General features: G+C 67.8%; 49 protein-coding genes. 30 read left to right on the top strand and 19 right to left on the bottom strand.

The genetic code is table 11. The annotated features are described in order from the left end of the window. Positions 1 to 126 precede the first annotated feature (126 nt). Both ASF54_RS07755 and ASF54_RS07750 read left to right on the top strand, forming a co-directional pair. The gene (locus tag ASF54_RS07755) at positions 127 to 756 is read left to right on the top strand and encodes a TetR/AcrR family transcriptional regulator (protein ID WP_055960625.1); all 630 of its coding nucleotides are present in this window, start codon (positions 127 to 129) and stop codon (positions 754 to 756) included. After that, positions 753 to 2,411, top strand: coding sequence for an MDR family MFS transporter (locus ASF54_RS07750; protein WP_055960623.1), 1,659 nt, complete (start codon positions 753 to 755; stop codon positions 2,409 to 2,411). Before ASF54_RS07755 ends, ASF54_RS07750 begins: the two co-directional genes overlap by 4 nt. Positions 2,412 to 2,501: 90 nt before the next feature. Here the strand turns inward: ASF54_RS07750 and ASF54_RS07745 are convergent, their stop codons facing one another. From ASF54_RS07745 to ASF54_RS07735, 3 genes are all read right to left on the bottom strand, one after another. Beyond that, positions 2,502 to 2,795, bottom strand: a complete 294-nt coding sequence (locus ASF54_RS07745; protein WP_055960621.1) for a hypothetical protein — start codon at positions 2,793 to 2,795, stop codon at positions 2,502 to 2,504. A gap of 96 nt (positions 2,796 to 2,891) precedes the next feature. Next, complete coding sequence (locus tag ASF54_RS07740; RefSeq protein ID WP_084816033.1) at positions 2,892 to 4,442, bottom strand: glycoside hydrolase family 36 protein; 1,551 nt, start codon at positions 4,440 to 4,442, stop codon at positions 2,892 to 2,894. Beyond that, positions 4,439 to 5,254 (bottom strand): DeoR/GlpR family DNA-binding transcription regulator, encoded by an 816-nt coding sequence (locus ASF54_RS07735; protein ID WP_194602219.1) that lies wholly within the window; start codon positions 5,252 to 5,254, stop codon positions 4,439 to 4,441. The genes ASF54_RS07740 and ASF54_RS07735 overlap by 4 nt, the downstream gene beginning before the upstream one ends. A gap of 83 nt (positions 5,255 to 5,337) precedes the next feature. On the opposite strand from ASF54_RS07735, the gene melA reads away from it, so the two are divergent. The 8 genes from melA to ASF54_RS07695 are packed head-to-tail and all read left to right on the top strand — an operon-like array spanning position 5,338 to position 13,716. Then, positions 5,338 to 6,654 (top strand): alpha-galactosidase, encoded by a 1,317-nt coding sequence (gene melA / locus ASF54_RS07730; protein WP_055962286.1) that lies wholly within the window; start codon positions 5,338 to 5,340, stop codon positions 6,652 to 6,654. After that, the gene (locus tag ASF54_RS07725; RefSeq protein WP_055960619.1) at positions 6,651 to 7,526 is read left to right on the top strand and encodes a class II fructose-bisphosphate aldolase; all 876 of its coding nucleotides are present in this window, start codon (positions 6,651 to 6,653) and stop codon (positions 7,524 to 7,526) included. The genes melA and ASF54_RS07725 overlap by 4 nt, the downstream gene beginning before the upstream one ends. After that, positions 7,523 to 8,497, top strand: coding sequence for an SIS domain-containing protein (locus ASF54_RS07720; RefSeq protein ID WP_235480971.1), 975 nt, complete (start codon positions 7,523 to 7,525; stop codon positions 8,495 to 8,497). Before ASF54_RS07725 ends, ASF54_RS07720 begins: the two co-directional genes overlap by 4 nt. Before the next feature lie 51 nt (positions 8,498 to 8,548). Further along, on the top strand, positions 8,549 to 9,883 hold the full coding sequence (locus tag ASF54_RS07715) for an extracellular solute-binding protein (RefSeq protein WP_055962280.1): 1,335 nt from the start codon (positions 8,549 to 8,551) through the stop codon (positions 9,881 to 9,883). 8 nt (positions 9,884 to 9,891) lie between these two features. Beyond that, positions 9,892 to 10,842 carry a carbohydrate ABC transporter permease gene (locus ASF54_RS07710; RefSeq protein WP_055960617.1) on the top strand — a complete coding sequence of 317 codons (951 nt, stop codon included), beginning with the start codon at positions 9,892 to 9,894 and terminating at the stop codon, positions 10,840 to 10,842. Further along, positions 10,842 to 11,750 (top strand): carbohydrate ABC transporter permease, encoded by a 909-nt coding sequence (locus ASF54_RS07705; protein ID WP_084816031.1) that lies wholly within the window; start codon positions 10,842 to 10,844, stop codon positions 11,748 to 11,750. The genes ASF54_RS07710 and ASF54_RS07705 overlap by 1 nt, the downstream gene beginning before the upstream one ends. Positions 11,751 to 11,755: 5 nt before the next feature. Beyond that, entirely contained in the window at positions 11,756 to 12,754 is a 999-nt protein-coding gene (locus tag ASF54_RS07700) for a carbohydrate kinase family protein (RefSeq protein WP_200919576.1), read from the top strand. Then, on the top strand, positions 12,751 to 13,716 hold the full coding sequence (locus ASF54_RS07695) for a 1-phosphofructokinase family hexose kinase (RefSeq protein ID WP_055960615.1): 966 nt from the start codon (positions 12,751 to 12,753) through the stop codon (positions 13,714 to 13,716). The genes ASF54_RS07700 and ASF54_RS07695 overlap by 4 nt, the downstream gene beginning before the upstream one ends. Positions 13,717 to 13,830: 114 nt before the next feature. Here the strand turns inward: ASF54_RS07695 and ASF54_RS07690 are convergent, their stop codons facing one another. The 5 genes from ASF54_RS07690 to ASF54_RS07670 all read right to left on the bottom strand — a co-directional run bounded on the left by ASF54_RS07690 (position 13,831) and on the right by ASF54_RS07670 (position 18,865). Continuing rightward, positions 13,831 to 14,775, bottom strand: coding sequence for an NADP-dependent oxidoreductase (locus tag ASF54_RS07690; protein ID WP_055960613.1), 945 nt, complete (start codon positions 14,773 to 14,775; stop codon positions 13,831 to 13,833). A 224-nt stretch (positions 14,776 to 14,999) separates the two neighbouring features. Next, entirely contained in the window at positions 15,000 to 15,830 is an 831-nt protein-coding gene (locus tag ASF54_RS07685) for a hypothetical protein (RefSeq protein WP_055960612.1), read from the bottom strand. Further along, complete coding sequence (locus ASF54_RS07680; protein ID WP_055960610.1) at positions 15,820 to 16,365, bottom strand: RNA polymerase sigma factor; 546 nt, start codon at positions 16,363 to 16,365, stop codon at positions 15,820 to 15,822. The genes ASF54_RS07685 and ASF54_RS07680 overlap by 11 nt, the downstream gene beginning before the upstream one ends. A 238-nt stretch (positions 16,366 to 16,603) precedes the next feature. After that, positions 16,604 to 18,088 carry a hypothetical protein gene (locus ASF54_RS07675; protein ID WP_055960608.1) on the bottom strand — a complete coding sequence of 495 codons (1,485 nt, stop codon included), beginning with the start codon at positions 18,086 to 18,088 and terminating at the stop codon, positions 16,604 to 16,606. 207 nt (positions 18,089 to 18,295) lie between these two features. After that, entirely contained in the window at positions 18,296 to 18,865 is a 570-nt protein-coding gene (locus ASF54_RS07670) for a TetR/AcrR family transcriptional regulator (protein WP_055960606.1), read from the bottom strand. A 116-nt stretch (positions 18,866 to 18,981) separates the two neighbouring features. On the opposite strand from ASF54_RS07670, the gene ASF54_RS07665 reads away from it, so the two are divergent. After that, on the top strand, positions 18,982 to 19,647 hold the full coding sequence (locus tag ASF54_RS07665) for an SDR family NAD(P)-dependent oxidoreductase (protein ID WP_055960604.1): 666 nt from the start codon (positions 18,982 to 18,984) through the stop codon (positions 19,645 to 19,647). 21 nt (positions 19,648 to 19,668) lie between these two features. Here the strand turns inward: ASF54_RS07665 and ASF54_RS07660 are convergent, their stop codons facing one another. Then, on the bottom strand, positions 19,669 to 20,277 hold the full coding sequence (locus ASF54_RS07660; RefSeq protein ID WP_162237109.1) for a TetR/AcrR family transcriptional regulator: 609 nt from the start codon (positions 20,275 to 20,277) through the stop codon (positions 19,669 to 19,671). Positions 20,278 to 20,364: 87 nt separating this feature from the next. On the opposite strand from ASF54_RS07660, the gene ASF54_RS07655 reads away from it, so the two are divergent. Next, positions 20,365 to 21,564, top strand: coding sequence for a hypothetical protein (locus ASF54_RS07655; RefSeq protein ID WP_157510065.1), 1,200 nt, complete (start codon positions 20,365 to 20,367; stop codon positions 21,562 to 21,564). A 40-nt stretch (positions 21,565 to 21,604) separates the two neighbouring features. Further along, complete coding sequence (locus ASF54_RS07650) at positions 21,605 to 22,672, top strand: amidohydrolase family protein (RefSeq protein ID WP_326934331.1); 1,068 nt, start codon at positions 21,605 to 21,607, stop codon at positions 22,670 to 22,672. A 65-nt stretch (positions 22,673 to 22,737) separates the two neighbouring features. On the opposite strand, the gene ASF54_RS07645 is transcribed toward ASF54_RS07650, so the two are convergent. Both ASF54_RS07645 and ASF54_RS07640 read right to left on the bottom strand, forming a co-directional pair. After that, entirely contained in the window at positions 22,738 to 23,505 is a 768-nt protein-coding gene (locus tag ASF54_RS07645) for a hypothetical protein (protein ID WP_055960596.1), read from the bottom strand. After that, entirely contained in the window at positions 23,495 to 24,034 is a 540-nt protein-coding gene (locus ASF54_RS07640; protein WP_055960593.1) for an RNA polymerase sigma factor, read from the bottom strand. The genes ASF54_RS07645 and ASF54_RS07640 overlap by 11 nt, the downstream gene beginning before the upstream one ends. Positions 24,035 to 24,567: 533 nt before the next feature. Between ASF54_RS07640 and kdpF the strand changes: the two genes are divergently transcribed. Genes kdpF through ASF54_RS07620 form a run of 5 tightly spaced genes read left to right on the top strand, consistent with a single transcriptional unit; the run spans position 24,568 to position 31,594 of the window. Next, a complete protein-coding gene (gene kdpF, locus ASF54_RS16380; RefSeq protein WP_123941179.1) occupies positions 24,568 to 24,657 on the top strand; it encodes a K(+)-transporting ATPase subunit F in 90 nt (29 codons plus the stop codon). After that, positions 24,657 to 26,333, top strand: a complete 1,677-nt coding sequence (gene kdpA, locus ASF54_RS07635) for a potassium-transporting ATPase subunit KdpA (protein WP_055960590.1) — start codon at positions 24,657 to 24,659, stop codon at positions 26,331 to 26,333. Before kdpF ends, kdpA begins: the two co-directional genes overlap by 1 nt. 3 nt (positions 26,334 to 26,336) lie before the next feature. Continuing rightward, positions 26,337 to 28,487, top strand: a complete 2,151-nt coding sequence (gene kdpB, locus ASF54_RS07630; protein ID WP_055960588.1) for a potassium-transporting ATPase subunit KdpB — start codon at positions 26,337 to 26,339, stop codon at positions 28,485 to 28,487. A 24-nt stretch (positions 28,488 to 28,511) separates the two neighbouring features. Then, positions 28,512 to 29,117: a potassium-transporting ATPase subunit KdpC gene (kdpC, locus tag ASF54_RS07625; RefSeq protein ID WP_055960587.1), complete on the top strand. Its 606-nt coding sequence runs from the start codon at positions 28,512 to 28,514 to the stop codon at positions 29,115 to 29,117. Between the two features lie 5 nt (positions 29,118 to 29,122). Next, entirely contained in the window at positions 29,123 to 31,594 is a 2,472-nt protein-coding gene (locus ASF54_RS07620) for a sensor histidine kinase (RefSeq protein ID WP_055960585.1), read from the top strand. Position 31,595: 1 nt separating this feature from the next. Here the strand turns inward: ASF54_RS07620 and ASF54_RS07615 are convergent, their stop codons facing one another. The 4 genes from ASF54_RS07615 to ASF54_RS07600 all read right to left on the bottom strand — a co-directional run bounded on the left by ASF54_RS07615 (position 31,596) and on the right by ASF54_RS07600 (position 34,690). Beyond that, positions 31,596 to 32,078 (bottom strand): MarR family winged helix-turn-helix transcriptional regulator, encoded by a 483-nt coding sequence (locus ASF54_RS07615; protein ID WP_055960582.1) that lies wholly within the window; start codon positions 32,076 to 32,078, stop codon positions 31,596 to 31,598. A gap of 34 nt (positions 32,079 to 32,112) precedes the next feature. Next, positions 32,113 to 32,988: a LamG domain-containing protein gene (locus ASF54_RS07610; protein ID WP_235480969.1), complete on the bottom strand. Its 876-nt coding sequence runs from the start codon at positions 32,986 to 32,988 to the stop codon at positions 32,113 to 32,115. After that, positions 32,985 to 33,935 (bottom strand): signal peptidase I, encoded by a 951-nt coding sequence (locus ASF54_RS07605; RefSeq protein WP_055960580.1) that lies wholly within the window; start codon positions 33,933 to 33,935, stop codon positions 32,985 to 32,987. Before ASF54_RS07605 ends, ASF54_RS07610 begins: the two co-directional genes overlap by 4 nt. A gap of 107 nt (positions 33,936 to 34,042) precedes the next feature. Next, positions 34,043 to 34,690 (bottom strand): hypothetical protein, encoded by a 648-nt coding sequence (locus ASF54_RS07600; RefSeq protein ID WP_055960578.1) that lies wholly within the window; start codon positions 34,688 to 34,690, stop codon positions 34,043 to 34,045. Positions 34,691 to 34,933: 243 nt separating this feature from the next. Here ASF54_RS07600 and ASF54_RS07595 point away from each other — a divergent pair, with 243 nt between their 5' ends. From ASF54_RS07595 to ASF54_RS07585, 3 genes are all read left to right on the top strand, one after another. Next, positions 34,934 to 35,437: a MarR family winged helix-turn-helix transcriptional regulator gene (locus tag ASF54_RS07595; protein WP_055960576.1), complete on the top strand. Its 504-nt coding sequence runs from the start codon at positions 34,934 to 34,936 to the stop codon at positions 35,435 to 35,437. A gap of 53 nt (positions 35,438 to 35,490) precedes the next feature. Continuing rightward, the gene (locus ASF54_RS07590) at positions 35,491 to 37,965 is read left to right on the top strand and encodes an excinuclease ABC subunit UvrA (RefSeq protein WP_084816028.1); all 2,475 of its coding nucleotides are present in this window, start codon (positions 35,491 to 35,493) and stop codon (positions 37,963 to 37,965) included. Positions 37,966 to 38,082: 117 nt separating this feature from the next. Further along, complete coding sequence (locus ASF54_RS07585; RefSeq protein ID WP_084816027.1) at positions 38,083 to 38,511, top strand: BLUF domain-containing protein; 429 nt, start codon at positions 38,083 to 38,085, stop codon at positions 38,509 to 38,511. Between the two features lie 79 nt (positions 38,512 to 38,590). On the opposite strand, the gene ASF54_RS07580 is transcribed toward ASF54_RS07585, so the two are convergent. From ASF54_RS07580 to ASF54_RS07570, 3 genes are read right to left on the bottom strand one after another with little or no spacing between them, the layout of a single operon-like run. Beyond that, a complete protein-coding gene (locus ASF54_RS07580; protein ID WP_084816026.1) occupies positions 38,591 to 39,799 on the bottom strand; it encodes an N-acetylglucosamine-6-phosphate deacetylase in 1,209 nt (402 codons plus the stop codon). After that, on the bottom strand, positions 39,796 to 40,695 hold the full coding sequence (locus ASF54_RS07575; protein WP_055960571.1) for an ROK family protein: 900 nt from the start codon (positions 40,693 to 40,695) through the stop codon (positions 39,796 to 39,798). Before ASF54_RS07575 ends, ASF54_RS07580 begins: the two co-directional genes overlap by 4 nt. Then, complete coding sequence (locus ASF54_RS07570) at positions 40,692 to 41,573, bottom strand: SIS domain-containing protein (protein ID WP_055960569.1); 882 nt, start codon at positions 41,571 to 41,573, stop codon at positions 40,692 to 40,694. The genes ASF54_RS07575 and ASF54_RS07570 overlap by 4 nt, the downstream gene beginning before the upstream one ends. A 133-nt stretch (positions 41,574 to 41,706) precedes the next feature. Here ASF54_RS07570 and ASF54_RS07565 point away from each other — a divergent pair, with 133 nt between their 5' ends. From ASF54_RS07565 to ASF54_RS07540, 6 genes are all read left to right on the top strand, one after another. Then, entirely contained in the window at positions 41,707 to 42,495 is a 789-nt protein-coding gene (locus tag ASF54_RS07565) for a DeoR/GlpR family DNA-binding transcription regulator (RefSeq protein WP_055960567.1), read from the top strand. Between the two features lie 473 nt (positions 42,496 to 42,968). Further along, positions 42,969 to 44,231: a Gfo/Idh/MocA family protein gene (locus tag ASF54_RS07560; RefSeq protein ID WP_235480968.1), complete on the top strand. Its 1,263-nt coding sequence runs from the start codon at positions 42,969 to 42,971 to the stop codon at positions 44,229 to 44,231. Positions 44,232 to 44,257: 26 nt separating this feature from the next. Next, the gene (locus tag ASF54_RS16375) at positions 44,258 to 45,580 is read left to right on the top strand and encodes an ABC transporter substrate-binding protein (RefSeq protein ID WP_055960565.1); all 1,323 of its coding nucleotides are present in this window, start codon (positions 44,258 to 44,260) and stop codon (positions 45,578 to 45,580) included. A 3-nt stretch (positions 45,581 to 45,583) separates the two neighbouring features. Then, positions 45,584 to 46,519 carry a carbohydrate ABC transporter permease gene (locus ASF54_RS16370; RefSeq protein WP_055960564.1) on the top strand — a complete coding sequence of 312 codons (936 nt, stop codon included), beginning with the start codon at positions 45,584 to 45,586 and terminating at the stop codon, positions 46,517 to 46,519. Next, complete coding sequence (locus ASF54_RS07545) at positions 46,512 to 47,483, top strand: carbohydrate ABC transporter permease (protein WP_233572980.1); 972 nt, start codon at positions 46,512 to 46,514, stop codon at positions 47,481 to 47,483. Before ASF54_RS16370 ends, ASF54_RS07545 begins: the two co-directional genes overlap by 8 nt. Before the next feature lie 48 nt (positions 47,484 to 47,531). Further along, entirely contained in the window at positions 47,532 to 48,971 is a 1,440-nt protein-coding gene (locus tag ASF54_RS07540; protein ID WP_055960562.1) for a DUF4832 domain-containing protein, read from the top strand. Between the two features lie 60 nt (positions 48,972 to 49,031). Here ASF54_RS07540 and ASF54_RS07535 read toward each other — a convergent pair whose 3' ends face one another. After that, positions 49,032 to 50,015: a LacI family DNA-binding transcriptional regulator gene (locus ASF54_RS07535; RefSeq protein ID WP_233573040.1), complete on the bottom strand. Its 984-nt coding sequence runs from the start codon at positions 50,013 to 50,015 to the stop codon at positions 49,032 to 49,034. A gap of 233 nt (positions 50,016 to 50,248) precedes the next feature. On the opposite strand from ASF54_RS07535, the gene ASF54_RS07530 reads away from it, so the two are divergent. The 3 genes from ASF54_RS07530 (at position 50,249) to ASF54_RS07520 (ending at position 53,219) form a co-directional block, all read left to right on the top strand. Beyond that, positions 50,249 to 51,019 carry an ATP-binding cassette domain-containing protein gene (locus tag ASF54_RS07530; protein ID WP_055960556.1) on the top strand — a complete coding sequence of 257 codons (771 nt, stop codon included), beginning with the start codon at positions 50,249 to 50,251 and terminating at the stop codon, positions 51,017 to 51,019. Next, positions 51,016 to 52,140: an ABC transporter permease gene (locus tag ASF54_RS07525; protein WP_084816024.1), complete on the top strand. Its 1,125-nt coding sequence runs from the start codon at positions 51,016 to 51,018 to the stop codon at positions 52,138 to 52,140. The genes ASF54_RS07530 and ASF54_RS07525 overlap by 4 nt, the downstream gene beginning before the upstream one ends. A gap of 89 nt (positions 52,141 to 52,229) precedes the next feature. Further along, positions 52,230 to 53,219 (top strand): ABC transporter substrate-binding protein, encoded by a 990-nt coding sequence (locus ASF54_RS07520; RefSeq protein ID WP_055960554.1) that lies wholly within the window; start codon positions 52,230 to 52,232, stop codon positions 53,217 to 53,219. Positions 53,220 to 53,301: the final 82 nt, after the last annotated feature.

The following is a 53,301-nucleotide window of genomic DNA, read 5'->3' as shown; positions in this document are numbered from 1 at the left end:
CCCCCCCCGCCGATCGGCATGAAGCCGTCGGCGGGGGTGCTTTTTTCCTTCAAATTCGGCGGCGGCGGGGCAAGACCGGTACCCCAGTACCATGCACTCTCAGCGTAAGAGTGCAATCCTCTATGGGTGGCACTCGACGTAACCGGCAAGCGGCAGCTGCGCACTCGCGCGGCCCTCGTCGCGCGCGCCCGGCACCTGACGGCCCGCGAGGGGCTCACCGGCTTCACGATCCAAGAGCTCTGCGACCAGGTGGGCGTCTCGCGTCGCACCTTCTTCAACTACTTCCCGACGAAGGAGTCGGCGGTGCTCGGCGTCGAGAACGGGCTCGACAGCGCTCTCGTCGACGACTTCCTCGCGGCTCGCGCGGTGCACCCCGAGGAGCGCCGCCCGCTCGTCGACGACCTCGTCGAGGTGGCCATCGGGCACTTCGAGGCCATGGGCCCGACGGCATCCGACCTCGCCGACTTCGTCGGATCGATGCAGCGCGAGCCGAAGCTGATCGCGGCCATGATCGATTCCGGCCGCAGCGAGCAGGAGCGGTTCATCGCGCGTCTCGCCCAGAGCCAAGGCGACGCCGATCTTCTGCCGATCCGGGTCGCCATCGTCACGTTCGAGGCGCTCGTCCGCCTGAGCATCGACACCTATCTTCACGGGGCCGACGTCGTTCCCTTCGCCGACATCCTTCGCGAGCGGGTCCAAGCGGCCCGCGAGCTCTTCGCCCCCCTCCCCACGAAAAGACTGGTGCCCAGCCCATGACCACCGAGAAGACCGCCCCTCCGAAGAGCGGCGACGGCCCGCTGCTGTTGACGCAGCGCCGTATCTGGATCATCTTCGCCGCGCTGATCGCCGGCATGCTCCTGTCGAGCCTCGATCAGACGATCGTGTCGACGGCTATGCCGACGATCGTGGGGCAGCTCGGCGGCGTTGAGCACCAGGCCTGGATCACGACGGCCTACTTGCTCGCGACGACCATCGTCATGCCGATCTACGGCAAGTTCGGCGACGTGCTCGGGCGACGCAACCTCTTCCTGACGGCGATCGCGCTGTTCACTCTCGCCTCGATCGGCTGCGCGTTCGCGTCGGACTTCTGGATGTTCGTCGTCTTCCGCGCCCTCCAGGGCCTCGGCGGCGGCGGTCTGATGATCCTCTCGCAGGCGATCATCGCCGACATCGTCCCCGCCTCGGAGCGCGGCAAGTACCTCGGCCCGCTGGGCGGCATCTTCGGTCTCGCGGCTGTCGGCGGCCCTCTCCTCGGCGGCTTCTTCGTCGATCACCTGACCTGGAACTGGGCTTTCTACATCAACATCCCGGTCGGCATCGCGGCGTTCGCGATCGCCTGGTTCACCCTGACCCTGCCCAGCAAGAAGGCCACGAAGAAGATCGACGTGCCGGGCATCATCCTGCTGTCGGCCGCGACCGCGTCGCTCATCTTCTTCACCGAGTTCGGCGGCAATTCGCTGCACGGCTGGGGCGCCCCCGAGACCTGGCTGTTCGGCGCCGCCCTGCTGGTCGCGGTGACCCTGTTCATCCTGGTCGAGAACCGCGCCGACGATCCGATCATCCCGCTGGCCTTCTTCAAGAACCGCGTCTTCGTGATCGCGACGGCGATCGGCTTCGTCTTGGGTATCGCGATGTTCGCGGCGCTCGCCTTCATCCCCACGTTCCTGCAGATGGCGTCGGGTGCGTCGGCGGCCGCCTCCGGACTGCTGCTCCTTCCGATGATGGTCGGCCTGATCGGCATGTCGATCCTTTCCGGTCAGGTCATCTCGAAGACCAACCGCTACAAGGCCTTCCCGATCGTCGGCACCGTGCTCGTCGGCATCGCGATGTTCTTGATGACGACGCTCACCGCCGACACCCCGATCTGGCTGATCTGCGTGTTCCTGTTCATCTTCGGTGCCGGGCTCGGCTCGATCATGCAGGTCGTGGTCTTGGTCGTGCAGAACGCTGTCCCCGCGAAAGACGTCGGAACGGCGACGAGCACGAACAACTACTTCCGCGAGGTCGGTTCGGCTCTGGGTGTGGCGGTGTTCGGCGCGATCTTCACCAGCCGTCTCACCGAGAAGCTCACCGACGTGTTCACGGGTGCGGGAGCCTCTTCGTCTGATGCGTCGTCGGCGACGTCCACTCTGGATCCTGCGGCCCTCAACAAGCTGCCGACGGCCCTGCACGACCTCGTCGTGGCGGCTTACGCCGACTCGCTGGCTCCCGTGTTCTGGTACCTGATCCCGCTGATCGCGGTCGCGTTCGTGCTGTCTCTCTTCTTGAAAGAGATCCCGCTCTCGGAGGTTTCGGGAATGGTCGCGCGCGGCGAGGCGATCAGTGGAGAAGAGGCGGAGCGGCTGGAGGCCGAGCGCCTCGAGGCAGGTCGCACGGCGAAGGATCCGAAAACCCCCTCCGGTCGGCGCTAAGCATCGGCTCGACCTCCCCTTACGGATGGTTATCTCGGTAACCATCCGTAAGGGCCGGGTGGGCGGGGCCGCCTCTGACGCACCAGACGGTCAGCTGCCGTAGCGCTGCCGCTCCAGCTGCGTGGGCGAGTAGTCGTAGTCGCTGTCGAGAGCGTCGACGCGGGTCAGCGAGCTGACTCCGGGCTGAACCTCTTCGACGGTGTCGACCGTGATCGACGAGCTGAGCGAGACGAGCACGGAGACTCGCTGAAAACCGAGGGGAGTGAACGTCAAGAAGTCACCTCGTCGGACCGCACGCAGAACCGATTTCTGCAGAAGGTCGAGGTCAGTCTCGTTCGACAGCCGGTAGCGCTTGCCATCGATGGTGAGGGTGATGCGATTCATGGGACCTCCGAGATCGTGCTCCGATGTGCAGCCGGCCTCCGACAAGCGGAGAGGCTCTGGTCTGCGGGGTCCGGGCAGATCAGCGTGAGGGCGATGCTACTCGCTCGCCCCGGGCGCGACGAGGTTCGTTTCGCGCAGGTGCTCCCGCCCGGTGCGGACCTCTCGGACGAACGGCGTGAAGTCGACAACTTCGTCGCCCACCTCGTACCGGTAGCGCCCGATGCGTCGGACCTCTTCGGAGCGCTCGAGAAACACCCGGAGCGAATCGGCCTCGTCTGCCGATAGCCAGTCAATGGGATCCGACGTCGACCGGAACCCGGAGACCCGGGCGATCAACTGCAGGGCCTCGCGCTGCTCGGGTGTCAACGTCGTGTGCGCCGACCGGAAGAACGCCACGTCGGGGTCGACCTGAAAGAGGTCGCTCATCCAGAGCCGCTCGACCGACGCCGTGAGGCCGTTCAACCCGCCCTCGTGACTGGGATCTTCGACGGTGCCGGGTCGCACCCAGTCGGAGGCGGTGTCGGGGCCCACGCGGACCCCGTCGAGCACGCCGACCGATGGCAGGAGTGGAGCCCCGCAGCCGAGAAGGTAGACGTCGTCGCCGACGACCCGTCGGATCCTGAGGAGCGCATCGCGGTAGACCTGCTCGCGCGGGAGGTCGAGATGGCGGACCCCCGGTAGTCCGCCCGCATAGAGGAAGTCGAGCTTGAGGTAGCGGAAACCGAACCCGACGAGTTCGGCGAAGACGCGATCGAGGTGCTCGGCAGCGGCCGGGTGAGTGGTGTCGAGGGCGTAGTAGTGCGAATCCCAGTTGTAGCCGGCGACGAGCGGCTCGCCCGACGCGGCGTGCACGAGCCAGTCGGGGTGGTCGCGCACGATCGCCGAATCGGGAAGGCAGATGAAGGGCGCCAGCCAGAGACCCGGCCGAGAGCCGCGCGCGGTGATCCGCTCGGCGAGGGCCGCCATGCCGGAGGGGAAGCGCTCGTTGGCCGTCCAGTCGCCGACGATTCGCTCCCAGCCGTCGTCGAGCTGCACGACGTCGAAGGGCAGGTCGCCGAGGTCGTCGATCGTCTTATTCACGAGCGTCTCGTCTATGTCTTCGAAGAACGAGTACCAGCTGCACCAGAGGGTGTCGACGCGCTCGGCGGGCGGGGTGCCGAGCCGCTCGCGCAGCAATTCGGCGTAGCGGGCGAACACGTCAGCCTCGTCTCCGAGACCGAGAAACCACTCGGATCCTTGGCTCTCGAGAGTCGCCCACAGCTCGTCGGGCGAGGCGCCGACGCGCGGCGTACCGAGCCCGAGCGCGCCCAGCAGGAGCACCTGGCCGTCGGGCAGTTCGAGTGCGCCGAGGCCCGAGCCCTCGTGTAGGTCGGGCCGGTCGGTGGCGGCGTCGTCGGCCGTCAGTAGACGGGGTGCGTCGCCGTAGATGCGCATCGGGCTGTCGGTGAGCGGTGCCCAGCCCGTCGGTGACCACGAGTTCCAGCCGTGCCGGTAGAAAGCGCAGGATCCGAGATCGTGCGTGACCGAGACCGGCCCGGCCGGCAGAATCCACCCGCCGTCGATCGCGGTCGCGGCCATCGCGGTCTCGTCGTCGAACCGGAGTTCGTTCTCGACGAGGCGCAGTCGGAGTGTCGCGTCGGCGGTCATTCCGCCACCTCCACGACGTGCACGCGGACGCCGCGATCGCGGATGCGCGCTAGCTCGTCGGGGTCGGCACCGGAGTCGGTGACGAGGTCGTGGATCTCGGTGAGGTCGGCGACCTTGGCGAGCGTGACGCGGCCGACCTTCGACGAGTCGGCGACGACGATCACCCTCTGAGCGTGGCGCACCATCGCCGTGTTGGTGCGGGCTTCTGTCTCGTCGTGGGTGGTTGCGCCGCCGACCGAGCCGATGCCGTCCATCCCCAGGATCGCGGTGCCGACGTTGATCGCGTTGAAGGCATTCTCGGCGAGGGCGCCGACGAGTTCGAACGACTGGGAGCGGATCACGCCGCCGGTCATGATGACCTTGATGTTGGGGCGGGACGCGATCTCGGTGGCGGTGGTGAGCGAGTTGGTGACGATGGTGAGGTCGGTGCGGAACATCAGGGCCCGGGCGACTCCGGCGGCGGTCGTTCCGCCGCCGATCGCGATCGCGTAGGGGCCGTCGGGCAGCAGGGTCGCGGCGCGTCGGGCAATGAGCTGCTTTGCCAGCCGGAACTGCGAGTCGCGGAGACCGACCGGCACCTCGGCCGCCGAGGTGAAGGCTCGGGCGCCACCGTGGGTGCGGGCGAGGAGGCCCTGGTCTTCGAGGTCGGCGAGGTCGCGGCGAATAGTCGCCGCCGAGACGCCGAGCTCCGTCGCGAGATCGGCGAACGACGCCGAACCGCGCTCGCCGAGCGAGGAGATGATCGCGACCATGCGGTCGGATCGCTTCGACGAGGCCGCTCGCGGCGAGACGTCGAGGTCGATTGTTGCCACCCTGTTTCCTATTCGCTCAGCGATAGTGATCGTTTCACGCATATCATTGCACGAAACGCGCAGTCACCAGAATGATCGTCCACATGACACGAGTGACCTTCATCGGAGCAGGCAGCGTTGTTTTCACGCGTCAGCTCCTGGCCGACCTTCTCGGGTTCGACGACCTCGGACCCCTCGACCTCCGCCTGCACGACATCGACGAATCGCGTCTCGCCGTCGCCGAGGGTACGGCGCGTCAGGTGAGCGAGCGTTTCGGTCGGCCGATCACCATCACGGCGACCCTCGACCGCCGCCGCGCGCTCGAGGGCACCGACTTCGTGATCGACATGGTGCAGATCGGTGGCATCGACGCCACCCGCAAAGACCTCGAGATTCCCGAGCGGTACGGCCTGCACCAGACGATCGGCGACACGACGGGCGTCGGCGGCGTCTTCCGTGCGCTGCGCACCTTCCCGTTCCTCACTGCGCTCACGGCCGACATCCGCGAGGTCGCCCCGAACGCCGTGTTCTTGAACTACACGAACCCGATGGCGATGAACATCTGGTGGACCAGCGTCGTCGCCCCCGAGCTGACCGCCCTCGGCCTCTGCCACAGCGTCTACTGGACGGCGCACGACCTGGCCGAGCTCGTCGGCGTGCCCGTCTCCGAGACCCGGTTCCGCGCCGCCGGCGTCAACCACCAGGCCTGGATGCTGGAGTGGAGCCACGAGGGCCGCGACCTCTACCCGGTGCTGCGGGATCGGATTCGCGCGGATCCTGAACTGGAACGACGCGTCCGCGTCGAGATCTTCCGCCGTGTGGGCTACTACCCGACCGAGACGAGCGAGCACTCGTCGGAGTACCTGCCCTGGTTCCTTCGCTCGCCCGAGCAGATCGACAAGTTCCGGTTGCGACCGCTCGAATACCTCGGCATCTCGGAGGAGAACGTCGCCGAGTTCCACGCGGCCGAGGCGTCGCTCGAAAGCGGCTCCCCGCTCGAGCTCGAGGAGGGGGCCGCCGAGTACGCGCCCCAGGTCATCCACTCGCTCGTCACGGGCACCGAGCGCGAGATCCACGCAAACGTCGTGAACCGGGGCCTGATCGACAATCTGCCGCAGGGTGCAGTGGTCGAGGTGCCGACGCTTGTCGGCGCAGACGGGATCCGCCCGCAGCCGATGGGCTCGCTGCCCGTGCAGGCCGCGGCGATCAACCGCTCCTACCTCTCGGTGAACGAGCTGACCATCGAGGCCGCTCGCACCGGCGACCCGAAGCTCCTCCGCCAGGCCGTGCTCGTCGACCCGAATGCGTCGTCGACTCTCACTCCCGAGCAGATCTGGGAGTTGTGCAACGACCTCGTCACCGCCCATGGCGACCTCCTGCCCGAGCCGCTCCGCGAGCTCATCCCGGCGAGCGCCCTGTGACCGGGGCACCGGTCGGCGACCTCGTCGCGGCAGCAGTGGAGCGTCGCACGGCCGTGCCGAGCTTCAACGTGATCGGGCTGGAGCATGCCGAGGGAATCGTGCTCGGGGCGTCCCGCGCGGGTATCCCGGTGCTGCTGCAGATCAGCGAGAACGCCATCCGCTTCCACGGCGGCGGGATGCGCCCGCTCATCGCCGCCTGTCGGGAGCTCGCCGAGGCCGCCCCGGTCGACATCGGCATCCACCTCGACCACATCGAGGACCCCGTGCTGATCGACGAGGGGATCGCCCTCGGAAGCGCGTTCGGCATCGGGTCGATCATGGTCGACGCATCGACACTTGACTACGCCGACAACGTACGCACAACGGCGGACGCGGTGGGTCGTGCCCACGCGGCCGGCCTCTGGGTCGAAGCCGAGCTCGGGGCGATCGGCGGCAAGGACGGCGCGCATGCACCCGGCGTCCGCACGGATCCTGCGGAGGCCGCCTCGTTCGTCGCCGCGACCGGGGTCGACGGTCTCGCCGTCGCCGTCGGGTCGTCACACGCCATGGCCACCCGCGACGCCTCCCTCGACCTCGAGCTGATCGCGGCGCTCGCAGCCGCCGTTCCGGTGCCGCTCGTGCTGCACGGGTCGTCGGGCGTGCCGGACGACGTGATCCGCGAGGCCGTAGCCGCGGGGATCCGCAAGATCAACGTCGGCACCGCCCTCAACATCGCCTACACCGGCAGCGTTCGCAGCTTCCTCGACGCCGACGACCGCGCCACCGATCCCCGCAAGTACGTCGCCCCGGCCCGTGACGCCGTCGCCGACCTCGTCCAGCGTTTCTGCGAGGTCATCTCGCCGGCGCTCCTGTCTCGAAAGGCATCCCGATGAGCACGACCACCCCGTCGAGCACCAGTTCCCCGTCGAGCGCGACCACGCCGTCGAGCGCGACCACCCCGTCGAGCAAGACGACCGCCGAGATCCAGAGCCAGCCGGACACCTGGGCGAGATCGCTGGTCGAGTCGCCCGCCTTCGGGCCGTACCTCGGCCTGCCGGGGGAGCGCGTGCTGTTCGTCGGCTGCGGAACCTCCGCGTTCGTCGCCGAGTCGCTGGCCTCCCTCCGCGAGCGCGCCGGTCTCGGCGAGACCGATGCGGCCTACGGCTCGGAGTGGAAGCCGGGGCGGCGCTACGACCGGATCGTCGCCATCACCCGCTCCGGGACGACGACCGAGATATTGGAAGCACTGGTGGCGGCCCGGGCCGCCAGCGACAGCGACTCCGATTCAGCCCCGGCGCTCACCGCGATCGTCGCGGTCGGCGGGATGCCGGTCGACGAATTGGTCGACGCCACGCTCGTGCTCGACTACGCCGACGAGGAGTCGGTGGTGCAGACGCGGTTCCCGACCACCCTGCTCGCCGCCGCCCGAGCCTTCTACGGGTACGACACCTCCCACCTCGTCGAGGAGGCACGGACGAGTCTCGCCGCTGCCCTCGACGTCGATGTCACGGCCTTCGACCACTACGTCTACCTCGGCAGCGGCTGGACCTACGGCCTGGCCCAGGAGGCCGCCCTGAAGATCCGCGAGGCGGCCCAGGCGTGGTCGGAGTCGTACCCGCTGCTCGACTATCGGCACGGCCCCATCGCCGTCGCGAAGGAGCGCTCGCTCGTCTTCGTCTTCGGGGACGTCGACCCGACGCTCGTCGCTGACATCGAGTCGACGGGCGCAACCGTCCACACGAACGGGCTCGACCCGCTCGTGCAGCTCACCGAGGCGCACCGGATCGCGGTCGCACTCGCTGAGAGCCAGGGCCTCAACCCCGATACCCCGCGGGGCCTGACGCGCTCCGTCGTTCTCGGCTGACCCTCCGTTCTCCCTTCCCGCATCACCACCCTTCGACCAGTGGAGTTCCCGATGTCCCGTTCCTCCGCACCACGCCCCTCGTCCATCCGCCGCGGCCTGGCCCTCGGCCTCGCCACCGTCGCCACCGCCGCTCTCCTCACCGGTTGTGCCGGGTCGGGCGGCGGATCCTCGACCCTCGACACCAAGGCGGACGTCAAGCTGACGGTCTGGTCGGGGCAGAACGACGCCGCCGAGAAGATCCTCGAGGGCCTCGTCTCGGAGTACGAGAAGGAGCACCCGAACGTCTCGATCGACCTGTCGCCCGGGGCATCGTCGACCGATCAGCTGCTGCAAAAGCTGTCGGCGAGCTTTGCGGGAGGCACGTATCCCGACGTGTCGTACACCTTCGGATCCTGGGCCAGCCAGCTGGAACGGTCGAACCGCACGCTCGACATCACCGACGAAGTGGCGAAGCCCGACGTCAAGTGGGACGAGTTCACCTCGGCCGCCCGCGCAACGGCACAGCCGACGGGTAAGAAGACCATCGGGTTCCCGGCGGTCGTCGACAACATCTCGCTGCTGTACAACAAGACCGTCTTCGACAAGGCCGGGGTCGACTACCCGACCAAAGACTGGACGTGGAGCGACTTCCGCACCGCCGCGAAGAAGCTCACCGACTCGAGCACGAACACCTACGGCTACGGCTACTCGGTGTCGGGCAGCGAAGAGACCACCTGGCAGCTGTGGCCGCACCTGTGGCAGAACGGCGGCGACATCCTCTCGTCCGACGGCACCAAGTCGGCCTTCGACTCCATGGCCGGCGTCGACGCGGTGACGTACCTGCGCGACCTCGCCGTGACCGACAAGAGCGTCTACCTCGATCAGACCGACACCAAGTTCGCCCAGCTCTTCGAGAGCGACCACGTCGGCATGATCACCTCCGGCCCGTGGGAGCTCTCGGCACTCAAGACCGCCGGCACGTCGTACGGCGTCGTGCAGCTGCCGGGAACGAACGGCGACCACCAGACGGTGTCGGGCCCCGATCTCTGGACCCTGTTCGACCACAAAGACGCCAACCGCGCCTACTGGTCGACGCAGTTCACCGAGTGGCTCACGTCGAAAGACCAGGACGAGAAGTTCAACGTCGCCGTCGGCAACCTGCCGCTGCGCTCGAGCGAGGCGACCAGCGCTGAGTTCCTCGCCCAGGTCAAGGCGCTCCCCGGCCTCGACGTGATGCAGGCCAATGCGGCGAATGCCAAGAAGGCTCGGCCGACCGTGCCCGGCTACGTCGGGCTCTCGAGTGCGGTCGGCGACGCCGTCTCGCAGGTGCTGCAGGGGCAGGGAAACCCGGGCGATGCCCTGAAGACTGCCGCGACAGCCGCCGACAAAGCGCTCGCCGAGAACTAGGCGCGACCATGACGACATCCGCTCTCCGGCCGCCCGAGGGTGCCCCGCCCCGGTCGTCGACCGCTCGCCGTGCGTCACGTCGGCACCGGTCGTGGCGCGAGGCCCTCGAAGGCTGGGGCTTCGTCGCCCCCGCCCTCGTGATCGTGCTCGGTTTGACGGTGTTCCCCGGGGTGTGGGCCTTCCTGCTCTCGTTCCAGAAGTGGGACGGCTTCAGCGACCCGATCTCGGTCGGCACCGGCAACTACCGCGACATGATCGCCGACCCCGAGCTGCAGGGAGCGGTGGCGCACACGGCGATCTACACCGTTCTCTTCGTGCCGGCGTCGGTGCTGCTCGGGTTGTTCCTCGCGGTGGCCCTCAACCGCAGGATCCGATTCATCGGCCTGTACCGCACGGCGATTTTCGTGCCCTTCGTGGCGTCGGCAGCGGCCACGGGCATCCTGACGACCTACCTGTTCAGCCCCCAGTTCGGTCTCATCAACAACGTGCTCCGCGTCGTCGGCCTGCCCGAGCAGGGGTGGCTGGAAGACCGGCACGAGGCGATGGTCGTCATCACGATCATGTCGCTCTGGGGTCAGGCCGCTTTCACGACGGTCATCTACCTGGCGGCGCTCCAGGATGTTCCCGGCGACGTCGTCGAGGCGGCCCGCATCGACGGGGCGAACTCGTGGCAGATCTTCTGGCGCGTGGTCTGGCCGCAGCTCGCTCCGGTCACCGTGTTTGTCGGCATCTACCAGACCCTGCAGGCGATCCAGCTGTTCGACCTCGTCTACACGACCACCCGCGGCGGCCCGCTCGAGGCGACCCAGACGATCGTGTACTACCTGTGGAAGGTCGCCTTCCAGAACCTGCAGTTCGGCTATGGCTCCGCCGTCGCCTACGGCCTCTTCTTCGTCACGCTCCTCGTGACGATCGCGGTCGCCGTCTACTCGCGCAAGTCCGGACGAGAGGCCTTCTGATGAGTGTCGAAGCCCCCATTCTCCCGTCGACGCCGCTGGCGAACGCGGGCGGTGTCGTCCACCCGCCCGCCCCCTCGGCGCGGGCCCGCCGGCGCAAGCTGCCGTTCAGCGGCTGGCACTTTCTGCTCGTGCCCGTGGCGTTCCTCTTCCTCCTGCCGTTCGTCGAGATGTTCCTGACCAGCGTCGAGCCGGCCTCCGAGATCAACAAGTTCCCGCCCGCCTTCATCCCGTCGCACTTCACGCTCGACGGCTATCAGAAGCTGTTCGAGCAGTCCGACATCCTGCACTGGCTGCTGAACACCGCGATCGTCTCGGCGTCGGCCATCGCGTCGCACCTCGTGCTCTGCTCGCTCGCCGGCTACGGCTTCGCCCGATTGAAGTTTCCGGGTCGCTCGTTCGGCTTTCTGGCGATCCTCGCCACGATCATGGTGCCGACCCAGCTGCTGATGATCCCGACCTACATCATGTTCGCCCGTCTCGGCCTCGTCGATCACCTGAGCGCGGCCATCGTGCCGTGGCTCGCATCGGCGTTCGGCATCTTCCTGATGCGGCAGTTCTTCCTCTCTCTCCCCGCCGAGCTGGAGGAGGCCGGTCTCATCGACGGCTGCACCCGCCTGCAGGTGTTCTTCCGCATCGTGCTGCCGCTCGCGAAGCCGGCCCTTGCGACGCTGGCGATCTTCACCCTGCTCGGCTCGTGGAACGACCTGGTCTGGCCGCTCATCGCGATCAACAACGACCACGCCTTCACCCTGCAGCTCGGGCTGACCAATTTTCAGGGCACCAGGCGCACCGAGTGGTCTCTGCTCATGGCCGGCAACGTGATCGCGACGCTGCCGCTCATCCTGTTCTTCCTCGCGGCACAGAAGCAGTTCGTGGCGACCATGACGTTCGCCGGGTTGAAAGGATGACCCTCATGACAGACCCCGGGATCCTCGTCGTCGGAGACGCCAACGTCGACCTCGTGCTGACCGGCGACGTCGTGCCGAGGTTCGGCCAGGAGGAGCAGCTGCTCGACGCCTCGTCGCTCGTGCTCGGGTCGTCGGCCGGCATCGTCGCCCACGGCCTCGCCCGACTCGGCGTGCCGGTCGCACTGGTCGCCTGCGTCGGCGACGACGAGTTCGGTCGGTTCACGCTGGCCGCCCTCGACGGCGTCGACACCTCGTTCGTGCGCGTCGTCCCCGGCGAGACGACGGGGCTCAGCGTGATCCTGTCGGCACCGGAAGACCGCTCGATCCTGACGGCGAAGGGGGCGATGGTGCGGGTCACGGCTGCCGACGTGCTGGCGGCGGCCGACGCCGGCGCTTTCACGCACGTGCACTTCGCATCGTTCTTCCTGCTACCAGGCCTCGCCGCCTCGCTGCCGACCCTGCTACCGGAGCTCCGATCACGCGGCCTCACGATCAGCCTCGACACCAACTGGGATCCCGCGGGCGAGTGGCTCGGTCTCGACGCGGTCCTGCCGTACGTCGACGTGTTCCTCCCCAACCTCGAAGAGTTGCGGGCCGTCTCGCCCGGCCATGACTCCGACGAGCAGGCGGCCGCAGCCCTGGTCGACGCGTCGCCGGGGCTCGCCGTCGTGGTCAAGGCCGGGCGAGACGGCGGCTGGTCGGTCCGCTCGGGGTCGCCCACCCTTTCGGCGCCCGGGCTCGTGCTCGACGTCGTCGATACCACCGGCGCCGGCGACAGCTTCGACGCGGGCTACATCGCCGCGCTCCACTTCGGCGAGACCGACGAGCGCATCCGGCTGCGGTGGGCGACGGCCGCGGGGTCGCTCTCGACCCGGGTTGCCGGCGGCAGCGGGGCCCACGCGACCCGCGACGAGATCGCGGCGCACCTCGACCTGTCGGCGCCGACTTCGACACCGGCCCCAACCTCGGCCCCGGCGTCCGCCACTGCCGCGGCCACCGCATGATCGCGGTCGCCGCCCTCAGCCCCGCCCTCGATGTGAGCTACGTCGTCGATGATCTGGTGCTCGGCGAGCCGCATCGGCCCACGTCGGTCGTCCGGGTCGCCGGGGGCAAAGCGCTGAACTCGGCCCGCGCCGCCGTGCGCCTCGGGGCCGCGGTGACCGCCGTGCCCGTGCTCGGCGGTCACCTCGGCGGGCTCGTTGCCGCACTGCTCGACGCCGACGGCGTCACCGCGGAGGTCGTCGAGTCGCCGACCGAGACCCGCCAGTGCGTGTCGATCGCGTCCGCAGCCGGGGGCACGCTCACCGAGATCTACGAGCGCCCTGTCGCGCTAGGCGATGACGAGCTCTCACAAGTGCTGGAGGGGCTCGAGCGGGTGGCGGGAGCCGGATCCTGGGTGTCGCTCTCTGGCGGCCTGCCGGCAGGTGCCGAACCGGTGCTCGGCGACCTCGCGCGGCTCTGCGCGGCGAAGGGAGCCCACCTCGCCCTCGACACGCACGGCCCGGCCCTACGCTCAGTGCTGGGATCGTTCGGCGTCGGGCTGCTGAAGGTCAACCGGGCCGAGGCGGCCGAGGCGCTCGACCTGCCCCTCGACGTCGAGCTGTCGTCGCTGGTCTCGGCACTGCGAGAGGCCGCAGGATCCGACGTGGTCGTCACCGACGGAGCGCACGGCTCGATCGCGGCCGACGCTTCGGGCCTGTGGCGCGTCGCCCTGCCTCCCGCCGCGGGGTCCTTCGGCGCCTACCCCGTCGGCAGCGGAGACTCGTACCTCGGCGGCCTGCTCGCGGCGCTCGACACGGGTGCCGACCTGCCGGCCTCCGTAGCCCTGGCGGCCGGAGCCGCGACGGCGAACGCCCTCGTGCCCGGTGCTGCTGTCTTCGACGCCTCTGTCGCGCGGTCTCTTGCCGCGCGGGTCGTCGTCACGCCGCTCGCAGCTCGCAGTCCTGACCTGCTCGCGCAACTCTGACGCCGGATCCGGGGTAGCGACGCTGCAGGCCAGAGACGGGACAGGCATCTCTGTCACCGAGAGCGATGTCGTTCGCGGCTGCCATCCACCCCGTCTCTGAGCGCCTGGACTTACTCACCAGGTCATGACGAACCTGCCACGGGTGCCGCCCGCTTCGAGCCGCCGGTGGGCGTCGGCGGCTGCCCCGGGCTCCGACGCGGCAAGCACCTCGGAGACCCGGGGTGTGAGGACGCCGTCCTCCACAGCCTGCCGCAGCCGGTCAAGCTTGGCCTGGGAGTGGTACTCGTCGAACACCATCGCCTGCTCGAACCGGATTCCGGGGGTCCCGTCGCCCTGCCAGCCGCGCACGGCGAGGAATACGCCACCCTCACGGAGCAGCGGGACAGCCTGCTCGTGGAGGAGCGCCGTGTCTGCGATCGCATCGACACCGTGCGGGGCGATCGCTTGGACTGCAGCCACAAACTCGTCCCCACGCGGCACGATGTGGTCGGCGCCGAGCGACTCGACGAGCGCCCTGTCCTTGTCCGCCGCGTCGGCGATCACGGTGATTCCCTGCTGTTCCGCGAGCTGGACGAGGTAGTTTCCGAGCAGTCCCGGGGCACCTGTCACGAGGAGCGTCTGCCCGGCCGAGAGGCCGGCCTTCTCCAGGATCTGGACCGCTGTGAGACCGTTCATCGGGATCGTGCTGGCCTCCTCGAGCGAGGTGCCAGTGGGAATCCGGGCGATGGAATCCACCGGTGCCACGAGCACCTGCACATAGGCACCACCGTGTCCGCGGAGGGGAAGGGCGATCGCCATGACCTCATCGCCCGTCTGCCACTGGGTCACCCCCTCGCCGACCTCGTCGACAATGCCGGCCGCGTCCATGCCCGGCACATAAGGCGGTTCGCCCGCCTGACTGAGGTCACGGCCGCCAGCGCGGACGCCAGCATCCGTCGGGCTGACAGCGAACGCCCTGACCCTGATGCGAACCTCGCCGGGACCCGCGTGCGGCTCCTCGACCTCGTGGATGGCGAGGGCGTCTGGCCCTCCGAACTCGGTGACTCCGATGACCTTCATGACTCCCGTTGTACGCGCGCGAGCTGGCGGTTTGGCCGCTAAATTCTTGTTCAGCGTCGGACGTGGAAATTCTCGGTATGGCCGCGTCCCGCTCGTCGCCGCCGAAAGCCATGCGTTTCGGCACACCTTGTTTTTGGGACACCACCAGGTTGTACAGATCTGGTGCTGTGGCTCTTTTCGCCACGTTCTGCGGATAGACGGCTGGTCTGATCCTTGACCGACGGCTAGCCGCAGAATTCGGAGGGCGGTTGGGGTGTGGCCGCGACCCAGACCTGGCCGACATGGCTGTTGTCGGCGCCGAGTACGAAGGTGATGTAGCCGTCGGCGGAGTGGATGCTCCAGTATTCAAATCCGCCGTCTGCGCCGCTGCCGCCGTAGTTTCCCGTGTTCTCGATGTCCGGGTACAAGGTTTTGAGCTGGGCCAGGGTCGAGCCGATACCGGCGCCCTCGGCAGTCGTCGGTGCGGTGGTGCGGTACGACGGGTCAGTGGGTGACACGAGCCCGATCGAGACGCCCGAGACGACTCCGTCCGTGTTTTCGACGACGAGCTCCACTGAGCCCGTGCGGTGCCAGAACGACACGTTCGGGTTGGGGCAGGACTCGTTGTCGCGGGTGTACGCGGAGGTGAGATCGTCGATTTCGCCGACATAGGGTGCTCCGAGGGCGATGGGTCCGACCTCGCGGAAGGAGGTCGTCCAGGTGCCGGGATCGTCGATCGAGAACGGCTTGGCTGTCGACGTCGGGGTGACTGACCGTGTCGCGGGGGAGCTTGCCGGTGGGGTCTCGGCTGCGGGCGTCGATGGGCTCGGCGGTTCGGAGACTGTCGGCGACGGGGCTGCAGTCGGCGCGAGGAAGAGGTCATGGGGAACGAGGCCGACGGCGTAGGCGCCGCTGACGCTGCCGACGGCCAGAAGCGCGACCAGGCCCACGACCGGCCACACGTGTCGGTGTCGAACAGGACGGGGGCGGACGTCGTCGGCTCGGTCGAGGACGCTCCGCTTCATGCCGACGAGCAGACGCTGGAAGTCGTCGCCGAGAGGAGGTTCAGTGTTCATCGTGCATCACAGCCTTCTTGAGTCGAGTCCGCGATCGGGAGACGCGCTTGGTGACGGCGCCAACGCTCAGTCCGAGAATCGTGGCAGCTTCGGAATAGGAGCGGCCCTCGAGGAGGCACAGCTCGCAGATGCGGCGATCCAGCGTCGGGAGGGCGTCGATCTCGGCGCGTACCCAGCGGAGGTGTTCTCGAGCTTCCTCGGCCGCTGGTGGTGCTTCGAGATCGTCCGGCAGGGAATCGCTCTCCGCCCGGGCCTGACGGCGTCGGAGGTTTCGGGCATGGTTACGGCAGACGACGAGAAGCCACGGCAGGAGTGACTCCGTGGGTAACTCGATGGCGGCCGCTTTCTGCCAGAGCGTGAGGAGCGTGTCTTGCACGAGCTCTTCCACGTCCATGCGGCTGGGAGCGATCGCCCAGGCGTACCTCGTCACCGTCGGCGCGAATCTGTCGAAGGCGACCGCTAACGCCGCTTTGTCGCCCAGTGCCAATCGAACGAGCAGCCTGGCGTCGTCGTCTCTGTCTTCCGGATCCGTCATCGTTCCCCCTTCACTACAGCAATGTCGAGAAAATCACGATCCTGACGTGATTGAGGCGAAAGGTGCATCGCACGAAGACCGGGGCAATAACTCCCACCACGTTCTTGTCTTGAAACCCTCGGGATATGGGATGTCCCACAGCTGCCTGAATCTCGCGGCCTCTTCGCCTACGACCTAAATCGGGCGGGACTGCCCGCCACTGCTCTGCGGCTGAGGTGGGCAGGCGCCGCTTTCGCCGTTACGCCGACAGCCCGGACTGCTGCGCTTCCCGCGCACACCAGACGACGTCCTTGTCGGGATCGGCCGCCAGGCGCGCCAGTACCGACGGCGGGAGCGCACGATTGCCGGCGAGAGCCATACGGATCTCGACGTGCGGACTCGCCGCCAGGAGTTCGCACTCCTCGGGCGCGAGGGCCGGGTTGACGGCGAAGCCCATCGCCACCGACGTGACGAACGTGACGTCCTCGCCCATCGCCCGCTCGAGTAGCAGCGCTCGGACCTGGTCGGGAGGCATCGTGGTCTCGTTCGACCGGAGCGAGATCATGCGGGTCAGGGGCATGACGAGGTCCGGCGGGCATTCGGGTGCCGACTGTAGGCCGGACAAGAGCTCGGCCGGGCGCACCTCCTCGCGGCGCTCGATCCAGTCGATCTCGGCGACGATCCTGAGCACGTGGGCAGGCGTCGTGCTGAGGCGCCGTTGGGTGACAGCAGAACGGACGGCCACGTCGGGATCGGCCGCCAAGATCTCGAGGGCCTCGACAGGCACATGGGGATTGAACCCGACCTGGACTCGGATGTCGGGTTCGGGATCGCGGGCGAGGAGCAGTAGGACGTCGCCGGGCGTGCTGTCGTTCACGGCCACCGCTTTTCTGACCTTCACAGCCTCACTCCGCGCGAGGAGACGGAGGCGCTCGGCAGGAGTGGCGAGCGAGTAGGCGTGTTCGAGAACGAGAGCGGCGTCGTCCGGATCCCAGGGCTTCGCCAGGAGATTCCGCCGGTCGAGCTGCTGACGGGCCGACCGGGAGCCGCCTTCCGCCACTCGCGCCAGCGCGTGCGTCGGAGTGCTCGGATTGGAGAGCGCCTCGGCCACGACGCTGTAGTCTTCGTCGTCGGCGAGCCGGTCGAGGACCTCGGGCGGGGTCTCGCCGTTCCACGCGACCGTGGCTCGGACGACATACGAGGGGTCATTCGCGAGGCCCGCTAGGAACTCCGGGCTCCGTCCGATGCGAGACGCGGCAGACCCTTCGCGGATATGCTCCGACGGATGCCGGCCGAGCGCCTCCAACGTCTCGGGCGGGACGTCATGGCGGCGCGCGACGGCCTCGACAACGGCAAGGATCGGATGCCGGCTCAGCGAGTCGAGAGCGGCAGCCGATGCACCGGGGTTCATCGCGATCCTCCGGTGCAGGGCCGTCTCCGGCCCACGGGCGAATTCGTCGAGGACAGAGGCGGGGACCGCGGGGTTGCCCGCGGCGATCCAGCGTTCGTCGCGGGTGCCCTCGCGGAGAGCCGACTCCACGATGCTCGCGGGCGTGGCCGGGTTCATGGCCACATTGAGTCGGAGTGCCCAATCGCCGGTGCCCGCTAAGGCCGCGAGCACCTCGGAATCGGTGTCGGGCCGGTTGGCGAGCATCAGCCGCGCGGACTCGGAATCGGGCAGGGAGGCGGCGGCCGGAGGGACCGGCTCGCTGCCTCCTCGACGGAACAGACGCTCGAAGACCATGCTCCGACGCTAGCGCGCGGCGGCACGAACGGACAGAACCTCAGCGAGCAGAAGCCGCCGACTCCAGATGTCTCCTGCGGATCCCGGCCAGCGTCTGCACCTCGGGCTCTCGAAAGAGCGACGTGGGGTCAGGTGGTGCACGTGCGTGCGGTCAAGATCGTGCTGAACGTAGTGCCGTGATCTGCTTGGGGGAGCGGAAACGAGACCTTAGGCCTCCGCGATCCAGGCAGCGGAGACGCTGCGGTCGACGACGCGGCGCCATCCGTCTGGCGCGGCAGGGTCATGGCTGGCGAGTGCAGCCAGCCACAGCACGGTCAGGAGGTCCTCGGGGGTGAAGTCCGTCGAGAGCACGCCGGCGTCGTGGGCGTTCTCGACGAGTTCCGCCCCCAGTGCCATGGAGCGTTCGCAGGCGTTGATGAGGAGGACGGCGTCGGGGTAGCGCCGCAGCATCGCGTCGTTCATGGCCGGATCGCTGCGCTGCAGGTCGATCATCTCTGCAATGAAAGTCTCCAGCTGCGCCCGAGGAGACCCCTGAGCCAGCGTGCGTTCCCGGAGCGTCCGAAGTTTCGCGCCAGCGATGGCCGGGACGACGGCGTCGATGAGCTCCTCCCGGGATCCCACACGGTTGTAGAGCGTGCCGATGCTGACGCCGGCCTCCCGGGCGATGTCTTCCAAAGGTGCCGACAGTCCCCGCCGCGAGAACACCGACACGGCGGCCGCCCGAAGCTTGTCGAGGTTCGCCTGAGCGTCTCGACGCAGGCCCGGCGTAGCACTCACAGCGACTCCACTAGAAATTGAGGGTGGCCTCAACATATTCTGAACGCACGTGAGGGTCACCTCAACTTACCGCTCCAGAATGCCCGGCCCGGCGGTGGGCCACGGAAGGATGCATCATGCCCCTGATCACCATCATCGGAGCCGGCCCCGGCCTGGGTCTTGAAATCGCTCGCGCTTTCGGGCGAAAGGGCTTCGACGTGGCCCTCGTCGCCCGCGACCAGTCCAAGCTCGACGCACTTGCGGAGATCCTTGGTGGCGAGGGCATCCGAGCTCGTGGGTTTACCGCGGATGTCCGCGAGCCCGACACGATCACGAATGCGATCGAGTCGATTCGGGCGGCGCTGGGTCCTATCGACGTCCTCGAGTTCTCGCCGGCAGATCACACTCTTGAATCGGTCGATGCGCTGGATGTGACGATGGACAATCTGCAACCGCAGATTGATTTCTACGTGGGCGGTGCGGTCACCGCTATCGGGGCCGTGTTGCCGGAGATGATCGCAGCCGGTGCCGGAACTGTTCTCGTAACGACGGGTGGCGGGGCGCTGTCCCAGACACCGGTTCGCGGGAACGTGAACATCGCCGCGGCCGGACTCCGGAACTGGACGCTGAACCTCAATAAGGCCCTGGCTGACAAGGGGGTGTACGTCGGCTTCGTCGCGATCACCGCTCTCATCGGCGGCGGTCGCCCGGACGCCGAGCCTGATGTCATCGCGCAGTCCTACGTCAAGCTCTACGAGGAGCGGAAGGACGCCGAACTGCATTACGTCGCCTACGACGCCTGACGGTGGTTCCCGTCCGGGGCTTCACGCTTCGGGCGGGACCCCTGCGGCGGCCGCGGCGGCGGCAAACATCCGGAGCGCGGTGACCTGCTGCGCCGTGCTTGGCGGGTTCTCCGCCATCTGCCACGTCGAGACGAGCGCCACCATGCCGCCGATCGCGAAGGTCCGGGCGTCATCCGTCAGTGTTATTCCGGGTCGCGAGTGGTCGTGATCCGAGTCGGTCAGCCAGGTGGTGACAGCGGCCGCAAGGACCTCGGCGACACGCTCGCCGCGCGGAATGGCCCGAAGCTTGTCAAAGAACTCGCGATTCGCCCGCCCGGCGGCGAGCAGGGGCTCGATTCCGCGCTCCCGAACGGCAACCGTGAGTGCTTGCTCGAGATTCGCTGCACTCTCTTCTACGGGCAGCTGACTCTCGAGGAGTCGACTGATCCATACGTCCGTCGCGAGGTCGCCCACGTTGCTGTAGTGGTTGTGCAATGCCTGTCGGCTCAAGCCGGACCGCTGCGCGACCGCGCTCATCGAGATCGCCTCGCCCTTCGGAGAGTCTGATACCAGTGTCGTCAAAGCCCGGATGAGGGCCGCGCGGGTCCGGGTGACTCGCGGATCCACCCGGGATCCCGCTGGCGGCGCCATGCTCATTCCTTGCGACATGGCTCCATCTTGTCAGACCCCGGCGCCTGGTGTACATTTGTCCACTACTGGACGATTGTAAAGGACAACATGACGCACGTAACCGGGTCAGCACCACGACGGGAAGACACTCCGCAGCATCCGGAGTTTGAGGCAGCGGTGGCAGGCGGCGCGCTGACGTCCGAGGGGCCGGGATCCCAGCACCGCTACCGCAACTTGATCCTGGGGGCCATCGGGATCCTGCTTTTCGCTATGGCGATGCTGACCAGCTACTCGAGCGCTTTCGGAAATCCGACACCCAACAATGTGCACCTCGCCGTCGCCGGCAATGCGGAAACGATCGTGGCTCTGGAGCAGCAGGGGTCACTCGATCTCACGGTCGTGTCGTCCGAGGCGAAGGCGCGAGCCGCCGTGCTCGATCGGGAGGTGGACGGCGCTGTCGTCCTTCCCACAGCCGGAAAGAACGCCGTCGTCACCACCTACATTGCCAGTGGCGCGGGTCGCGGCCTCGGTCAGGCGGTCTCCGGCATCGGCGGCTCGATCGCTCAGCGATTGAAGGCCACCAGCACGACGACCGACCTTGCACCGCTCCCACAGAAAGACCCCGTCGGATCCATTGAGTTCTACGCGATCCTCTTCGCCGGACTCGGCGCGGCGCTTGGTGCGACGGTCTTCGGCCGCATCCTCGGAACGGTCGACACCTCGACGAAGTTCGTCGAACGCAGCATCGTTCTCGTCCTCTACACAGGAGCCCTTGCCGGGTTGATCACCCTGTGGATCGATGCCGCCCTCGGTGCGGTGACCGTGAATCCGGGTGCCGTGTTCGCTGTCCTTTGGCTCACCGGGATGGCCATCGGGGGAGCCGTGACCGGTGTCGCCGCGCTCGGTGGAACTATTGCAGCGCTCCTCACGACGCTCGCCCTGGTGATCCTCGGCAACACGTCTTCTGGCGGGCCCCTCGGAATCCACCTTCTCAACGACTTCTTCCAGGCCCTGTACTACGTGTTCCCACAGGGGGACTCCCTCGACCTTCTGCGCTCGGTTCAGTACTTCGACGGTGCCGCCATTTCCGGCCCGATCATCCGGCTGGCGATCTGGGCCGTGGCCGGCATCCTGATGACCCTGATCGCAATGCTCATCCGCAACCGAAGAGAAGCCGCCGCTCAGCTGAGGGGCGGCGACCACCCCAGCGCCGACCACCCCAGCGCGGACTACCTGCAAGCCACAGCGTCACCGGCCTCTCACCCCGAACAAGCAGCACTCGACAAGCCCGCCGAGGTCACCCGGTGACCTGCAAGGCAACCCCTCTTCACCCCTAGAGACAGCAGTAATGACGCAACCGGAGGTTGACACAATGCCAGGCAAAATCGACGTTCACCAGCACCTGCTTCCGCCCCGCTACTTCGAGGCTTTAGCAGCGGCAGGGGATCAGGCAATGAGGACTACCACCGGGGCCGGGGCGGAGGCCGTTGAAGGCGGGTCCGCGCAATGGAACCCGTGGGACACCAGTGGCGGGACGGCTCCCAGGCAGGGCCCCCGGGCGATCGGTGGCTGGCTCATGCCCGAATGGGATCCCCGAGGGGCGATCACGATGATGGACGAGGCAGGAATCGAGACCGGGATTCTGTCGATCAGCGCACCGGGTGTGCACTTCGGCGACGACGCCGCGGCCCGCGAGCTCGCCCGCGACCTGAACGACTACCAGGCCGAGTTGGTCAAGGAACACCCGGGCCGATTCGGGCACTTCGCCGTGCTGCCGCTCCCGGATTTCGACGGTGCAGTCGCCGAAGCCGTGCGAGCACTCGACGAACTACACGCCGACGGCGTGCTCCTCCTCTCGAACGCCCACGGTCGCTACCTTGGCGATCCCGCCTACGAACCACTGTGGACGGAACTCGCCGCACGCTCGGCCGTCGTCTTCGTGCATCCCACCGCTCCCCACATGGCGCAGCTCCCCGGCCTGCCCACTGCCCTGGTCGACTTTCCATTCGACACCACCCGCACTGCCGTGGACCTCGTCGCCCACGGGGTGTTCGATCGGCACCCCAATCTCCGCGTGATCCTCTCGCACGCTGGCGGCTTCCTCCCGTACGCAGCGGAACGATTCAGCGCCGCCGCGATGTTCAACCCCGGCACCACTCCGGAGAGCATCCAGGCGGGCCTGCGGAAGTTCTATTTCGACACCGCCCTGTCCGCAACCCCCGCTTCCTTGCCGGCGCTCCTAGCGTTCGCGGAACCGGGCCATGTCCTCTACGGCAGCGACTTCCCCTACGCAGACCCCACGTGGAGCGCCCGCTTCGACCACTTCCTCGACACTTACAACGGCCCAGGCTCGGAGCGGCTGGGCGAGGTGCACCGCTCCGCCGCCGAGCAACTCTTTCCCCGCTTGGCCAAATGAGGGCAGATCGTTGAGGCGCATACACGGATAGCCATGAACCAGAAGCCTTCGCACCCTCGAAGGCCTTACTCGAGGTTGTCGGTGACAGCGCCGAGCAGGTCGGTCGTGGGGAAGTTTGTCTGGACGACCAGGATCCAGGTGCCGCCGAGAGCGAAGAACGTCGAGGTGGTGTCGACGGGGTACTCCTTGACCGGTGTCACCTGTTGACATGATCGACCGCCATGCGCGTCCGTGCAGGTGTATCCCGATACGGCGAGCTGCGTCATGAAAGAAGCCAACGTAGACGACGACTTCGTGCCCATCGCGACCGTGAGGCCGGAAATGTCTGACAGTGGGTCTTTCCAGATGCAGTACAGCGCAGGGGTCCCGATGACTGCGGCATCGAAGTCCTGCCGCGTCGGTACCGGCTGGGCCGTCGCGCCCGAGGGTACCGGTCGCAATTGCGTGACGGGTGTCGAACCGAAGAGCCGGGTGGCGTCGGCCGCTGCCACGACTGTGTCGCAGGTCTGGGGCACGGTGAGTGCGGGTGTCGGCTCCGAGGTGGCCGGCGCGGGCGGAGACGCGGTCACGGTGGGAGTCGGCGTGGTCTTCGGCACAGTCGATGGAGTCGGTGCCACGGCGGGCGCCGGGGCGGCGAAGGGATGCGGCACGAGGCCTAGCGCGACCGCACTGCTCGCCGTGCCCACAGCGAGTACGGCCACGATTCCGACGATCAGTCCGAAGCGGAAACGCGGGCTTCGGGGTGGTTCCACGACTGCGCCGCGGAGGGTGTTCTCTTTGATCGTGACGATCATCTTCGCGAGGTCGTCGCCGGTAGGAGGTTCAGTATCCATCGGGAGTCACCGCCTTCTTGAGTCGATTTCGAGAGCGCAGTACGCGCTGGGTAATGGCCCCGACACTGAGGCCGAGCATCTCGGCAGCCTCCGCGTACGAGCGGCCTTCGAGCAGGCAGAGTTCGCAGACTCGCTTGTCGATGGGGGCGAGAGTGTCGATTTCGTCGCGGACCCAACGGAGCCGCTCTCTGGCGAGGGCTTCGTCCTCCCGTATCGGCAACTCGTCGGGCAGCGCATCGACGCGGCTGCGGGCAGCCTTCCGCACGCTGTTGAGTGAATGGTTCCGACAGACGACAAGCAGCCACGGGAGCAGTGACTCGTGGGCCAATTGAAACGATCCGGCCTTGGACCACAGCGTGATGAACGTGTCTTGGACGATCTCTTCGACGTCCTGGCGGCTCGATGCAATGGCCCAGGCGTATCTCGTCAGTGTCGCTGCGTGACGGTCGATGACCTCAGCCAGCGCGTCTTTATCGCGAAGCGCCACTCGCAGTGCGAGATTGGTATCGCTTTCCGTGATCGGATTCATTCCAGCACCCCCTTCACTAGAGGAGTGTCCGGTAGCGGGCACAACCTCACAAGTGCGGCCGAATTAGTTGAAGGGGACAGGGCAACCCTCTCGATGGTCTGAGCTTTCTGCTGGCCTTCGGGTGGCTCTGCGCCCACTACGGGGTCGACGATGCCTCCGCGCGAGTCGCCCGGTGCCGTTGGGGTTACAGCCAGCTGCCAGAGGGCTCACCGGCGAGACTCCAGTAGATGCTGATCCGCCGCGGCGCGATCAGCAACTACTGGAGTCTCGCGCGTCGGGAGGCATGAAGCGACGCGGGCGTTAGGAGTCCGTTAGGGAACGAGGCCCCGGCGTAGGGATGTCGTTAGGACGGCCGGCGGGAGCGCGCGGCGGGTATCTACTGACCTGCTGTGCCCCTCGGGGGCATCGGGCCCCGATCGGGGTCTCGCCCGTTCGTCTCCGGTTGGAGTTGTAGTGCTCGACATCGTCTACATAGCCGTCGTGATTGCCGTCTTCGCGGTCGTCGCCCTCGTTGCGAGGGGTGTGGAGAAGCTGTGATCGTCTTCAACGTCATTGCGGCCGTCCTGGCCGTGGCCGCTCTCGTGTACCTGGTCTACGCGCTCGTGAAACCGGAGCGCTTCTGATGACCAGCACCGTTTCGGGGCTCCTCACCATCCTGACGCTCGTCGTGATCCTCGCGGTGCTCCACCGCCCGGTCGGCGACTACATGGCCTGGATCTACACGACCAAGAACAACTGGAAGATCGAGCGCGGCTTCTACCGCCTCATCGGCGTCGACTCGGCATCCGAGCAGACGTGGCGGGCCTACCTCCGCGGGGTCCTCATCTTCTCCGTCGTCGGCGTCTTCTTCGTCTACGTCATCCAGCGGATCCAAGAGATCCTGCCCTACTCGCTGGGCTTCCCCGCCGTGCCGCAGGGCCTCGCCTTCAACACGGCCGTCTCGTTCGTCACGAACACGAACTGGCAGTCGTACAGCCCCGACGTCACCCTCGGGTACGCCGTCCAGCTCGGCGGCCTCGTCGTGCAGAACTTCGTGTCGGCGGCTGTCGGCATCGCGGTCGCGGTCGCCCTGATCCGCGGTCTCGCCCGCATCAAGAGCGGCACGCTCGGCAACTTCTGGGTCGACCTGACGCGCGGTATCACCCGCCTCCTGCTGCCCGGCGCGATCTTCGCCGCAGTCGTGTTGATCATCGCCGGCGTCATCCAGAACTTCAACGGCTTCGAGAACATCACGACTCTCACCGGCGGTTCGGCCGCGATTCCGGGCGGACCGGTCGCCTCGCAGGAGGCGATCAAGGAGCTCGGCACGAACGGCGGCGGCTTCTACAACGTCAACTCGGCGCACCCGTTCGAGAACCCGACGGCCTGGACCAACCTGTTCGAGATCGTGCTGATGCTCATCATCCCGTTCTCGCTGCCGCGCACCTTCGGCAAGATGGTCGGCGACGTCCGTCAGGGCTACGCGATCGCCGCCGTGATGGGTGCGATCTACGCCGCCTCGCTCGCCGCCATGACCTGGTTCGAGCTGAACGGCGCCGGCACCGCGACCCGTCTCGCCGGAGGCGCGATGGAGGGCAAAGAGGACCGCTTCGGCATCTGGGGTTCCACCCTGTTCGCCACCACGTCGACGTCGACCTCGACGGGAGCCGTCAACTCGGCCCACGACTCGTTCACCTCGCTCGGCGGCATGATGGCGCTCCTGAACATGATGCTCGGCGAGATCTCGCCCGGCGGAACCGGGTCGGGCCTCTACGGCATGCTCGTGCTCGCGATCATCACGGTGTTCATTGCCGGCCTGCTGGTCGGCCGCACCCCCGAGTACCTCGGCAAGAAGATCGGGCCGCGCGAGATCAAGCTCGCCTCGATCTACATCCTGATCACCCCGGCCCTGGTTCTCACCGGAACGGCACTGAGCTTCGCGATCCCCGCGATCCGCGACAACGTGGAGAAGGTCTCGATCTGGAACCCCGGCCTCCACGGCTTCACCGAGGTGCTCTACGCCTTCACCAGCGCGGCCAACAACAACGGCTCCGCCTTCGCCGGCATCACGGCGAACACCCCCTGGATGAACACGGCCCTCGGCATCGCCATGCTGCTCGGCCGCTTCTTGCCGATGGTTTTCGTGCTGGCACTCGCCGGCTCGCTCGCCGCCCAAGACAAGGTGCCCGCCACCGCCGGCACCCTGCCCACGCACCGGCCGCAGTTCGTCGGCCTCCTGATCGGGGTGTCCGTCATCGTGACCGCACTCACCTACTTCCCGGTGCTCGCACTGGGCCCGCTCGCTGAAGGGCTGAAGTAACGCATGTCCACCATCACCGAACACCGCACGGACGAGGATCCCGCGCCCACCGCGACGAAGAAGGGCGCCTTCTCCGGCGCGCAGCTCGTCGAGGCTCTTCCCGGCGCATTCAAGAAGCTCGACCCGCGCGAGATGTGGCACAACCCGGTCATGTTCCTCGTCGAGATCGGCGCGGCCTACACGACGATTCTGGCGATCGCGCAGCCGTTCACGGGCGGGGCCGGCACGTCCGGAGGATCGACCGTGCCCGGATCCTTCACCTGGGCCATCGCTGTGTGGCTCTGGCTCACGGTCGTCTTCGCGAACCTCGCCGAGTCGGTCGCCGAGGGCCGCGGCAAGGCGCAGGCCGAGAGCCTCCGCAAGACGCGCACCAGCACGACGGCGAACCGCGTCGACTCGTACGACGCGGCCGCCGACGCCGCAGCCGAGAGCGCGACGCTCTCGTCGGTGTCGTCGGCCGACCTCACGCTCGGCGACACCGTCGTGGTCACGGCCGGTGAGCTGATCCCCGGTGACGGTGACATCGTCTGGGGCATCGCGAGCGTCGACGAGTCGGCGATCACCGGCGAGTCGGCCCCCGTCATCCGCGAGTCGGGCGGCGACCGCAGCGCCGTCACCGGCGGCACCCGGGTGCTGTCGGACCGCATCGTCGTGACCATCACGTCGAAGCCCGGCGAGACCTTCGTCGACCGGATGATCCGCCTCGTCGAGGGCGCGTCGCGTCAGAAGACCCCGAACGAGATCGCGCTCAACATCTTGCTCGCGTCGCTCTCGATCGTCTTCGTCGTCGTCTGCCTGGCTCTCAACCCGATCGCCTCGTACTCGAACGCGGCCGTGTCGATCCCGGTGCTCATCGCCCTGCTCGTCTGCCTCATCCCGACCACCATCGGCGCGCTGCTGAGCGCCATCGGCATCGCCGGCATGGACCGCCTGGTGCAGCGCAACGTGCTCGCCATGTCGGGGCGCGCGGTCGAGGCGGCCGGCGACGTGACGACGCTGCTGCTCGACAAGACCGGAACAATCACCTATGGCAACCGTCAGGCGGCCGAGTTCCTGCCTATGGAGGGCGTCGCCGTGAACGAGCTGGTCGAGGCCGCCGCGACGTCGTCGCTCAGCGACCCGACACCCGAGGGCAAGTCGATCGTCGATCTCGCCGTCACGCTCGGCTACGTCCGTGCCGAGAGCGTCGCCGGCGACATCGTGCCCTTCACCGCGCAGACCCGCATGTCGGGTCTCGACCTGCCCGACGGCTCGCAGATCCGCAAGGGTGCCGGCGGCATGGTGATCGCCTGGATCGAAGACGGCACGTCGCTCGCGGCGGTCGAGCGCCACGCACTGGACACCTCGATCGAGGCCGTGTCGAACGCCGGAGGCACGCCCCTCGTCGTCGCAACCCGCGCCGCGAACGGGAGCGGAAGGATCCTCGGGGTCGTCTACCTGAAGGACGTCGTCAAAACGGGTCTGGCGGAGCGGTTCGCCGAGCTCCGCACCATGGGAATCCGGACCGTGATGATCACCGGCGACAACCCGCTGACCGCCAAGGCGATCGCCGCCGAGGCCGGGGTCGACGACTTCCTCGCCGAGGCCACGCCGGAAGACAAGCTCGCCCTGATCCGTCGCGAGCAGGAGGGCGGCAACCTCGTCGCGATGACGGGTGACGGCACCAACGACGCCCCCGCGCTCGCTCAGGCCGATGTCGGAGTGGCGATGAACACGGGCACCTCGGCCGCGAAGGAGGCCGGCAACATGGTCGACCTCGACTCCGACCCGACGAAGCTCATCGACATCGTGCGCATCGGCAAGCAGCTGCTCATCACGCGGGGCGCGCTCACGACGTTCTCGATCGCGAACGACGTGGCGAAGTACTTCGCGATCATCCCCGCGATGTTCGCCGGGATCTTCCCGGGGCTCGGGCTGCTCAACATCATGCAGCTGCACTCGCCGGCGTCGGCCATCCTGTCGGCGATCGTCTTCAACGCGATCATCATCGTGATCCTGATCCCCCTGGCACTGCGCGGCGTCAAGTACCGGGCCGCCTCGGCCTCGGCGATCCTGAACCGCAACATCCTGGTCTACGGGGTCGGCGGCATCATCGCGCCGTTCATCGGCATCAAGATCATCGACCTCGTCGTCTCGCTCCTCCCGGGCTTCTAGCCCTCGTACTGGAAAGGAAGAATCATGAACACCCGCACACTCGCCCGCCAGTACTGGGTGGCCATCCGCGCGATGATCGTCTTCACGATCGTGCTCGGAGTCGCCTACACCGCAGTCATTACCGGCGTGGGGCAGCTCGTTGCCCCCGCTCAGTCCAACGGCTCCGTCGTGAAGGTCGACGGCGATGTCGTCGGCTCCGCTCTCATCGGCCAGAGCTTCACTGATAAGAAGGGGAACGCTCTGCCGGAGTGGTTCCAGTCGCGCCCCTCGGCCGCCGGCGACGGCTACGACGCCACCGCGTCGAGCTTCAGCAACTACGGCCCCGAGAACGACGACCTCATCGCCGCTGTCAAGGAGCGCAAGGCCGCCATCGCCACAGAGAACGACGTGCCCGCCTCGAGCGTGCCCGCCGACGCGGTGACGGCCTCCGGATCGGGGCTCGACCCGCACATCAGCCCGGCCTACGCGCTGCTGCAGGTCGACCGGATCGCCGCGGTGCGCGACCTCCCGGTCACGAAGGTCCGCGCGCTCGTCGAGTCGATGATCCAGAACCGCGACGCAGGCTACCTCGGCGAGAAGACGGTCAACGTGCTTCGGTTGAACGTCGCGCTCGCCGGGCTGAAAGGCTAGATCAGATGAAACGCGGGCGGCTCCGAGTGCTGCTCGGCGCCGCCCCCGGCGTCGGCAAGACCTACACGATGCTCGAAGAGGGCGCGCGCCTCCGCGACGAGGGCAAGACGGTGGAGGTGGCGGTCGTCGAGACCCACGGCCGCACCGCCACCGCCGCCCAGCTCGAGGGGCTGCCGGTGATCCCGCGCACCATCACCGAGCACCGGGGTGTCGAGCTGACCGAGATGGACCTCGACGCCGTGCTCGAGCGGCACCCGCAGGTCGCCCTCGTCGATGAGCTCGCCCACACCAATGCTCCGGGAAGCCGCAACGAGAAGCGCTGGCAAGACGTCGACGCCCTCCTCGAGGCGGGCATCGACGTCATCTCCACCGTGAACGTGCAGCACATCGAGTCGCTCAGCGACGTCGTGGAGCAGATCACCGGGGCGCCGCAGCGCGAGACGATCCCCGACCAGGTGCTCCGAGGTGCCGACCAGATCGAGGTCGTCGACCTGGCCCCGCAGGCGCTCCGAGACCGCCTGGCCGAGGGCAACGTCTACCCGGCGGCACGGATCGACGCCGCGCTGTCGAACTACTTCCGGCTCGGCAACCTGACCGCGCTCCGCGAGCTGGCCCTGCTCTGGCTCGCCGACGAGGTCGATTCCGCACTGAAGGCCTACCGGTCCGAGCACGGCATCGACAGCAAGTGGGAGGCCCGCGAGCGGGTCGTCGTCGCTCTGACGGGCGGGCCGGAGGGCGAGACGCTCATTCGGAGGGGCGCTCGGATCGCGGCCCGCGCCGCCGGTGGTGACCTGCTCGTGGTGCACGTCAGCAGGCAGGACGGCCTGGCCGAGACGTTCCCCGGCGCCCTCGCCAGTCAGCGCTCGCTGACGGAGAAGCTCGGCGGCAGCTACCACCAGGTGGTCGGCGACGACGTGCCCCGGGCCCTGGTCGACTTCGCGAAGGCGATGAATGCCACGCAGCTCGTGCTCGGCGTGAGCCGCCGCTCGCGGATCGCCGCCGCCCTCACAGGGCCCGGAATCGGCGCGACCGTCATCCGCGAATCCGGCGTGATCGACGTGCACATCGTGACCCACTCGAAAGCGGGCGGCCACTTCACGCTGCCCCGGGTCGGCGGCGCGCTGACGCTGAAGCGCCGCCTCGTGGGCAGTGCCCTGGCGCTGGCCCTCGGACCGCTCGTCACCTGGATCCTCGTCACGTTCCGCACCGACGAGACCCTCACCAGCGACGTGCTCGTCTTCCAGCTGCTGGTCGTCGTCGTCGCGCTGGTCGGCGGCATCTGGCCGGCGCTCTTCGCCGCCGTCCTCTCGGGCTTCACTCTCGATTTCTTCTTCGTCGAACCGTTCCACAGCGTCACAATCGCACGGCCTTTCCATCTGCTCGCCCTCGCCCTCTACGTGATCAACGCCCTGCTGGTCAGTTACGTCGTCGACCAGGCCGCCCGCCGTTCCCGATCGGCGGCCCGCGCGCTCGCCGAGTCGGAGCTCCTCGCCACGATCGCCGGAAGCGTGCTCCGCGGACAGGATGCCCTGCAGGCCCTGATCACCCGCACGCGGGAGGTGTTCCACCTCACGAGCGTGCAGGTCACCTCGGGCGCCGAGACCCTCTACTGCACCGGCGATCCGAAAGACGGCGACCACGTCACCCGCATCGAGGTCGGCGAGCACGGCACGCTCGAACTGCGCGGGCCCGACCTGGCCGCCAGCGAGCGCCGACTGCTCAAGGTGATCGCCGCCCAGGTCGACGCGGCACTCGAACATAACGCCCTCAGCGCGACGGCCGACGCCGTCAAGCCGCTCGCCCAGGTCGACCAGGTGCGTTCCGCCCTCCTGGCCGCGGTCGGCCACGACCTCCGCCGACCGCTCGCCTCGGCGACGGCGGCCATCGGCGGGCTGCAGACGCCCGGCGTCACCCTCAGCGACGTCGATCGACAAGAGTTGCTCGCCACCGCTGCGGAGAGCCTCGATTCTCTCGCCACCCTCGTGACGAACCTGCTCGATGTGAGCCGGGTCCAGGCCGGAGCCCTCGCGGTGTCGCTCGTCGACGTCGACGTCGACGACGTGATTCTCGGGGCCTTCGACGAGCTCGGCATCGGCCCCGACGAGGTCGATCTGGGCATCGAGCAGAACCTGCCGCCGGTCGTGGCCGATCCCGTCCTGTTGCAGCGCGTCGTCGTCAACCTGCTCGATAACGCCCTGCGCTACGACGCGCCGGGCGGGAGGGTGCACGTCTCGGCCAGCAGCTTCGCCGGCACCCTGCAGATCCGTATCGCCGACCGCGGACCCGGGGTCAGCCCCGATCGTCGCGAAGACATCTTCGTGCCGTTCCAGCGGCTCGGCGACACCGACAACACGACGGGTCTCGGGTTGGGGCTGGCCCTGTCGAAGGGCTTCACCGAGGGCATGGGCGGCACCCTCGAGGTCGAGGACACCCCGGGAGGGGGCCTGACGATGGTGGTGACGCTCCCGCTTCGGTGAGCTACTCCGTCTGCTCCGGAAGCGAGTGCACGAGGGCGTCGCCGAGAGCGATGAGCGTTCGTGTGGCGGCGCGGAGCTCGGCGCCCGAGAAGACGCCGTCGAAAGCCGTGCTGTAGACGTCAATCACTTGACTGACGGCGGCGCGGCCCTTGTCGGTGAGGTGAAGGAGCTGACTCCGGCGATCGGTGGGATGCGGGCGGCGCTCGACGTCGCTGGCTTTCTCGAGGCGATCGATCAGGGCCGTGATCGAGCCGGTGGTGTGGCCGAGCACTGCGGCCAGGTCGCGTGGAGAAACGTTCTCGGTACTGAACAGATAGACGAGCACGCGCAGATCGGTCGAGCCGAGCGAGAGCACCTGCGACAGATGCGAGCTCATTCGGAGGTTCTGCGACTGCAGGTGCTGGAAGGCACCGAGAAGCCCGATGAGCCCCGCTTGGTCTGGGTCGACAGATTCGGGAGTGGGGGAGGGAGCGGAGTCGGTCATGTCGTCCTGATCCGAATTCTGCCGCGACGGGAGGTTATTGACCGGCGGCGTAGTGGTTGGAGACCTGCTGGGCTGTGAGGACCGTGCTGTACACGGCCGCGTAACGCATGGATCCGGTGAAATAGTAGTTGCTCGCCGTGCCCGGCCAGCCGCTAGTCGTGTCGTAGCCGACACGGAAGTAGCCGGTGTAGTTCTCGGCGGCGGTGTACGAGGCGTTCGAGGCGACGAGCCCACCGTCGGCGTACAGGCGCATTCCGGTCGCGGCTGACAGGGTCGCGGCGACGTGGTGCCACTTGCCGTCGTTGTAGGCCTTGGTCGAGGTGACCACCTGGGTGGCGCCGTTGTAGGCACCGAAGACGAGCTGCCCCGACGTGTTCAGGTAGATCTGGCGATCGTGCTGGCCGGAGGCCGTGACCTGATTGCTGCCGAATCCGATGAGCAGCCCACCGGCGACGGTCGTCTTGAACCAGACCTCTTCGCTGAAGGTGGTCGGGTTGGCGACCGACGAGGGGGTCGAGACGAAGCTGGATGTGCCGTTGAGCACGTACGCGCCGCCGGTGTCGCGCGAGCACGCGATCGGCGTCGCGGTGCTCGAGGTCATGGTGCCCTGGTAGGTGCCGTTGGCCGCCTTGCCGTCGCTGTCGACAGCGGTAGTCGATCCCGATGCCTCGTTGAGGTAGTACTGGAACAGCGCGTTCGCCTTGTCGGCCGATTCGGCGTCGGTGCACTTGAAGTACGGGGCCGTCGCGGAGGTGTTCGTGCTGTTCGTGACCTTGGCGAAGTACCCGGCGGTCGACGAGGGCACGGTTTCGGCGGTGATGCAGACGGCGGCGAGGGCGACGACGGCGAGGCCGGCCAGAAGGTGGATGCGCCGGAGGGCCCGGAGGCGGCGGGCGATGCGGTTCGTCACGCGACGACCTCGTCCTGCTTCGGGGGGAGCCCGACGATCATGGTCCAGAGTAAGGGCAGCAGGCAGATGAAACCGAAGACGACCCACCCCCAGAAGCCGAGGTGCAGGGCCGTCGAGAGGCTGTAGAAGTCCTGGTGGGCCGAGGCCGGAACGGTGAGGTGCCCCACCTGGCCGGTGGCGAGGTCGGCATGGGTGCCGTGAACGGCCTGGACGCGGATCGGCAGCAGGCCGGTCGACACGACGATCGCGCCCGGGTGACCGCCGGTCGTGGTGACCTGCTCGACGACCACTCCGGTGAACGGCTTCAGGATGAACGCGGTGACCGAGACGACGAGCGAGACGCCGGTGATGCGGTACGACACCTTGCGGGTCGCGATCTTCACCCGGGCGGTGAGCAGCCACACGGTGATGATGCCGAGGAGCACGATGGGCAGCCCGCGGATGAGCCAGCCGAGCCCGGGCAGCACGGTGGTCGCCTTGCCGACGAGGTTCGAGTCGGTCAGCTGCCAAGGATCCGTGGCGCCGTTGATGTCGCCCCGGGTCGAGATGAGCCCGGTCGTGCCGATCCCGACCACGCGGTGCGTGTAGGTCTCGGTGGGCGAGGTCGGCGGGTGGAACGCGATGACGTCGCCCACGTGGAGGTCGTCGGCGGTCGTCGGGGTGGTGAGGACGAGGGTGCCGACCGGAGCCGCGGTTCCCATCGACGGGGTCTTGACGATGAACCAGCTGCCGCCCTGGAGGTGGAACAGCAGCGCTGCTGCGATCAGTGCCACGCCGAGCGCGGTGACGACGATCAGAGCGATGCTCGCGATCACGGTGCGTCGGGGGCGCGGTGTGAGGCTGGCGAGCTCGATGTGCTGAGCGTCGAGGGTGACGACGTCGTCGGCACGGACCGCGGCCGGCGCGAGGGGCGTCTCGGTCGGGGTGGTGTCGCGGATGTCGGTCACGATGATCTCCAGGGCTGTGGGCGGGAACTCCGGCGGGGGCTGGGGTTCCCGCCCGGCGGCGGGGTGGGGGCCGATTCGGCGGCCCCCGGTATTCGGTGGGGGTGTGACTAGCTGGCGTAGTTCCAGACGAGGGGGAGCGATGCCTGCAGGCCCTGGTACGTGTTGCCGGCGGAGGAGGCAAGGGTCACGGCGAAGCTGAACCCGGTGGTGCCACCGGCGGCGACGGCGGGGAGGGTGTAGGCCGACGAGCCGGCGAGAGCGGCGAGCGTGCCCGAGTAGACGACCGTGTTGGCGGTGGTGTTGGTGATGACGACGGAGAGCTTCGCGCAGAGGTCGGTGGCGGTGCCGTTGGCAGCGCCCGAGTTCGACTGGGCGCAGGTGGCGCCGGGGGTGAGGGTGAAGGTGCTCGCGGCGACGGTACCGGTGTTCTTGATGGTGACGGGCGTGGTGACCGTCTGGCCGGGGATCATCGTGGTCGATCCGCCGAACTTGTTGATCGTGGCGCAGGTGGCGGTGTTGTTCGAGACCGAGCCGCCGTCGGTCGAGGTGCAGGTGACCGTCGCGCCGGAGTTCTGCTCCTGCATGGTCAGGGCGCCGGTGGCGGCGGTGTTGGTCGAGTTGGTGATCTGCGCGGCGAAGCCCGACAGGGTGCCCGTCATGGTGACCGAGAGGAGGACGGCGGCGAGGACGCCGGTCGCGATGGCGATGGGGGCGAAGCGAATGCGCTTGGCCTTGACGGGGGTGGGGTTCGACACGGGCTTGCTCCTGAAAGTGGGTGGGACACTGAGTAGAAAAATGAGGCACCTGCACGATGACTGGCAATCTCGAAGAGTTGGTTAGTCAATTACCAGGACATTCACCGGTGCGTTAGCTCAACTATGAGATAGTTTGATGAATGAGCCAAGTCCCCTCTTAGGGGGTCTTACCTCCGACCCACTCAGATCCATACCCTGAGGTGCGGCCACGGATGGCCCATCACGACAACAAAGAGACCACGGATGACCTCACACACCAGCACCACCACCAAGACACCGAAACCTGCTCCGACCGATCCGGCTGAGATCGTCGAGGCAGTGACAGCACTCTCTGCCGCCCTCACCGAGATCGACGGGGCCCACCGGCGCATCCGCCACCGTCTCGCCCACGACCTCGGTTTCTCGACGAGCGAGCTCACGGCCATCTTCCTCATCGGCAGCACCGAAGAGTGCACGCCCAAGGCCCTGAGCGCCGAGCTCGACCTCTCCACCGGCGCCATCACGGCTCTCGTCGATCGGCTCGATCGGGCCGGCCACGTCGAGCGAATCGCCCACCCGACCGATCGCCGCAGCCAGCTGCTGACCCTCACCTTCCGGGGCGAAGAGGCCTTGGAGTCGATCATGGGCACCTACAACTCGGCCATCGAAGACGTCGTCAAGACGTCCCCGTGCGTCTTCGACCAGGGCCTCATCGACTGCCTCCTCCACGCGGCCACCGCAATCGACGCCGCAGCAGCCCGCGACTAGCGGCGAAGGGCCTCCCTGCGCAGAGGCGAACCACGGCGTCTACCATCGACTGGATGCCTGCACTCCCTCCCAGCGCCCCTCACCCGACTTCGAGCGGGGCCGCGCCGGATCCTCGTCTGACCCGCCTGCCCGACGAATTCGCCCGCGACGGATTCATCCGGGTCCGCGGCGCCCGCGAGAACAACCTCCGTGACGTGGACGTCGATGTGCCGCGCGACCGTCTCGTCGCCTTCACGGGGGTGTCAGGATCCGGCAAGTCGTCGCTCGCATTCGGCACGATCTTCGCCGAAGCCCAACGCCGGTTCCTCGAGTCGGTGGCGCCGTACGCGCGCCGGCTCATCGCGCAGGGGTCGACCCCGCACGTCGACTCGATCACCGGACTGCCGCCGGCCGTCGCCCTGCAGCAGCGGAGGGGCGCGCCGAGTTCGCGCTCGACGGTCGGCACGCTGACGACGCTCTCCAACTCGGTGCGGATGCTGTACTCGCGTGCCGGAAGCTACCCCGACGGGGCGACCCGCCTCGAGTCCGACTCGTTCTCGCCCAACACCGTCGCGGGCGCGTGCCCCCGCTGCCACGGTCTCGGCATCGCGCACGAGGTCACCGAGGCGTCGGCCGTGCGCGACGACACGCTCAGCATCCGCGACGGGGCGATCGCCGCCTGGCCCGGAGCCTGGCAGGGCAAGAACCTCCGCGATGTCACGGCCGTGCTCGGCTACGACATCGACCGGCCCTGGCGCGAACTCTCGCGCGCCGACCGCGACTGGCTGCTCTTCACCGACGAGCAGCCTGTCGTCGTGGTCCAGCCCCAGCGCGACCGCGTCGCCAAGCCCTACAAGGGGCGTTTCTGGAGCGCGCGACAGTTCGTGATGCACACCCTCGCCGACTCGCAGAGCGAAACCCAGCGCACCAAGATGCTGCAATTCGTCGAGTCGGGGCCCTGCTCGCTCTGCGGAGGGAGCGGCCTGACCCGGGCCGCCCTGCTCGTCACGGTCGGCGGAACCACGATCGCCGAGCTCAACCGGCTTCCGCTCGCCGCTCTCGCCGACGTTCTCCGACCCATCGCGACGCTGGAGCACGCCGGTGCCGCCACGTCCCGTGCGTCGTCCGGAGAGCGCACCGAGGTGGCCGTCACGATCTCACGCGACCTGCTCGCCCGCGTCGAGGTGCTCACCGACCTGGGCCTCGGCTACCTCAGTCTCGACCGCGCGACACCCACCCTGTCGCCGGGCGAGATGCAGCGACTCCGCATCGCCACCCAGCTGCGCTCGGGCCTGTTCGGCGTCGTCTACGTGCTCGACGAGCCGAGTGCCGGGCTGCACCCCGCCGACTCCGAGTCGCTCATCGAGGTCTTGGACGGCTTACGCGCGAGCGGCAACAGCGTGTTCGTCGTCGAGCACGACATGGACATCGTGCGCCGCGCCGACTGGATCGTCGACGTCGGCCCCGGTGCTGGGGCGGGCGGCGGCGAGGTGCTCTACAGCGGGCCGGTCGAGGGGCTCGCGGGCATCGAGACGTCGGTCACGCGGCGTTTCCTGGATCCTTCGCCTGTGGCCGCAGACACCGAGACCCGGCGGCCGGCGGCGACACTCGAACTCCGCGGGGTCACGCGCAACAATCTGCGGGCTCTCGACGTCGACGTGCCGCTCGGCGTGATGACGGCCGTGACGGGAGTCTCAGGATCCGGCAAGTCCACGCTCGTCGGGCACGTCCTGGCCGAGCACGCGACCGAGCATCCTCTCGTCGACCGCGTCGTGCAGGTCGACCAGAAGCCGATCGGCCGCACGCCCCGCTCGAACCTCGCCACCTACACCGGCCTCTTCGACGCCGTGCGCGGAGCCTTCGCCGACACCGACGAGGCGAGGGCGCGTGGCTGGTCGGCCGGGCGCTTCTCGTTCAACGTGGCCGGCGGTCGTTGCGAGGTCTGCCAGGGGGAGGGCTCGGTCTCGGTCGAGCTGCTCTTCCTCCCGGGCAGCTGGGCTCCGTGCCCCGAGTGCCACGGCACCCGCTACGCGCCCGAGACTCTCGAGGTGCTCTGGAACGGAGCCTCGATTGCCGACGTGCTCGCGATGACGGTCGAGGAGGCGGCGCCGTTCCTCAGTGCGATCCCCGCCGCCCACCGCGGACTCGAGACGCTCCGCCAGGTCGGGCTCGGCTACCTCCGGCTGGGGCAGCCGGCACCGCAGCTGTCGGGTGGTGAGGCGCAGCGCATCAAACTCGCGACCGAGCTGCAGCGCGCCCGGCCCGGCCACACGCTGTACCTGCTCGACGAGCCGACCACCGGCCTGCACCCGGCAGACGTCGAGCTGCTCGTCGTCCAGCTGAACCGACTGGTCGACGCGGGCAACACCGTCGTGCTGGTCGAGCACTCAATGGGCGTCGTCGCGGCGGCCGACCATGTGATCGACATGGGCCCCGCGGGAGGCGACGAGGGCGGTCTCGTCGTGGCGTCGGGCACGCCCGCCGACGTCGCGGCCGCTTCGGGGAGCCGAACGGCGCCGTATCTCGCCGCTCGGCTTCCTGTGGGCTGACGGGAGCGCGGGATCCTGACGGTCCCGTCTCGCTATTCCCGTCTGGTCGCCCCCTGTCCTGGGGCTGGCCTGCGCTGCCCTCTTCGTTCAGGCTGGTCGTAACGAACAGGAGCTGTCATGTTGTCAGTGGTCTACACGAGTGCCGCCAAGGGGTCCTTCGACGATTCCGATCTGGCGACGCTGCTGATGAACAGCAGGTCGAACAACCGCCGGCTCGATCTGACCGGTTTTCTGCTCTACCGCGACGGCCTGTTCCTGCAGGTCCTCGAGGGACCTGACGAGGTCGTGCGGGATCGCCTGGCGATCATCACCGCCGATCCCCGACACGGCGACGTGGCAGTGCTCGTCGAAGACGAGGTGGCCGAACGTCGCTTCCCGTCGTGGTCGATGGGCTACGAGGCCGTGACCGACGAGCTTGCCGAGTCGATTCCCGGCTACCGTTCGACCTTCGACGACATCGGTCGGGGCGCCCTCGGCGCTGCCGACCAGCCCGCTGTTCGGCAGCTGGTGCAGTGGTTCCAGAATCGAGCACCCGAGGCGGCCTGATCCCGCCTCGGGTTTTCCTCGAGACGACGTCACGGCACCGGTGACGTCAGCAGATCACTGACGGTGAGATCGCGGACACTCAGCGCACGGAGAGCCAGCTGCCTCGGCGCAAGACCCTCTCGACTCCGAACGTCCGGTCGTCCACGATCACGAGGTCGGCGGGAGCGCCGGGCGAGAGAGGCGGCACCAGGCCGAGGCCCCTCGATGCTGAAACCGACGTCACGGCAGCGGCCTCGACTGCGATCGATGGCGCCGACGCTGCCCCCGCCGAGCGTGCGGTGCTGAGCTCGGCCAACTGCACCAGCGCATCGCCGACCGTGGCGGTGCTCCCCGCGAGCGACGACCCGTCGGCCAGCATCGCGACGCTGTCGGTCACCGTGACCGCCGATCCGGCAATCGCATAGGATCCGTCGCCCAGACCGGTCGCACTCATCGCGTCCGACACCAGCACGAGGCGGTTGGGAGCGAGGCGTCGCACCAGCGCGGCCACCGACCCCGCGACGTGGTGGCCGTCGAGAATCAGCTCGACACTGACCCGGTCGTCGTCGAGAGCTGCGCCCACGAGCCCCGGCTCACGGTGGTGCAGCGGCCGCATGCCGTTGAAGAGGTGGGTGACGACGGTCGCACCCCGATCGAAGGCCGCGGTCGCGGTCGCGGCGTCGCAGTCGGAGTGGCCGAGGGCGACGGTGATGCCGCGCTCGACGAGCCACGAGACCGCGTCGAGGCCACCGGGCAGCTCGGGAGCGAGCGTGACCATGCGGAGCGACCCGGCCGCCGCGTCGACCAGGCGGGAAAGAGCCTCGACCGTCGGCGGAACCAGCAGCGACGCATCGTGCGCTCCACGGCGAGCGGCTGACAGGAAGGGCCCCTCGAGGTGGATGCCGGCGAGGTGGCCGACCGCGACGAGCGGAGCCAGCGTGTCTAGCGCCTGCTCCAGAGCCGGCAGCGGGGCGGTGGCCACCGAGGCCACGAGACTCGTCGAGCCCCGGGCGGCGTGGTAGTCGACGACGCGAAGCGCCTCCGCGGCGGTCGCCGAGCCGAAGTCGATGCCGAGGGCGCCGTGCACGTGCTGGTCGACGAAGCCCGGCAGGGCGGTTCCGGTGACGTGCTCCACCTCCGCGGCGTCGAGCCCGGGCGGAAGGACGGCGCCGACGAAGTCGATCAGGCCGTGGAGTACGACGACGAAGCCGGGGGCGAAGACCGAGGTGGGTGTGACGACCCGGTCGAGCCGCAGGATCCTGCGCTCCCGCCCGTCGAGGGAGGCGCCGGGCAGGCGACCGGCGCTCATGGGAGCAGCGCCGTCCGCGCGAGCACGCCGGCCCCGACGATCGCTGCGGCGTCACCGTGCGCGGCACGCGCGAGGGTCGGCCGGCGCGAGAACGCCAGGCGTTCGTCAAGCGCTCTCCGCAGCGGATCGAACAGCAGATCGCCCGCCTCGGCGAGTCCGCCACCCACGACGATCATCTCGGGAGCCGCGACGGCCGCGATCCACGAAAGAGTGTCGGCGAGCACCTCCACGGCGTCGTTCCAGAGCGCGACAGCCCGAGGATCCGCGGCCCGCACTCTCTCCGCCGCCTCGCGCGCGTTCGCCGCCCCCAGCCGCCGCGCCAGGCCACCCGCCGAGGCCACCTCTTCGACGCGCAGCCCCGCGAGGGCACCGTGCCGAAGAACGACCTGGCCGATCTCGCCAGCCCACCCGCCCGAGACGAGGGCGGTGCCGCCCTGCACGAACGCGCTCGCGAGCCCGGTGCCGATCGCCACGAACGCCATACCGCCGGGGACGTCGCGGGCGGCGCCGGTCGTGCTCTCGGCGAGAGCACCGGCCCGGACGTCCTGGCCGAATCCGACCGGCAGCCCGATCTGGGAGGAGAGCAGGTCGCGGAGCGGCAGGTCGCGCCAGCCCAGATTGAAGCTGGCGACCGCGACGCCCGCTTCGTCGTCGACCACGCCGGGAACGGCGAGCCCCACGGCCGCGACCGGCCGGAGCCGACGGGCGGCGTCGACGATCTCGGCCACGGCACGGATGGTGCCCGACGCGTCGAGATCACCCGACGGAGTGGCGACGCGCCACTCGCCGACGACCTCGGCGGAGCCGTCGAACAGGCGCGCCTTGATCGTGGTGCCGCCGACGTCGACGCCGACGACCGTGGGGGCGGCGTCGCGGTCGAGGTCGGCAGAAGTCACGAGGCGAGTATGACGGAGCGCGTCAGCGAGCGGGGGTGATCGGGGTCGAGACCGCGCGCCACGGCGAGGGCGACGGCGAAGCGGTGCACCACGACGAGGGCCGCCTGCGGGTCGAGATCGTGATGCACGAAGGTGGCGCCGGTGGCATCGACGTCGTCGACGAGCCCCTCGGGAGCCTCGTCGAGCGACCAGACGAGACGGCCGGGCTGAGCGATGGCGATCGGGCCGTGACGGTAGTCCATCGACGGATACGACTCGGCCCAGAACTGCGCGGCCTCGCGGGTCTTGAGCGCCGCCTCGAAGGTGAGGCCGACCGCCGGCCCGGTGCCGATGAAGGTGACCTGCTCGGCCGAGAGCAGATCGTCGATGGGCAGGTCGAGCGCGATCTCGGCCTGGCGCGCCAGCATCTCGATGTCGTCGCCGAGGCCGGCGCGAAGGAGTGCCAGCCCCGTGGTGGCGAAGCGCGTCTGCACGACCGACCGCTCGTCGGCGAAGGGCAGCGCGATGACCTGGTCGGCCTCGGCGGCGGCGGGGGAGTCTCCGACCGCGGTCAGCAGCACGGTCTTCTGGGTGGTGAGCCCGGCTAGAAGCTGCACGATCTCGGTCGTCGTACCCGAGCGCGAGATGGCGACGACGCGGTCGTACTCACGACCGACGGGATACTCGGATCCGGCGAAGGCGTCGGTCAGACCGAGGCCGGCGCGCTCGCGGAGCACGGCATACGTCATCGCGATGAACCAGCTCGTGCCGCAGCCGACGACCGCGACGCGTTCTCCGGGCTGGGGCAGCGCGTCGGCGAACTCGGGGGCGAGTGCGGCCGCCCTCCGCCAGGTCTCGGGCTGGGAGGCCAGTTCTTCGGCCACGAAGGTGTCGGTCATGGAGGGTCCTTTCGATCACGCTGAGCGGCGGCATGCGCTGATGAGCATCCTAGAAGATCGGTTGTGAGTGATTCAAGAGAAAAACGTCAAATTCGATCAAGGATCCGAGTCGTCACCACCCTAGGATTGCCCCATGACGCAGCAGCAGCGCTTGAACGAGCTCCTCGAACTGGTCTCGGAACGCGGCAATGTGACGATCGCCCAGATCGGCGAGGCGCTCGGCATCTCGGCCGCGACGGCGCGACGCGACCTGGCGACGCTCGCGGAGCAGCGGCTCGTCACGCGGACCCACGGCGGTGCGTCGTCGCTCGGCAGTGGCTACGAGCTGCCGCTCCAGTACAAGATCGCCCGGCAGGCCGAGGCGAAGATGACCATTGCACGGGCCGCCGCTGCGCTCGTCTCGGTGAGCGACTCGGTGGGGCTGAACGGCGGCACGACGACGAGCGAGGTCGCCCGGGAGCTCGGCCGGAGCGACCGGCTCGTGCGCTCCGACGGCGACTTCGGCGTCACCATCGTGACGAATGCGCTCAACATCGCCTACGAGCTGTCGGTGCGCTCGCACGTCAAGATCGTCGTCACCGGCGGGGTGTCTCGGCGTCAGTCGTACGAGCTCGTGGGTCCGCTGGTCTCGAACTCGCTGGCCGAGATGGCGCTCGACGTAGCGATCCTCGGCGTCGACGGGCTGAGTGTGCGCTTCGGTGCGACGACCCTGCACGAGGGCGAGGCCGATGTGAGCCAGCAGTTCGCCAAGGTCGCGAAGAAGGTCGTCGTCGTCGCCGACTCCACCAAGATGGAGAAGACGACGTTCGCGCGCATCTGTCCGCTCGACCAGATCGACGTGCTGGTCACCGACCGGCCCGTGCCCGCCGAGCTCGAGCGGGGTCTCGGCGCGGCGGGAGTCGAGATCGTCATCGCCTCGTAGGTCGGCAGTCTGCCGCCCTGCCTGTCTTCTTGCTTGCCTGCCTGTGCGGGTCGCCGAGAGTGCCCAAGTGGGGCCCCGAATCGATTGCCGACCCCGACTTGGGCACTCTCGCCGGGCGTCCGGCCTCGGGCCGATGCGCGCGAGGTCGAGCGCGCCGGGCAGGGCATCTCCAGAGAGGTGTTTTGCGCGCGATCAAATTTGACGCCGCGCAAAACGTCGCAAGGGTGATGTGCCCTCCGGACGGGACCGGCGTCGGCTCAGCGACCGGCAGCTCCTTACCGGCAGCGGCTCAGCCGCAACACCACAGCCACGGCAGCAGAAGCGTGCAGCCCGGCCCGTGAGTGTTTCGGTCTCGTAAACAACCGCGATCAAACGGAATTCTGACTTTCGTGCAGTCCCGAGAACATTTATTGTCACTTCATGATCGTTTTGGCTATGTTTGAATCATGTTCACGCAAAGTCGCGGAGAAAATGTGACTTCCAATCACGAAACCACCAGCCGCGAGTCGGCCACCCCGGGCGGTGCCTCGCGTGGCCCCGGCGCCCTGCGCGTCGGCCTCGTCGGCGTCGGCCAGCGCGCCTATATCGCCCACCACGTCGCCTCGTCCGATGAGAACGCCGTCCTGGTCGCCGCAGCCGACACGACTCCCGAGGGTCGCGGCCGCATCGCACCCGAGTTCGGACCGGGGGTCGAGGTATTCGACTCGCACACGGCCCTGATCGAGCACGCTGAACTCGACGCCGTGATCGTGACGACACCCGACTGGACGCATGCCGAGATCGCCATCGACTTCCTCCGCGCGGGCATCGCGGTCTATCTCGAGAAGCCTCTCGCCATCACGGTCGAAGACGCCGACGAGGTGCTTCGCACAGCTCACGAGACCGGCACGAAGCTCTACGTGGGCCACAACTTCCGCCACGCTGCCGTCGTCCGGCTCATGCACGACATCATCGCCCGCGGCGAGATCGGCGAGGTCAAGACCGTCTGGGTGCGGCATTTCGTGGGCAACGGCGGCGACTACTACTTCAAAGACTGGCACGCCGACCGGAGCAAGACGAACACCCTGCTGCTGCAGAAGGCCAGCCACGACATTGACGTGGTGCACCTGCTCGCGGGCGCCTACACGACTCGAGTCGTGGGCATGGGCGACCTCGTGGTCTACGGCGACGTCGTCGACCGCGACACCCACGAGGGCGAGACGGTGCACGACTGGTTCTCGTACGACAGCTGGCCGCCCCTGACTCAGACCCGTCTCAACCCGGTCGTCGACGTCGAAGACGTGTCGATGATGATGATGACCCTCTCGAACGGCGTGCTCGCCAGTTACGAGCAGTGCCACTTCACGCCCGACTACTGGCGCAACTACACCGTCATCGGCACCGAGGGTCGTCTCGAGAACGTCGGCGACACGGCCGGCGGAGTCGTCAAGGTCTGGAACCGTCGTCACGAAGCCGAATGGCAGACCGCCGGCGACGTGGAGTACCCGATCGAAGGGGTATCGACCGGCCACGAAGACGCTGACGTGCTCACGATGCGCGAGTTCCTGGCATTCGTCGGGCGGGAGAAGCCGGTCACGCTGTCACCGGTGGCTGCGCGCGCAGCGGTGGCCGCAGGATCCTTGGCCGCCCGTTCTCTGCGCTCCGGCTCGCAGCCATTCGACGTACCCGCGCTCTCGCCCGAACTGCTCGATCACTTCGCCCGCACCACCATCCCTGCACCCGCCCCCGCCGTCTAGCGACGGCCTCACCCAAAGGACACGTCATGCACATCTCCTCTCGGCCCGGTTCGGCACGACGCCGGCTCTCCCTCGGCGTGGCCGCCGCAGTCGGCGTCGCACTGCTCGCCTCCGGCTGCAGCGCGTCGTCGTCGAACACCGGCAGCTCCGGCACCTACGAGGCCCCGTCGAAAGACACGAAGGCCGAACTCACCTACGGCGTCTGGGATCAGACGCAGGTCAAGGCCATCAAGGCGAACCTCGCGGGCTTCAACAAGGAATACCCGAACATCAAGGTCAACGTGAACGTCACGCCCTACGACAGCTACTTCACGAAGCTGCAGACCGAGGCGTCGAGCAACACCCTCCCCGACCTCTTCTGGTTGAACGGACCCAACTTCCAGCTCTACGCGTCGAACGGCAAGGTCGAGCCCATCACGGGCGAGGTCAAGTCGGGCGACATCACGCTGAGCAACTACTCGTCGGCCCTCGACGACCTCTACTCGCTCGACGGCGTGCAGTACGGCGTTCCGAAAGACTTCGACACCATCGGCGTCTGGGTCAACAAGGCCCTGTTCGAGCAGGCGGGCGTCGACCTGCCGAAGGCCGACTGGACCTGGAGCGACTTCCAGACCGCTGCCGCGACCATCTCGTCGAAGCTGAAGGGCAAAGGCATCTACGGCGTCGCGGGAGGCATGGACGGCCAGACGACCTACTACAACACGATCGCGCAGTCGGGCGGCGACGTCATCAACGCCGACGGCACCAAGTCGGGGTACGACTCCGCGGCCACGAAGAAGGGCCTCGAGTTCTGGACGCAGCTGATCGAGTCGGGCTCCTCGCCCACGATCCAGCAGCTGACTGACACGTCGGCCGACCAGTGGTTCACCTCCGGCAAGGTCGCCATGTTCTGGGGCGGTAGCTGGGCGCGGACCGAGGTCGGCGACTCGTCAATCGCCAAGGACGTGCAGGTGTACCCGCTGCCGAAGGGCGAGAAGCAGGCGACCGTCATCCACGGCGTCTCGAATGTCGTCGCCGCCGGCAGCAAGAACAAGGCCGCTGCCCAGGCTCTGCAGGTGTACCTGGCCTCGAAGGAGGCGCAGAAGCAGCAGGGCGACATGGGCGCGGTGATCCCGGCCTACACCGGCACTCAGACCGCTTTCGCCAAGTCGCAGCCGGGGGTCGACCTGCAGGTGTTCCTCGACGCGGTCGACTACGCCGTGCCGTTCCCCGTCTCGAAGAACACCGCGGCCTGGAACGCCCTCGAGGGCAGCGAACTGCCCGCCGCGTTCTCCGGGAGCAAGCCCGTCGCGACAGTCGCCGACGATCTCGCCTCGCAGATGAACGCTCTGCTCGCGAAGGAGAAGTAACCCGTGACCACCGAGACGCTCCACCCGCCGAAGGCCGCCGCACCTGGCCGCCCCAAGCTCCTGAAGCGCGATGGCGCGTGGCCCTGGCTGTTCGTGTCCCCACTGCTGCTCGGCATCGCCGTGTTCTTCCTGTGGCCGATCATCCAGACCGCGTACTTCTCGCTGACGACGTGGGGCGTCTTCGGTGGCTCGACCTTCACGGGGGTGGCGAACTACGTCCGCCTGTTCGCCGACCCTCAGCTCTACCTGGCCCTCGGCAACACGCTGCTCTACACGGGCATCGTGCTGCTGGGCGTTCCGCTCGCGGTCTGGTTCGCCAGCCTGCTGAACACGCCGGGGCTCCGGTTCGCGTCGTTCTACCGCGTGCTGTTCTTCCTGCCCTATGTGGCGATGCCGACAGCCATCGCCATGGTCTGGCGGATCATCTTCAATGGTGACTTCGGGATCCTGAACTACCTCCTCAGGGGGATAGGCATTCAGGGCCCGTACTGGATCTCGACGCCTGGCTTCGCGATGGTGGCGGTCGCCATCGTCGGCCTCTGGTCGTCGCTCGGCTTCTCGATGATCATCCTCGGCGCGGGGCTCAAGAACATCCCGGCCGAGCTGTACGAGGCTGCCGAGCTCGACGGTGCCAAGCCGTGGCGCCAGTTCCGCTCTGTGACCGTGCCGCTGCTCACGCCGAGCATCTTCTTCGTGCTCATCATCACGATCATCGGCAGCTTCCAGCTCTTCGACCTGCAGTACGCGATCCTCGGCTCGCCCGCGACCAACCCGGTCATCCCGCGCAGCCTGTCGCTCGTCTACTTCTTCTACCAGCAGGGCTTCGTGTCGAACGACAAGGGGTATGCCGCCGCCATCGCCATGATCATCTTCGTCGTGATCGGCATCGTCACTCTCGTGCAGTTCCGTCTGCAGAAAAAGTGGGTCTCGAATGACTAACAACGTCGCCGCCGCCCGCACCTCGGCCGCCCTCAGCGATCCCGAGCTCGATCCGTCGATGCCGGCTCCCGTCCCACCGACCAAGGGGCAGACGACGGGCCGGAGCCAAGGATCCGACGCCCGCCTCCGCGCGAAGCGGCGCGGTCGCGCGCGTCACGGCTCTCATGCCGTGGCCCACGTCGTCCTCGGCGTCGGCGGGTTCATCATGGCCTTCCCGTTCCTCTGGCAGATCATCATGTCGCTGTCGACGAACGCCGAGGTGCAGAGCGTCACGCCGCACTTCTGGCCGGCCGAGCTGCAGTGGTCGAACTACGCGACCGTCTTCGAGACCCTGCCTTTTCTCGACCAACTGCGCACGAGCATCCTGATCACCGTCATCCGTACGGTCGCGCAGATCCTCCTGTGCACCCTCGCGGGCTACGCCTTCGCGCGAATGGCCTTCAAGGGCCGCGCGATCATGCTCGCCCTGGTCCTGTCGATTCTGATGGTGCCGTCGCAGGTCTACCTGATCTCGCAGTACCAGCTCGTGCAGGGCTTCGGGCTCCTGAACACCATCGTCGGCCTGATGCTGCCGGGTCTGTTCAGTGCGTTCGGCACGTTCCTGATGCGGACGGCGTTCCTCAATATGCCGCAGGAGCTCGAGGAGGCCGCCAGGCTCGACGGTGCCAACCCGTTCCAGGTGTTCTGGAAGGTCATGCTGCCGCTCGCGAAGCCGTCGATCAACGTGCTGGCGATCACGACCGTGCTCTGGTCGTGGAACGAGCTGCTCTGGCCACTCGTCGTCTCGACCAACTCGCGGTCGATGCCGCTGTCGGCTGGCCTCGCGACGCTCATCGGCGACAAGACCACCGATTACCCGGTCGTCATGGCCGCGAGCCTCCTCGCGATGGCACCGGTGCTGATCATGTTCATCGTGCTGCAGCGCCGGGTCATCGACGGGCTCGCTTTCTCGGGATTGAAGTAGCGCAATCGGTTCGACCTAGTTCCACCAATCGATCACAGGGGTGTTCCAATGAAGAAACGCATCATCACGTCGACCGCCATCGCGGCCGCTCTCACACTGGCGATTCCCACCACGGCATCGGCTCACCAGGCCGCACATCCCGTGTCTGTCACCAGTCGCACCGTGACCTACGCGGCCAGCGACGCCGTCATCCCGAACCCGGCACGCGGCTTCTACCACTCGACCGAGACGCACTATCTGAAAGACGGCTCCGGTTACGAGCCGCTCGACCTCGCGTCGCTGCGGGCGTTCCGCAAGGAGGGCGTCACGCAGATCCTCCGCGAGTTCTGGATGGAGAAGTTCGTCGACCAGAAGACCCTCGATAAGAAGTGGCTGAAGCTGGTGCAGAAGGACTACGACACCGCCCGTAAGGCCGGGGTCTCCGTCATCACCCGGTTCGCGTACGTGCAGGGCGGCGACTTCCCCTACAACCCGCCCTACGGTGACGCCGACGTCGACACCGTGCTCGCCCACATCAAGCAGCTCACGCCGATCCTCCGGAAGAACGCCGACGTGCTGCCGGTGCTCCAGGAGGGATTCATCGGCCTCTGGGGCGAGGGCTACTACACCGACCATTTCGCCGCCGACCCGGCGAACCCCGGTGTGCTGACCGACGCCGACTGGGCCAACCGCAACCGGGTAGCTGCCGCCGAGTTGAAGGCCCTGCCGAAGAGCCGCGGCATCCAGGTGCGTACCATGCAGATGAAGCAGAAGGCGGTGGGCGTGACGAGCGGAACGGCTGGCGCGCTGACGCCCGCCCAGGCGCACGACGGCTCGGCGAAGTCGCGCATCGGTCACCACAACGATTGCTTCCTGGCCGCTCCCGACGACTGGGGCACCTTCCTCACCGACCCCCTGTCGCTCGACCAGGACTACCTCGCGGCCGACTCGCGGTACGTCGCCGTCGGTGGCGAGACCTGCAACGTCGATGCCCCGCGCTCGGAGTTCCCGTCCGCCGCCGCCGAGATGGCGAAGTACCACTACAGCTACCTCAACCGGGATTACCACCCGGACGTCCTCGCATCCTGGGGTGAGGCCGGTCTCACCGAGACCTCCAAGAAGCTCGGCTACCGGTTCGTGATGAAGTCGAGCACCGTCACCACCGCGACCAAGGGCCACACCCCGAAGGTCTCGGTGAAGGTCGCGAACGAGGGCTGGAGCGCGCCGTACAACTCGCGCCCCGTGAAGCTCGTGTTGACCTCGAAGAACCGGACGATCACGGTGCCGATCAAGGCCGACGCCGACACCTGGCAGCCCGGAAAGACGGTCACGGTCTCGGCCGCGCTGAAGCACGTGCCCCGCGGCACCTACTCGGTTGCCCTCGCCCTGCCGGCGCCCGAGAAGACGATCGACGGCAACCCGAACTACGCGATCCAGACGGCGAACGTCGGTACGTGGAACGCGCGCGCCGGCGTCAACGACCTGAAGCAGAAGGTCACCGTGCGCTGACCCAGCGAGCTCGCCTCCGCACAACGGCGCCGATCCACCGACGTGGTGGATCGGCGCCGTTCAGCGTGCGGAGGGAGGCTTCGACGACGCGCGCTCGACCAGGGAGACAGGGATGACGGTCGCCGGCGTGAACTGCTCGGCGGGGGTGTCGAGGCGAGCGAAGAGACGTTCCGTGGCCAGACGGCCGAGGCGATCAGGATCCTGGTCGATCACCGACACGGACGGCTCAAGTGCCGCCGCCATCGGAAAATCGCCGAAGCTGACGAGGGCCACGTCGGTGCGGTCGAGGCGCTGCAGGGCGGGGAACACCTCGAGCGAGGTGCGCGCGTTCGACGAGAAGATCGCGGTCGGCGGCTCGCCCTGGTCGAGGAGCGCCTCGACCGCTTGCGAGGCGCCGTTCGTCGAGGCGCGGACGACCAACTCGGGATGCCGGCCGAGGGCGAGCTCGTCGACCGCGGCCAGGTAGCCGTCCAGGCGCTGCCCGGTCGTGACGATGTCGCCGATATCGCCCACGAAGGCGATGCGGCGGTGGCCGAGCTCGAACAGGTGACGGGTGGCGAGGAACGCCCCTCCGAAGTCGTCTTCGACGAAGCTGTCGGCGGTGATGCCGGTCGGCGGGCGGTCGATGAAGACCGCGGGCATATTCGCCAGCCATGGCGCGAGGTACGACTGGTCGCCCGAGATCGGCGCGATGATGAGGCCGTTCACCTGGAGGCGGAGAAGCGCCTCAATAGTCTGCTTCTCGAGCTCGGCGTCGTCGCCGAGGCTCGTGACGGCGGTCGACATGCCCCGCGCCCGTGACTCGCGGTCGACGGAGCGGATGATCGCGGCGAAGAACGGGTCGCCGATGTCGGGAACGGCGATGCCGACCACCGAGGCGCGACCGGACCGGAACGTCCTGGCCATCATGTTCGGCACGTACTTCAGCGACTGCATCGCTTCGGTGACGCGCTGCCGGGTCTCGTCGGTCACGTGCGGGTCGTCGTTGAAGACGCGCGACACGGTCTTGGCGCTGACACCCGCCCGGGCGGCGACGTCTTGCATTGTCGTCACGTGCTCACCTCGCCTTGTCATGGATGACTTGTCTGCACTCACGCTATCGGCTCGTTCAGAAAACTCCTGCTTGACATCGATGACATGGCCTAGGTAGTTTCAACACACCAACCGATGCGAGACCCGATTCCGGGCCGCAAAAGTGAGATCGAGCTTCGAAGACGCAGCCCGCTTTAGTGCGTCCTTCGTGAGCCCTCCGATCCAGAACTCTGGAGAGAGACGCCATGACCGTCGGACAGATTCCCATCCTCGAAGCCCGCGGGCTCACCCGAAGCTTCGGCAACGTCCGCGCCCTCGACGGCGTCGACTTCGAGATCTACCCCGGCGAGGTCGTTGCGCTCATCGGCGACAACGGCGCCGGCAAGTCGACCCTCGTCAAGGCGCTCTCCGGCAGCCTCGCCCTCGACTCCGGCGAGATCCTCTACGCCGGCGGCCGGGTCGACCTGAACAGTCCGACCGCCGCCAGTGCGCTCGGCATCGAGACGGTCTACCAGGATCTCGCCCTCGCGCCGCACCTCAACCCGGTGCAGAACATGTTTCTCGGTAGGGAGGTGCCGAGGTCGGGCGTCCTCGGCAAGTTCGGGTTCCTCGACAACAAGGCCATGCAGGTCCGCTCCCGCTCCGCCTTCGACGACCTCGGAGCGACCGTCCGCAGCCTCAGTGACCCGGTCGGCGGAATGTCGGGCGGACAGCGTCAGGCCATCGCCATCGCCCGAGCCGTCGCGTGGGCCAAGGGCGTCGTGTTCCTCGACGAGCCCACCGCCGCTCTCGGTGTCGTCCAGACCAAGAACGTTCTCGAGACCATCCGTCGAGTCCGAGACAAAGGTGTCGCGGTCGTCTTCATCAGCCACTCGATGCCGCATGTGATCGACATCGCCGACCGCGTGCAGGTGCTCCGTCTCGGCACGCGCGTAGCCACCTACCAAGCCCAGAACACATCCATGGAAGAGCTCGTCGGGGCCATGACCGGCGCCGTCGCAGGAGGAGTCAAATGACCACGCACGCACCAGCCGGCTTGAAGCCGACCTCGTCCGGCGGCACCGGCTCGGGGCCCGGAACCCGCTCGGCGTCGCTCGCACACGGAAACGTAGTCAAGAACCTCCTCGGGGTTCAGGCCTTCCAGATTCTTCTGGTGCTCGTCGTTATCTTCCTGATCTTCACGGCCCTCGCCCCGGCGGCGTTCCCGCAGTGGACCAACCTCCGGCAGGTCATCCAGAACATGTCGATTCTCGGCGTGCTCGGAATCGGCATGACCTTTGTGATCGTCACAAGCGGCATCGACCTCTCGGTCGGGTCAGTGCTCGTCTTCTCAGGCGTCGTCTCGGCGAAAGCGATGATCCTCGTCGGCGGCGACGGCTGGACCACGGCCCTCGTGGGTCTCGTCGTCGCGATCGCCTGCGGCCTCGGTTGGGGACTGCTCAACGGACTGCTCATCGCCAAGGCGAAAGTGCCACCCCTGATCGTGACCCTAGGATCCCTCGGCGCGGCCCTCGGCCTCGCCCAGGTCTTTACCGGAGGCGTCGACCTGACGACCGTTCCGGCAGTCCTCTCCGACAACATCGGCTACGGCAACCTGGTCGGAACGACCCTGCCGCTCATCTCGGTCATCGCCATCGCCTTCCTCCTCTTCTTTGGCGTCGTGCTCCACCGCACGAAGTTCGGGCTCTACACCTTCGCGGTCGGCTCGAACGAAGAAGCGGCCCGACGCGTCGGCGTCAAGGTCGACCGTCAGCTGATCAGCGTCTACGCCCTTTCCGGGGCCCTCGCCGGCTTCGCCGGTCTGCTGTCGCTCTCGCAGTTCGGCACCACCGCCATCGCCGGTCAGTCGCAGACGAACCTCAACGTGATCGCCGCTGTCGTCATCGGCGGCACGAGCCTCTTCGGCGGACTCGGCACCATCTTCGGCACAGCCGTCGGCCTCTGCATCCCCGCCATCCTGCAGAACGGATTCGTCATTATCGGCGTCCAGCCCTTCTGGCAGCAGGTCGCCGTCGGCGTCGTGCTCGTCGTCGCCGTCTACATCGACCAGCGGCGCCGCGCGTCTGCAGCTCGAGGCGGTGGTGGCGGAACTCGAAAAGTCTCGCTCGCCGGCCTGTTGCAGCGGCAGAAAGTCTGAGATCACTGCACCCGAACCACCCACCCGCACCACCCACCCGCACCACCCTTTCGCACCGTCCACAGCACCACCATCTAGGAGCAGAAACAATGAAGTTGAAGAGACCAGTCGTCTCCTTGCTCGCCATCGGGGCCGTCGCCTCGCTCGGCCTCACCGGCTGCGCAGGCGGCACCTCGGCAGGCGGAGGCAGCAGTGCCGACGCCAAAGACATCAAGTTGACGTTCATTCAGGGCGTCGCCGGAGACCCGTTCTACGTCACCATGCAGTGCGGTGTCGACGCCGAGGCGAAGAAGCTCGGAGTCACCGTCAACACGCAGGGCCCGGCGAAATTCGACCCCACCCTGCAGAAGCCCATCGTCGACTCCGTCGTCGCGACGAAGCCGGGCGCGATCCTCATCGCCCCCACTGACACGGCCGCCATGCAGGCACCCCTCAAGGCCGCGACCTCCGCGGGAGTCAAGGTCGTCCTCGTCGACACGACCGTCAAGGATCCTTCGTTCGCCACCTCCCAGATCTCCTCCGACAACGTCGGAGGCGGCGAGGCGGCGTTCAAGGCCATCAAGTCACTCGCCCCCTCGGGTGGCAAGGTTCTTGTCATCTCGACCGACCCCGGTGTCTCGACCGCCGACCAGCGCGTCGAAGGCTTCGAAACCGCCGCGAAGGCCGATTCCGACTTCAGCTACCTCGGCGTGCAGTACTCGCACAACGACCCAGCCACCGCCGCGAAGCTGACCACCGCGGCACTGGCCAAGGACTCCGACATCGTCGGCGTCTTCGCGGCCAACACGTTCGCGGCCCAAGGCGTCGCCACCGGCATTCGCCAGGCCGGCAAAGAGGACTCCGTCAAGGTCGTCGGCTTCGACGCCGGCGCCGACGCGGTGACCCAGCTGAAGAACGGCACCGTCCAGGCGCTGATCGCCCAGCAGCCCGCCCTCATCGGCAAAGACGCAGTGCAGCAGGCCGTCGCCGCTATCAAGGGCGAGAAAGTGACCGCGAAGATCCCCACCGGCTTCTTCGCCATCACGAAAGACAACCTGGAGGGAGAAGGCGCGAACTACGTCTACAAGACCACCTGCTGAACGGTATTTTCTTAGCGCGACGCGGTCGCGGTGCCGGACCTCGGACAAGCCTCGGTCGTCCGGCATCGCGATCGTGTCGCGC

The sequence above is a fragment of the Frondihabitans sp. Leaf304 genome (assembly GCF_001423105.1).
Lineage (GTDB): Bacteria > Actinomycetota > Actinomycetes > Actinomycetales > Microbacteriaceae > Frondihabitans.
This window is presented reverse-complemented; position numbering and strand designations above follow the sequence as displayed.

Excerpts from the sequence above, each read along its gene's own strand:
- ASF54_RS07750 (WP_055960623.1), top strand. The coding sequence starts at position 753 with ATGACCACCGAGAAGACCGCCCCTCCGAAGAGCGGCGACGGCCCGCTG.
- ASF54_RS07745 (WP_055960621.1), bottom strand. The coding sequence starts at position 2,795 with ATGAATCGCATCACCCTCACCATCGATGGCAAGCGCTACCGGCTGTCG.
- ASF54_RS07740 (WP_084816033.1), bottom strand. The coding sequence starts at position 4,442 with ATGACCGCCGACGCGACACTCCGACTGCGCCTCGTCGAGAACGAACTC.
- melA (WP_055962286.1), top strand. The coding sequence starts at position 5,338 with ATGACACGAGTGACCTTCATCGGAGCAGGCAGCGTTGTTTTCACGCGT.
- ASF54_RS07720 (WP_235480971.1), top strand. The coding sequence starts at position 7,523 with ATGAGCACGACCACCCCGTCGAGCACCAGTTCCCCGTCGAGCGCGACC.
- ASF54_RS07715 (WP_055962280.1), top strand. The coding sequence starts at position 8,549 with ATGTCCCGTTCCTCCGCACCACGCCCCTCGTCCATCCGCCGCGGCCTG.
- ASF54_RS07710 (WP_055960617.1), top strand. The coding sequence starts at position 9,892 with ATGACGACATCCGCTCTCCGGCCGCCCGAGGGTGCCCCGCCCCGGTCG.
- ASF54_RS07705 (WP_084816031.1), top strand. The coding sequence starts at position 10,842 with ATGAGTGTCGAAGCCCCCATTCTCCCGTCGACGCCGCTGGCGAACGCG.
- ASF54_RS07700 (WP_200919576.1), top strand. The coding sequence starts at position 11,756 with ATGACAGACCCCGGGATCCTCGTCGTCGGAGACGCCAACGTCGACCTC.
- ASF54_RS07695 (WP_055960615.1), top strand. The coding sequence starts at position 12,751 with ATGATCGCGGTCGCCGCCCTCAGCCCCGCCCTCGATGTGAGCTACGTC.
- ASF54_RS07690 (WP_055960613.1), bottom strand. The coding sequence starts at position 14,775 with ATGAAGGTCATCGGAGTCACCGAGTTCGGAGGGCCAGACGCCCTCGCC.
- ASF54_RS07685 (WP_055960612.1), bottom strand. The coding sequence starts at position 15,830 with ATGAACACTGAACCTCCTCTCGGCGACGACTTCCAGCGTCTGCTCGTC.
- ASF54_RS07680 (WP_055960610.1), bottom strand. The coding sequence starts at position 16,365 with ATGACGGATCCGGAAGACAGAGACGACGACGCCAGGCTGCTCGTTCGA.
- ASF54_RS07675 (WP_055960608.1), bottom strand. The coding sequence starts at position 18,088 with ATGGTCTTCGAGCGTCTGTTCCGTCGAGGAGGCAGCGAGCCGGTCCCT.
- ASF54_RS07665 (WP_055960604.1), top strand. The coding sequence starts at position 18,982 with ATGCCCCTGATCACCATCATCGGAGCCGGCCCCGGCCTGGGTCTTGAA.
- ASF54_RS07660 (WP_162237109.1), bottom strand. The coding sequence starts at position 20,277 with ATGGCGCCGCCAGCGGGATCCCGGGTGGATCCGCGAGTCACCCGGACC.
- ASF54_RS07655 (WP_157510065.1), top strand. The coding sequence starts at position 20,365 with ATGACGCACGTAACCGGGTCAGCACCACGACGGGAAGACACTCCGCAG.
- ASF54_RS07650 (WP_326934331.1), top strand. The coding sequence starts at position 21,605 with ATGACGCAACCGGAGGTTGACACAATGCCAGGCAAAATCGACGTTCAC.
- ASF54_RS07645 (WP_055960596.1), bottom strand. The coding sequence starts at position 23,505 with ATGGATACTGAACCTCCTACCGGCGACGACCTCGCGAAGATGATCGTC.
- ASF54_RS07640 (WP_055960593.1), bottom strand. The coding sequence starts at position 24,034 with ATGAATCCGATCACGGAAAGCGATACCAATCTCGCACTGCGAGTGGCG.
- kdpA (WP_055960590.1), top strand. The coding sequence starts at position 24,657 with ATGACCAGCACCGTTTCGGGGCTCCTCACCATCCTGACGCTCGTCGTG.
- kdpB (WP_055960588.1), top strand. The coding sequence starts at position 26,337 with ATGTCCACCATCACCGAACACCGCACGGACGAGGATCCCGCGCCCACC.
- kdpC (WP_055960587.1), top strand. The coding sequence starts at position 28,512 with ATGAACACCCGCACACTCGCCCGCCAGTACTGGGTGGCCATCCGCGCG.
- ASF54_RS07620 (WP_055960585.1), top strand. The coding sequence starts at position 29,123 with ATGAAACGCGGGCGGCTCCGAGTGCTGCTCGGCGCCGCCCCCGGCGTC.
- ASF54_RS07615 (WP_055960582.1), bottom strand. The coding sequence starts at position 32,078 with ATGACCGACTCCGCTCCCTCCCCCACTCCCGAATCTGTCGACCCAGAC.
- ASF54_RS07595 (WP_055960576.1), top strand. The coding sequence starts at position 34,934 with ATGACCTCACACACCAGCACCACCACCAAGACACCGAAACCTGCTCCG.
- ASF54_RS07590 (WP_084816028.1), top strand. The coding sequence starts at position 35,491 with ATGCCTGCACTCCCTCCCAGCGCCCCTCACCCGACTTCGAGCGGGGCC.
- ASF54_RS07585 (WP_084816027.1), top strand. The coding sequence starts at position 38,083 with ATGTTGTCAGTGGTCTACACGAGTGCCGCCAAGGGGTCCTTCGACGAT.
- ASF54_RS07580 (WP_084816026.1), bottom strand. The coding sequence starts at position 39,799 with ATGAGCGCCGGTCGCCTGCCCGGCGCCTCCCTCGACGGGCGGGAGCGC.
- ASF54_RS07570 (WP_055960569.1), bottom strand. The coding sequence starts at position 41,573 with ATGACCGACACCTTCGTGGCCGAAGAACTGGCCTCCCAGCCCGAGACC.
- ASF54_RS07565 (WP_055960567.1), top strand. The coding sequence starts at position 41,707 with ATGACGCAGCAGCAGCGCTTGAACGAGCTCCTCGAACTGGTCTCGGAA.
- ASF54_RS16375 (WP_055960565.1), top strand. The coding sequence starts at position 44,258 with ATGCACATCTCCTCTCGGCCCGGTTCGGCACGACGCCGGCTCTCCCTC.
- ASF54_RS07545 (WP_233572980.1), top strand. The coding sequence starts at position 46,512 with ATGACTAACAACGTCGCCGCCGCCCGCACCTCGGCCGCCCTCAGCGAT.
- ASF54_RS07540 (WP_055960562.1), top strand. The coding sequence starts at position 47,532 with ATGAAGAAACGCATCATCACGTCGACCGCCATCGCGGCCGCTCTCACA.
- ASF54_RS07535 (WP_233573040.1), bottom strand. The coding sequence starts at position 50,015 with ATGCAAGACGTCGCCGCCCGGGCGGGTGTCAGCGCCAAGACCGTGTCG.
- ASF54_RS07530 (WP_055960556.1), top strand. The coding sequence starts at position 50,249 with ATGACCGTCGGACAGATTCCCATCCTCGAAGCCCGCGGGCTCACCCGA.
- ASF54_RS07525 (WP_084816024.1), top strand. The coding sequence starts at position 51,016 with ATGACCACGCACGCACCAGCCGGCTTGAAGCCGACCTCGTCCGGCGGC.
- ASF54_RS07520 (WP_055960554.1), top strand. The coding sequence starts at position 52,230 with ATGAAGTTGAAGAGACCAGTCGTCTCCTTGCTCGCCATCGGGGCCGTC.